The sequence below is a fragment of the Streptomyces sp. NPDC026092 genome (assembly GCF_040638605.1).
GTDB lineage: Bacteria > Actinomycetota > Actinomycetes > Streptomycetales > Streptomycetaceae > Streptomyces.
This window is the reverse complement of record NZ_JBEZYN010000022.1, coordinates 55723-113101: the sequence shown is the minus strand read 5'-3', so window position 1 is coordinate 113101 and position 57379 is coordinate 55723. Positions and strand designations below refer to the sequence as shown.

The 57379-nt window shown below is 72.1% G+C and carries 49 protein-coding genes (2 of these 49 running past the window's edge); 18 read left to right on the top strand and 31 right to left on the bottom strand.

The window, feature by feature from the left end; translation table 11 throughout:
• Nucleotides 1–217 carry the 5' portion of a DUF3499 domain-containing protein gene (locus AB0F56_RS29775; RefSeq protein WP_362015017.1) on the bottom strand. Its footprint begins 209 nt before the window's first position, so 217 of the gene's 426 nt are visible here — the first part of the coding sequence; it begins with the start codon at nt 215–217; its stop codon lies off the left edge, out of view.
• A 440-nt stretch (nt 218–657) separates the two neighbouring features.
• Between AB0F56_RS29775 and AB0F56_RS29770 the strand changes: the two genes are divergently transcribed.
• Nucleotides 658–1062: a metallopeptidase family protein gene (locus tag AB0F56_RS29770; RefSeq protein WP_362015068.1), complete on the top strand. Its 405-nt coding sequence runs from the start codon at nt 658–660 to the stop codon at nt 1060–1062.
• Nucleotides 1063–1082: 20 nt separating this feature from the next.
• On the opposite strand, the gene AB0F56_RS29765 is transcribed toward AB0F56_RS29770, so the two are convergent.
• The 3 genes from AB0F56_RS29765 to AB0F56_RS29755 form a co-directional block, all read right to left on the bottom strand.
• Nucleotides 1083–2600, bottom strand: a complete 1518-nt coding sequence (locus AB0F56_RS29765; RefSeq protein ID WP_362015014.1) for a DUF5719 family protein — start codon at nt 2598–2600, stop codon at nt 1083–1085.
• Complete coding sequence (locus AB0F56_RS29760) at nt 2597–6253, bottom strand: glycosyltransferase family 2 protein (RefSeq protein ID WP_362015011.1); 3657 nt, start codon at nt 6251–6253, stop codon at nt 2597–2599. The genes AB0F56_RS29765 and AB0F56_RS29760 overlap by 4 nt, the downstream gene beginning before the upstream one ends.
• 247 nt (nt 6254–6500) lie before the next feature.
• Nucleotides 6501–6764 carry a WhiB family transcriptional regulator gene (locus tag AB0F56_RS29755; RefSeq protein ID WP_015033978.1) on the bottom strand — a complete coding sequence of 88 codons (264 nt, stop codon included), beginning with the start codon at nt 6762–6764 and terminating at the stop codon, nt 6501–6503.
• A 676-nt stretch (nt 6765–7440) separates the two neighbouring features.
• On the opposite strand from AB0F56_RS29755, the gene AB0F56_RS29750 reads away from it, so the two are divergent.
• From AB0F56_RS29750 to AB0F56_RS29740, 3 genes are all read left to right on the top strand, one after another.
• Nucleotides 7441–7962: a cysteine dioxygenase family protein gene (locus AB0F56_RS29750; RefSeq protein WP_362015009.1), complete on the top strand. Its 522-nt coding sequence runs from the start codon at nt 7441–7443 to the stop codon at nt 7960–7962.
• Nucleotides 7963–8027: 65 nt separating this feature from the next.
• Nucleotides 8028–8984, top strand: a complete 957-nt coding sequence (gene cofD, locus AB0F56_RS29745; RefSeq protein WP_362015006.1) for a 2-phospho-L-lactate transferase — start codon at nt 8028–8030, stop codon at nt 8982–8984.
• Between the two features lie 131 nt (nt 8985–9115).
• On the top strand, nt 9116–10411 hold the full coding sequence (locus AB0F56_RS29740) for a coenzyme F420-0:L-glutamate ligase (protein WP_362015003.1): 1296 nt from the start codon (nt 9116–9118) through the stop codon (nt 10409–10411).
• A 20-nt stretch (nt 10412–10431) separates the two neighbouring features.
• On the opposite strand, the gene AB0F56_RS29735 is transcribed toward AB0F56_RS29740, so the two are convergent.
• The 3 genes from AB0F56_RS29735 to AB0F56_RS29725 form a co-directional block, all read right to left on the bottom strand.
• Nucleotides 10432–11448 (bottom strand): DNA-3-methyladenine glycosylase 2 family protein, encoded by a 1017-nt coding sequence (locus tag AB0F56_RS29735; RefSeq protein WP_362015001.1) that lies wholly within the window; start codon nt 11446–11448, stop codon nt 10432–10434.
• A gap of 158 nt (nt 11449–11606) precedes the next feature.
• Nucleotides 11607–12689 (bottom strand): NDP-sugar synthase, encoded by a 1083-nt coding sequence (locus tag AB0F56_RS29730; protein ID WP_362014998.1) that lies wholly within the window; start codon nt 12687–12689, stop codon nt 11607–11609.
• Nucleotides 12690–12802: 113 nt separating this feature from the next.
• The gene (locus AB0F56_RS29725; protein ID WP_362014994.1) at nt 12803–14164 is read right to left on the bottom strand and encodes a peptidoglycan recognition protein; all 1362 of its coding nucleotides are present in this window, start codon (nt 14162–14164) and stop codon (nt 12803–12805) included.
• A gap of 138 nt (nt 14165–14302) precedes the next feature.
• Here AB0F56_RS29725 and AB0F56_RS29720 point away from each other — a divergent pair, with 138 nt between their 5' ends.
• The 4 genes from AB0F56_RS29720 to AB0F56_RS29705 all read left to right on the top strand — a co-directional run bounded on the left by AB0F56_RS29720 (nt 14303) and on the right by AB0F56_RS29705 (nt 20349).
• A complete protein-coding gene (locus AB0F56_RS29720; RefSeq protein WP_362014991.1) occupies nt 14303–15055 on the top strand; it encodes a TIGR03089 family protein in 753 nt (250 codons plus the stop codon).
• Nucleotides 15056–15260: 205 nt separating this feature from the next.
• Nucleotides 15261–16493, top strand: coding sequence for an LCP family protein (locus tag AB0F56_RS29715; protein WP_362014988.1), 1233 nt, complete (start codon nt 15261–15263; stop codon nt 16491–16493).
• 269 nt (nt 16494–16762) lie between these two features.
• Nucleotides 16763–18526, top strand: coding sequence for an LCP family protein (locus AB0F56_RS29710; RefSeq protein WP_362014986.1), 1764 nt, complete (start codon nt 16763–16765; stop codon nt 18524–18526).
• A 47-nt stretch (nt 18527–18573) separates the two neighbouring features.
• Nucleotides 18574–20349 carry an LCP family protein gene (locus AB0F56_RS29705; RefSeq protein WP_362014984.1) on the top strand — a complete coding sequence of 592 codons (1776 nt, stop codon included), beginning with the start codon at nt 18574–18576 and terminating at the stop codon, nt 20347–20349.
• A 95-nt stretch (nt 20350–20444) separates the two neighbouring features.
• On the opposite strand, the gene AB0F56_RS29700 is transcribed toward AB0F56_RS29705, so the two are convergent.
• Nucleotides 20445–21467, bottom strand: a complete 1023-nt coding sequence (locus AB0F56_RS29700; protein WP_362014981.1) for a glycosyltransferase family 2 protein — start codon at nt 21465–21467, stop codon at nt 20445–20447.
• A gap of 219 nt (nt 21468–21686) precedes the next feature.
• Between AB0F56_RS29700 and AB0F56_RS29695 the strand changes: the two genes are divergently transcribed.
• Nucleotides 21687–23069: an LCP family protein gene (locus tag AB0F56_RS29695; protein WP_362014978.1), complete on the top strand. Its 1383-nt coding sequence runs from the start codon at nt 21687–21689 to the stop codon at nt 23067–23069.
• 65 nt (nt 23070–23134) lie between these two features.
• On the opposite strand, the gene AB0F56_RS29690 is transcribed toward AB0F56_RS29695, so the two are convergent.
• A complete protein-coding gene (locus AB0F56_RS29690) occupies nt 23135–23668 on the bottom strand; it encodes an acyl-CoA thioesterase (RefSeq protein WP_362014976.1) in 534 nt (177 codons plus the stop codon).
• Nucleotides 23669–23829: 161 nt separating this feature from the next.
• Between AB0F56_RS29690 and AB0F56_RS29685 the strand changes: the two genes are divergently transcribed.
• Together AB0F56_RS29685 and AB0F56_RS29680 are read left to right on the top strand one after the other, a co-directional pair.
• Nucleotides 23830–25032: an LCP family protein gene (locus AB0F56_RS29685; protein ID WP_362015065.1), complete on the top strand. Its 1203-nt coding sequence runs from the start codon at nt 23830–23832 to the stop codon at nt 25030–25032.
• Between the two features lie 103 nt (nt 25033–25135).
• Nucleotides 25136–26464: a UDP-glucose/GDP-mannose dehydrogenase family protein gene (locus tag AB0F56_RS29680; protein WP_362014973.1), complete on the top strand. Its 1329-nt coding sequence runs from the start codon at nt 25136–25138 to the stop codon at nt 26462–26464.
• An 83-nt stretch (nt 26465–26547) separates the two neighbouring features.
• Here the strand turns inward: AB0F56_RS29680 and AB0F56_RS29675 are convergent, their stop codons facing one another.
• The 4 genes from AB0F56_RS29675 to AB0F56_RS29660 all read right to left on the bottom strand — a co-directional run bounded on the left by AB0F56_RS29675 (nt 26548) and on the right by AB0F56_RS29660 (nt 30553).
• Complete coding sequence (locus AB0F56_RS29675; RefSeq protein WP_362014970.1) at nt 26548–27471, bottom strand: membrane dipeptidase; 924 nt, start codon at nt 27469–27471, stop codon at nt 26548–26550.
• Nucleotides 27472–27651: 180 nt separating this feature from the next.
• Nucleotides 27652–28878, bottom strand: coding sequence for a dipeptidase (locus AB0F56_RS29670; protein WP_362015062.1), 1227 nt, complete (start codon nt 28876–28878; stop codon nt 27652–27654).
• Nucleotides 28879–28886: 8 nt separating this feature from the next.
• Nucleotides 28887–29417, bottom strand: a complete 531-nt coding sequence (purE, locus tag AB0F56_RS29665) for a 5-(carboxyamino)imidazole ribonucleotide mutase (RefSeq protein WP_362014968.1) — start codon at nt 29415–29417, stop codon at nt 28887–28889.
• On the bottom strand, nt 29414–30553 hold the full coding sequence (locus AB0F56_RS29660) for a 5-(carboxyamino)imidazole ribonucleotide synthase (RefSeq protein WP_362014965.1): 1140 nt from the start codon (nt 30551–30553) through the stop codon (nt 29414–29416). Before AB0F56_RS29660 ends, purE begins: the two co-directional genes overlap by 4 nt.
• Nucleotides 30554–30715: 162 nt before the next feature.
• Between AB0F56_RS29660 and AB0F56_RS29655 the strand changes: the two genes are divergently transcribed.
• Nucleotides 30716–31234: a GtrA family protein gene (locus AB0F56_RS29655; RefSeq protein WP_362014962.1), complete on the top strand. Its 519-nt coding sequence runs from the start codon at nt 30716–30718 to the stop codon at nt 31232–31234.
• Nucleotides 31235–31290: 56 nt separating this feature from the next.
• Here AB0F56_RS29655 and AB0F56_RS29650 read toward each other — a convergent pair whose 3' ends face one another.
• Both AB0F56_RS29650 and AB0F56_RS29645 read right to left on the bottom strand, forming a co-directional pair.
• Nucleotides 31291–32562, bottom strand: a complete 1272-nt coding sequence (locus AB0F56_RS29650) for an ATP-binding protein (protein WP_362014959.1) — start codon at nt 32560–32562, stop codon at nt 31291–31293.
• 105 nt (nt 32563–32667) lie between these two features.
• Nucleotides 32668–33345 (bottom strand): response regulator transcription factor, encoded by a 678-nt coding sequence (locus AB0F56_RS29645; protein ID WP_362014956.1) that lies wholly within the window; start codon nt 33343–33345, stop codon nt 32668–32670.
• A gap of 429 nt (nt 33346–33774) precedes the next feature.
• Between AB0F56_RS29645 and AB0F56_RS29640 the strand changes: the two genes are divergently transcribed.
• Nucleotides 33775–35295: an oligopeptide:H+ symporter gene (locus AB0F56_RS29640; RefSeq protein WP_362014954.1), complete on the top strand. Its 1521-nt coding sequence runs from the start codon at nt 33775–33777 to the stop codon at nt 35293–35295.
• A 91-nt stretch (nt 35296–35386) separates the two neighbouring features.
• On the opposite strand, the gene AB0F56_RS29635 is transcribed toward AB0F56_RS29640, so the two are convergent.
• From AB0F56_RS29635 to AB0F56_RS29610, 6 genes are all read right to left on the bottom strand, one after another.
• Nucleotides 35387–36706 carry a hypothetical protein gene (locus AB0F56_RS29635; RefSeq protein WP_362014951.1) on the bottom strand — a complete coding sequence of 440 codons (1320 nt, stop codon included), beginning with the start codon at nt 36704–36706 and terminating at the stop codon, nt 35387–35389.
• Nucleotides 36707–36720: 14 nt separating this feature from the next.
• Nucleotides 36721–37824: a hypothetical protein gene (locus AB0F56_RS29630; protein WP_362014948.1), complete on the bottom strand. Its 1104-nt coding sequence runs from the start codon at nt 37822–37824 to the stop codon at nt 36721–36723.
• Nucleotides 37821–38705 (bottom strand): hypothetical protein, encoded by an 885-nt coding sequence (locus AB0F56_RS29625; protein ID WP_362015059.1) that lies wholly within the window; start codon nt 38703–38705, stop codon nt 37821–37823. Before AB0F56_RS29625 ends, AB0F56_RS29630 begins: the two co-directional genes overlap by 4 nt.
• Nucleotides 38702–39394 (bottom strand): peptidase, encoded by a 693-nt coding sequence (locus tag AB0F56_RS29620; protein ID WP_362014946.1) that lies wholly within the window; start codon nt 39392–39394, stop codon nt 38702–38704. Before AB0F56_RS29620 ends, AB0F56_RS29625 begins: the two co-directional genes overlap by 4 nt.
• A gap of 144 nt (nt 39395–39538) precedes the next feature.
• On the bottom strand, nt 39539–40012 hold the full coding sequence (locus AB0F56_RS29615) for an ATP-binding protein (RefSeq protein ID WP_362014944.1): 474 nt from the start codon (nt 40010–40012) through the stop codon (nt 39539–39541).
• A 108-nt stretch (nt 40013–40120) separates the two neighbouring features.
• A complete protein-coding gene (locus AB0F56_RS29610) occupies nt 40121–40489 on the bottom strand; it encodes an STAS domain-containing protein (protein WP_362014941.1) in 369 nt (122 codons plus the stop codon).
• A gap of 218 nt (nt 40490–40707) precedes the next feature.
• On the opposite strand from AB0F56_RS29610, the gene AB0F56_RS29605 reads away from it, so the two are divergent.
• The 3 genes from AB0F56_RS29605 to AB0F56_RS29595 all read left to right on the top strand — a co-directional run bounded on the left by AB0F56_RS29605 (nt 40708) and on the right by AB0F56_RS29595 (nt 45040).
• Nucleotides 40708–41643, top strand: a complete 936-nt coding sequence (locus AB0F56_RS29605) for an RNA polymerase sigma factor SigF (RefSeq protein WP_362014938.1) — start codon at nt 40708–40710, stop codon at nt 41641–41643.
• Nucleotides 41644–41817: 174 nt separating this feature from the next.
• Nucleotides 41818–43020: a DegT/DnrJ/EryC1/StrS family aminotransferase gene (locus tag AB0F56_RS29600; RefSeq protein ID WP_362014936.1), complete on the top strand. Its 1203-nt coding sequence runs from the start codon at nt 41818–41820 to the stop codon at nt 43018–43020.
• A 91-nt stretch (nt 43021–43111) separates the two neighbouring features.
• Entirely contained in the window at nt 43112–45040 is a 1929-nt protein-coding gene (locus tag AB0F56_RS29595; protein ID WP_362015057.1) for a lipopolysaccharide biosynthesis protein, read from the top strand.
• Nucleotides 45041–45064: 24 nt separating this feature from the next.
• Here AB0F56_RS29595 and AB0F56_RS29590 read toward each other — a convergent pair whose 3' ends face one another.
• The 6 genes from AB0F56_RS29590 to AB0F56_RS29565 form a co-directional block, all read right to left on the bottom strand.
• Entirely contained in the window at nt 45065–46120 is a 1056-nt protein-coding gene (locus tag AB0F56_RS29590; protein WP_362014933.1) for a glycosyl hydrolase, read from the bottom strand.
• A complete protein-coding gene (locus AB0F56_RS29585; RefSeq protein ID WP_362014930.1) occupies nt 46117–46533 on the bottom strand; it encodes a hypothetical protein in 417 nt (138 codons plus the stop codon). Before AB0F56_RS29585 ends, AB0F56_RS29590 begins: the two co-directional genes overlap by 4 nt.
• Nucleotides 46534–46553: 20 nt before the next feature.
• Entirely contained in the window at nt 46554–48443 is a 1890-nt protein-coding gene (locus AB0F56_RS29580) for a hypothetical protein (RefSeq protein ID WP_362014928.1), read from the bottom strand.
• A 115-nt stretch (nt 48444–48558) separates the two neighbouring features.
• Nucleotides 48559–49365 (bottom strand): polysaccharide deacetylase family protein, encoded by an 807-nt coding sequence (locus AB0F56_RS29575; RefSeq protein ID WP_362014925.1) that lies wholly within the window; start codon nt 49363–49365, stop codon nt 48559–48561.
• Complete coding sequence (locus tag AB0F56_RS29570) at nt 49362–50624, bottom strand: glycosyltransferase (protein ID WP_362014922.1); 1263 nt, start codon at nt 50622–50624, stop codon at nt 49362–49364. Before AB0F56_RS29570 ends, AB0F56_RS29575 begins: the two co-directional genes overlap by 4 nt.
• A gap of 18 nt (nt 50625–50642) precedes the next feature.
• Nucleotides 50643–51728, bottom strand: a complete 1086-nt coding sequence (locus AB0F56_RS29565) for a GNAT family N-acetyltransferase (protein ID WP_362014919.1) — start codon at nt 51726–51728, stop codon at nt 50643–50645.
• A 371-nt stretch (nt 51729–52099) separates the two neighbouring features.
• Between AB0F56_RS29565 and AB0F56_RS29560 the strand changes: the two genes are divergently transcribed.
• Complete coding sequence (locus AB0F56_RS29560; RefSeq protein WP_362014917.1) at nt 52100–52804, top strand: hypothetical protein; 705 nt, start codon at nt 52100–52102, stop codon at nt 52802–52804.
• A 26-nt stretch (nt 52805–52830) separates the two neighbouring features.
• A complete protein-coding gene (locus tag AB0F56_RS29555) occupies nt 52831–53265 on the top strand; it encodes a VOC family protein (RefSeq protein WP_362014914.1) in 435 nt (144 codons plus the stop codon).
• 66 nt (nt 53266–53331) lie between these two features.
• Here AB0F56_RS29555 and hutI read toward each other — a convergent pair whose 3' ends face one another.
• The 4 genes in view from hutI to hutU are tightly spaced (at most 35 nt apart) and all read right to left on the bottom strand, a layout consistent with a single transcriptional unit that may run on beyond the window.
• Nucleotides 53332–54579 (bottom strand): imidazolonepropionase, encoded by a 1248-nt coding sequence (gene hutI, locus AB0F56_RS29550; RefSeq protein ID WP_362014911.1) that lies wholly within the window; start codon nt 54577–54579, stop codon nt 53332–53334.
• Between the two features lie 35 nt (nt 54580–54614).
• On the bottom strand, nt 54615–55988 hold the full coding sequence (locus AB0F56_RS29545; protein WP_362014908.1) for a formimidoylglutamate deiminase: 1374 nt from the start codon (nt 55986–55988) through the stop codon (nt 54615–54617).
• Nucleotides 55979–57169: an allantoate amidohydrolase gene (locus AB0F56_RS29540; protein WP_362015055.1), complete on the bottom strand. Its 1191-nt coding sequence runs from the start codon at nt 57167–57169 to the stop codon at nt 55979–55981. The genes AB0F56_RS29545 and AB0F56_RS29540 overlap by 10 nt, the downstream gene beginning before the upstream one ends.
• 17 nt (nt 57170–57186) lie before the next feature.
• Nucleotides 57187–57379 carry the 3' portion of a urocanate hydratase gene (gene hutU, locus AB0F56_RS29535; RefSeq protein WP_362014905.1) on the bottom strand. It continues 1481 nt past the right edge of the window, so the window shows 193 of its 1674 coding nt (coding positions 1482–1674); its start codon lies beyond the right edge, outside the window — the gene reads right to left on this strand; it ends in the stop codon at nt 57187–57189.

Sequence of the window (57379 nt, the reverse complement as noted above, 5' to 3'; positions counted from 1 at the left end):
GCGGCGCGGTGAGGCGCTCGCTGTGCTCGGCGCACAGGTCGTAGCAGTGGGGCTCGGCGTAGGTGGCGAGCGGGCCGAGGACCGCAGTCGAGTCGGCATAGACGTACGTCAGTGTCGCGACGGCAGGGCGGCCGCACGCGGTGCGCGAACAGCGACGTACAGGGCTCACGACGTTGGACGGTACCGCACTCTTGAGCGGGCCGCGACGACTCTCCACCAGGTCACTCGCCCGTGTCGCGCTGTGACCTCGGACACGGGCCTTCTTCGGGCGGCCGTCCTGACCTGCGCGTAAGGAGGGGTACGGGGGTGGGGACGGCGGTCGATCCGGACAACGTCCGACAGGAATCCGGTCAACGACGGCCAGATGGCCGATCGCTTGAACCTATGGAATCGAGCCCGCGCTTGGCTGGAATGTTCAACTATCGACAGGCCGGGTGGGGGCGACGCCCAGGTGGCACGTGTGCGCCACGGTCGCGTGACACCGAGGAGAGTTACGCTGCGTCAGTGATGGACAGTCCTGTGCCGCCGCGTCCCTCGTCCCGTCCGGCCGAGTCCCGTACGGGCGACTCTCCGGTGAACGAGCCCCGCTCGGGCGAACCCCTCGCGGGTGAGTCCCGCGCGGGCGAGTCCGGCTCCGCCGAGGCGCGCCCGGCTCCGGTGGAGCCGCGGACGCGCCGTCGTGACCGTCATGGCCGCGGGATGCGGGGGCCGGTCGCCCCGCCGCAGGTGCCGCTGTCCGCGAGCCGTGCCGACACCTTCCGCGATCTCGTCCTCGACTCGGTGGAGCGCCTGGAGCGGCGCTGGCCGCAGCTGGCGGACGTCGAGTTCCTGGTGCTCGACGTGCCGCCCTCCGCGCCCGGCGAGGCGGTGCCGCTGGGCGGCTCCGCCCCGGCGGCGAAGGACGACCCGGCCCGCGTGGTCGTCTACCGGCGGCCCGTCGAGATCCGCTCCAAGAGCCGCGACGAACGGGCGCTGCTCATCCACGAGGTCGTGGTGGAGCAGGTGGCGGAGCTGCTCGGGCTCTCCCCCGAGTCCGTCGATCCTCGGTACGGGCAGGACTGAGACCGCAATCTCCAGCGGCCTCAGTCGTCCAGGACCCCGAGGTCCTGCTTCGCCGTGGGGACCATGACCGTGCCCCGGTCGTCGACCAGCGTCTGGACCGTGAACATCGGGATCCCGTCCTCCGGGACCGCCAGCAGGCGTGAGGCGTGGACCGGGCCGCCGGAGACCCGCTCGACGGTCAGGGCGTAGGAGCCCTTGAGGCCGGCCGGGACCAGTTCGGTGACCTTCGCCGTCGTGCCCGCCTTGACCGTGACGGTCTTGGTGACCGGGGTGCCGCCGCCCGTGCCGGCCGAGGCGGTGACCTTGACCTGGGCCGCCTCGCCGGGCGCGGTCAGCGAGAGCGTCGAGCCCGCCGCGCGGTTGTCGGCGACGGTCGCGCGGGCGGCGATCGGGGCCGTGGCCGGGATGAACGCGACCTCCTGCTTGTCGCCCTTGCCCCGCGTGACGCGCAGCGCCGCCACGAACGGGGTCGACTTCTTCGGGTCGGACGGGGTGAGCAGCAGGGAGCCGGTCTCGCCGCGGGTGAGGTCCGGGAGGTCGACGGAGGCGGTCATCCCCGACTTCACGTGCAGGGCCTGCGCGCTCGCCGGGACGATCGTGCCCGTCTCGCCGACCAGCTGGATCTTCAGCTCGGCGTCGTCCTCGCCGGGGGCGTACGCCACCAGGCGCACCGAGGTCGCGTCGGCGGGGATGCCGGGGAGGACGGCGGTGCCGGCCGGGTCGGCGGAGGCGGGGAGCCAGTCGCTGCCGAGCTTGTCGTCGGCGGCGCCGACGACCGCGCCGACACGGCCGCTGCGGGTCGTGACGTGCACGGTCACGTCGGCCGTGGGGGCCTGGCCGGTGAGCGTGGAGAGCAGGACGGGGACGCTGGAGTGGGCCGGGACGGGGATGCCCTCGGTCAGCTGCGACTTCAGCTCGCCCTCGGGGCCGTACAGCTGGATGTCGGCGACGGCCGCGCTGTCGTCCGGGTTGGTGAGGTGGACGTAGTCCTGGCGCTCCTTGGCCGTGGAGGCGGCCGGGAACCAGAAGTCGGTGTCGGGCGCGCCGCAGGCGACGCCGAGGAGGCCGCGCGCGCCGCCCGCGGTGACGACGGTGGTCTGCTGGACGGTCCAGCCGGGGGCGAGACCGCCGGTGGCCGCGCCCGTCAGGGCGGGGGCGGTGGGCCCGTTCGCCTCGGCGGCGACGGGCTCGCCGGGCTCGGTGACGGTGGCCGGGGCCTTGCCGGGCTTCTTCGCCGTGGTGCCGCCGGGGGTGGCGGCGGACGCGGCGGCCTTGAGCTCGGCCTTGGCGGTGGGAGCGGCGGAGCCGGAGCCCTTGGCCGACGAGCCCGCGGCCGGGGTGTACGACACGTAGTCCGTCTCGGCCACCTCGGAGCTGCTGGGCGCCGGGCACAGCAGGCTGGAGCGCTCCACGGGCAGCGTGGTCGGCGCCTTGGCCTCGGGGGCGGCGGAGCCGTCGGGGGCGGTCAGGGCGGCGAAGCCGGTGACGGCGGCGAGGGCGGTGGCGACCGCGATCAGGGAGAGGGTGGTGCGCTTCACTGGTTGCTGCTCCCGTCGGGACGCTGCTCGGTCTCGTAGCCGTACGCGTACGGGTCGTAGGCCTGCTGCTGGTCGTAGCCCTGCTGCGGGTACTGCTCGTAGCTCTGCTGGTCCTGCTGTTGCTGCGGGTCGTAGCCCTGCTGGGCGTACGGGTCGTACTGCTGCTGGGCGTACGGGTCGGTGCCGTACTCGGCGTACTGCTGGGGCTGCTGGTAGTACCCCTGCTGGGCGTACTGCTCCTGCTGCTGCCAGTCGGCGGCCGCGTACGGCTGCTCCTGGGGTACGGGGACGGGCTCGGGCTCGGCCTGCGCTTCGTACGCGGATGCCGCTGCCTGCTCCTCGCCCTGTTCCTGGGCGGCTTCGGCCTCCGCCGCCGCGCGGAGGCGGCGGGCCCGGCGGCCGTCGCCCTCCATCGCCTGGGCGGGGATGACGACCTCCTCGTCGGGCAGGTCGTCGTCGATCTCGCGGCGCCGCCCGGGCAGGGCGAGCACGAGCAGGACGACACCGAGGCCGACCTGGGTCCAGATCCACAGGGTGTGGGTGAACGGCTGGTCGTACGTGACGTCGAGCCGGCCGCCGTCGGCGGGCAGCTGGAAGCCCTGGGCCCAGTCGTCGACGGTGGTCTTCTCGAGCACCTTGCCGTCGAGGGTGGCGGTCCAGCCCTCGTCGGCGCGGTCGGCGATGCGCAGGACGCGGCCCGCCGGGCCTGCGGGGATCTCCGTGTGCACCTCGACGGGGCCCGCGGCGACGGCGACCGGCTTGGCCGCCTGCTCGACGCCACCCCCGGCCTCGGCCGGCTGCTCGGCCGGCTTCGCGTCGCCGGCCTTCGGGGCGGGGACGATCATCGCGCGGGCGACCTCGCGGTCGACGCGCCAGAGCGCGCTGCCGTCGAGCTGGCTGAGCCTGCTGAGGCCGGGGGTGGCGTCGAGGACGCGGCCCATCTCGCGCGGCGACCCGTCCCGTACGAGGACGTAGCGGATCGCGAAGCCGCTGAGCTCTTCGGTCTGGTCGGCGCCGGAGCCCGCCACCAGGTGCGAGACGACCTTGTCGAGGCGGGTGTCGCCGCCGCCCGTGGCGGCCAGTTCGGCGTCGCCGAGGCGGCCGCCGGAGCCGCGGACCAGGGTGTAGGCGACCTCGCCGGGCGAGCTGCCGCCGAGGACGAGGGTGCGGGGCTGGTCGCGGGTGTCGCTCTCCTCGGCGACGAACGCCGGGACCTGGACCGGGTCGCGCCGGGTCAGCGGGCCGTCGGCGCCGCCGATCATCCAGCCGCCGGCGGCCACGACCGGGCCGAGCGCGGCGGCGAGCGCGATGAGCGCGGCGACCGGCTGGCGCCAGCCGAAGCCGTGCGCGGCGACGCGGGTACGGCCGTACTCGGCGCCGATCATGCCGGCGGCGAGCAGCGCCGTGCCGTAGACGAGGGTGGCGGGCCCGGCCCAGCCGGTGCCGCCGGCGCCGTTGGAGAGCGCGGCGAAGAGGAGGCCGACGAGGGCTGCGGTCCAGGCGGCGAGGACGGCGAACCGGCGCTCCTCGCGCAGCAGTCCGGCCAGGGCGGCGAGGACGATGCCGATGAGGAGGAGGCCGCCGGTGGTGCCCGGGCCGCCGGGGCTGATCCCGAGCAGGTCGAGGGCGGAGGCCGTGCCCGTACGGATGTCGAGGCCGGCCTCGCGCAGGAAGGCGGAGGGGCTGGTCAGGAGGGAGAGCGACCAGGGGGCGAGGACGAGGATCGGGGTGCCGACGGTGGCGAGGAAGCGCAGGCCGTAGGCGGCGATGTCGTCGCGGCGCAGGACGAGCACGGCGATGCCGAGGACGACGGCGATCGGCCAGACGATGGGCGTGAACGCCATCGTGAACGTCAGCAGGAAGGTGTACGCCCAGGTGGCGCGCCAGCTGCCGCGACCCCCCTGGCCGCCGAAGCCGTGGGCGGCGACGGCCGCGCGGGCGATGAGCGGGAGCAGGATCGCGAGGACGGCGGTGCCGAGGCGGCCGGCGGCGAGCGCGCCGGTGGCGGCGGGCAGGAAGGCGTACGCGATGGCGCCCCAGGCGCGCAGGAGAGCGGACTCGACGATCGGGCGGGCGGCGAAGTAGGCGGTGAAGCCGGCCAGCGGGACCGAGCAGACGAGCAGCACGGTGAGCGCGAAGGAGGTGGAGCCGAGGAAGAGCGCGGAGAGTCCGGCGAGCACGGCGAGGTAGGGCGGCGCGGTCTGGGTGCCGCCGGTGCCGAGGGCGTGCCAGCTGTCGGCGTACCGCCCCCAGAGCTCGGAGACCGTGTCGGGGGCCGGCAGCAGGGCGCCGCCCGCGAGGGAGCCGCCGCCGAACAGACCGCGGCAGGCGACGACGGAGATGACGAGGAGGAGCGCGAAGAGTACGGGCCCGGGCTTGCGCGCGATCTTCTTCAGCCGGGCGAACTGCTCGATCTCGAGGAAGTCGGCGTCGTCGCCGCCGGGTCCTGACTCGACGGCGCCGTGGCGCGAGCCGCCGGAATCGGCGTCGGAGCCGCCGAAGTTCGCGACGACCTGCTCGGCGGCGGCGCGGATGGTGGCGCCGGGCGGCGGGAAGAGCGGGCGGAGTTCGCTCGCTGCTACGGCCGGGTTCTTGCGGCGCCTGCGCGCGGCGAGGATCTTCTCGGGGCGCAGCAGGGTGGCGAAGAGGCCCATGACCTCGTCGACGGCCTGGCCGGGGACCTTGCCGACGAGGTAGGCGAGGGTACGCAGGAGGGTGCCGACGACGAGCCGGAGCAGGACGTACGGCAGAGTGGCGCCGCGGCTGTTGGCGAGCAGGGTGTAGACGGCGCCGGCCTTGTCGACGCGGTGCGGGTTGGCGACCGAGCGGCCGGCGCAGTCGACGGTGCGGCGTTCGCGGGCGGAGGCCTCGGCGTGCCGCAGGACGGCGTCGGGCGCGACGAGGACGCTGTGTCCCGCGGCGTGGGCGCGCCAGCACAGGTCGACGTCGTCGCGCATGAGGGGCAGGCGGCGGTCGAAGCCGCCGAGCTCCTCGAAGACGTCGCGGCGGATGAGCATGCCGGCGCTGGAGACGGAGAGGACGGAGCGGACCTGGTCGTGCTGGCCCTGGTCCTGCTCGCGGCGGTCGAGGCCGGTCCAGCGGCGGCCGCTGCGGGCGATGGAGACGCCGGCTTCGAGCAGCTGCCTGCGGTCGTACCAGCCGCGGAGCTTGGGGCCGACGACGGCGGCGTACGCGTCCCCGTCGGCGACGCGCAGGAGTTCGGCGAGGGCGTCGGGCTCGGGGGCGCAGTCGTCGTGGAGCAGCCAGAGCCACTGCACGGGCTCGCCGTGCGGGAGTTCGGGCAGGTCGTAGGCCTCGTCGCTCCAGGTCCTGCTGACCGGGTCCCAGCCGCTGGGGCGCTTCAGGTACGTGAGTTCCTCGGGGCCGAGCACGGGCGCGGTGCGGGCGGCCTCCTCGACGGCGGCGCCGAAGCCCGTACGGCGGGCCAGGTGCAGCACCCGGTCGGCGCCGATCGACTCGGCGAGCAGCCGGGCGGAGTCGTCGGCGCTGCCGGTGTCGGCGGCGATGACGTTCTGCACGGGGCGTTCCTGCGCGAGCAGCCCGGCGAGGGCGTCCGGCAGCCACCGGGCGCCGTCGTGGGCGACGAGCACGGCGGTGACGACGTGTCGTGGGAACTCAGGAGTTGAGGACATCGAGGTACGGGCCCTCCGGCCGGGGGGGTCGCCCGCGAGGGGCGTGGGTGCGTCTCGGACGGGGCCCCACACTAACGGCTGGCAGGAAAAGGGTCCGCCCCCTGTGGACAGAGCACAGGGGGCGGACCGTTCGATGTGTACGGGTGTGCGTGGTTCGGCGGGTGGGTCCTCCCGGTGGGTCGTACCGGTCGGCGGTGCCTGTCGTGGCCGTGGGGCCCGCGGCGCCCGTGGTGCCGAAGCCGTCGGGTCAGACGGCGGCCTTCTTCAGGCGGCGACGTTCTCTTTCGGAAAGACCGCCCCAGATCCCGAACCGTTCGTCGTTCTGCAGGGCGTACTCCAGGCATTCGGAGCGGACCTCGCAGGCGAGGCAGACCTTCTTGGCCTCGCGGGTCGAGCCGCCCTTCTCGGGGAAGAAGGACTCGGGATCGGTCTGGGCGCACAGCGCGCGCTCCTGCCAGCCGAGTTCCTCGTCCGCGTCCTCGACCAGCAGTTCCTGGAACAACTCGGTCATGTGCGCCCCTCGTCTGTCTTCGCGTCCCCGTGATGTTGCCGTTACCGATTCCGGCCGAACGACACGAGTGAAATTACAAGTTCGTGCTCTGTGCGAGTCAAGCCGGAATCTGCTATTGGGCCCGGTATTCACTCTGCGGAACCAAGGCTATGCGGAAAGTGTTCAAATCACCAAAAACCTGACACATGCCACTGGCCTGGCCGCACCGTCCTCTCTCGTAGCACTCACAGAGAGAGACGCCCGGAGCGTGGATCTTGTTGCGATCCAGCCACGGAAGCGATCCGGATCACAGTCTGATCACGAGATGCCAGCCGCGTTTACGGGCACGGATGTTGCGCCATGTCTCCTGCTCGGCGACTGAACAAACCTTTCTCCAGGCGATGTAACCGGATGAGGTGAAACATTCCACCCAAAACGGGCATTGAGTTGACAGTCGGGTGGCCCGCCCGTCACCTTTGATGTCATGCCAGCGACCTCAGCGCCCTCCGCGACCCACGCCCGTGGGTACCGCAGCGCTGTCCAGGCGCGCTGTTGCTGTTGCTGTTCCAGCTGTTGATGCCTCCGAGCTCCAGCGCCTTCTCCACGCGTCTCCCGCGTTGCCCCGCGTGACCCCTTGCACGACTCCTGTGTGACCCCCCTGCACGACTTCTGTTACTGCCGAGGAACCACCGCACCCATGAACAGCGACAGCGACCTTCAGATCGCCGGCGACATCCTCGAGGTCCCCCACCTCCTGCAGCCCGCCCGCGAGCACCCCACCACCGTGGCCGAGTTCGTCGGCCTCGCCCGCTCCATCGCCGCCGACCGCGCGCAGTGGGCCCCGCACGTCGAGTACGACGCCACCACCCGCTGGTACCACCGGCTGCGCACCGGACCCGGCTACGAGGTCTGGCTGCTCTCCTGGGTGCCCGGCCAGGGCAGCGGTCTGCACGACCACGGCGCCTCGTCCGGCGTCCTGACCGTCCTCCAGGGCGAACTGACGGAGCGTACGGAGCGGGGCGTACGGAAGCTCGACGGGGGCGCGACCCGGGTCTTCGCGCCGGGGTACGTCCACGAGGTCGTCAACGACTCCCTCGAACCGGCGGTCAGCCTGCACGTGTACTACCCGGGCCTGACATCGATGCCCATGCACGAGTCGCTGCGCGCCCAGTGCGCACCGGTCGCCGCCCCGACCGCCCACGGTGTCGTACCGGCCTGACAAGCCCTCCCGTCGCCCGACCACCGCCCCTCAAAGGTGCAGGCTGCGCCTGACAGACTGTCCGCATGCGCATTGTGGTTCTGGCCGGTGGCATCGGTGGTGCCCGCTTCCTTCGCGGCCTCAAGCAGGCCGCGCCGGACGCGGAGATCACGGTCGTCGGCAACACCGGTGACGACATCCATCTCTTCGGGCTCAAGGTCTGCCCCGACCTCGACACGGTGATGTACACCCTCGGCGGTGGCATCAACGAGGAACAGGGCTGGGGCCGTGAGGACGAGTCCTTCACCGTGAAGGAGGAGCTCGCGGCGTACGGGGTGGGGCCGGAGTGGTTCGGCCTCGGCGACCGCGACTTCGCGACGCACATCGTCCGTACGCAGATGCTGGCCGCGGGCTATCCGCTGAGCGCGGTCACCGAGGCGCTGTGCGCGCGCTGGCAGCCGGGCGTACGGCTGCTGCCGATGTCCGACGACCGCGTCGAGACGCACGTCGCCATCGAGGTCGACGGCGAGTCGCGGGCGGTGCACTTCCAGGAGTACTGGGTGCGACTGCGGGCGTCCGTGGACGCCCAGGCCGTGGTCGCGGTCGGCGCGGAGGCGTCGAAGCCGGCGCCGGGCGTCCTGGAGGCGATCGCGGAGGCGGACGTCATCCTGTTCCCGCCGTCCAACCCGGTCGTGTCGGTCGGCACGATCCTGTCCGTGCCGGGCATCCGCGAGGCGATCGCCGAGGCGGACGTGCCGGTGGTCGGCCTCTCCCCCATCGTCGGCGACGCGCCGGTACGGGGCATGGCGGACAAGGTCCTCGCGGCGGTGGGCGTGGAGTCCACGGCCTCCGCGGTGGCCCGGCACTACGGCTCGGGGCTGCTCGACGGCTGGCTGGTCGACACGGTCGACGCGGGCGCGGTGGCGGACGTCGAGTCGGCGGGGATCCGCTGCCGGGCGGTGCCGCTGATGATGACGGACCTGGACGCGACGGCAGCGATGGCGCGGGAAGCGCTGGCGCTGGCGGAGGAGGTCCGGGGATGAGGGGGGCTGCGGGGGGCGCTTCGGGGGGCTCGGACGGCTCGGGCGGTGCTTCGGGGGGCTTGGGCGGCTCGGGCGGTGCTTCGGAGGGCTTGGGCGGCGGCTCGGGCGGTGCTTCGGGGGGCCTGGACGGTGTGCCTGGTTTTCGGGTGTGGGCGCTCTCCGGGTTGCCCGAGGTCAGGGCCGGCGACGATCTCGCCAAGTTGATCGCCTCCGTCTCCCCCGCGCTCCTGGACGGGGACGTCCTGCTCGTGACCTCGAAGATCGTGAGCAAGGCCGAGGGGCGGGTGATCGCCGCCGACGACCGCGAGGAGGCGATCGACGCCGAGACCGTACGGGTCGTGGCGCGTCGCGGCACGCTGCGGATCGTCGAGAACCGGCAGGGGCTTGTGATGGCCGCCGCCGGGGTCGACGCCTCCAACACCCCTGCCGGGACAGTGCTGTTGCTGCCCGTCGACCCGGACGCCTCGGCCCGCGCGATCCGCGAGGGGCTGCGGGACACCCTCGGCGTCGACGTCGGCGTCGTCGTCACGGACACCTTCGGGCGGCCCTGGCGCACGGGACTCACCGACGTGGCCATCGGCGCCGCCGGCGTGCGCGTCCTCGACGACCTGCGCGGGGGGACGGACGCGTACGGCAATCCGCTCAGCGCCACGGTCGTCGCCACGGCGGACGAGCTGGCCGCCGCCGGTGACCTCGTGAAGGGGAAGGCGAGCGGGCTGCCGGTCGCCGTCGTGCGCGGGCTGCCGCACGTCGTGGACGGTTCCGTCGAGGAGGGCGCCCGGGCGCTGGTGCGCGGGGCGGCCGACGACATGTTCCGGCTCGGGACGTCGGAGGCGGTACGGGAGGCGGTGACCCTGCGGCGTACGGTCCGGGAGTTCACCGACGAGCCCGTGGATCCCGGCGCCGTACGGCGTGCGGTCGCGGCCGCCGTCACGGCCCCGGCGCCGCACCACACGACGCCGTGGCGGTTCGTGCTCCTGGAGTCGGAGGCCTCGCGGGTCCGGCTGCTCGACGCGATGCGGGACGCGTGGATCGCGGACCTGCGGCGGGACGGCAAGTCGGAGGAGTCCATCGCCAAGCGGGTGCGCCGCGGGGACGTGCTGCGGAACGCGCCGTACCTCGTGGTGCCGTGTCTCGTCATGGACGGCTCGCACCACTACGGCGACCCGCGCCGGGACGCCGCCGAGCGCGAGATGTTCGTGGTCGCGGCGGGCGCGGGCGTCCAGAACTTCCTGGTGGCGCTCGCGGGCGAGCGGCTGGGGTCGGCGTGGGTGTCCTCGACGATGTTCTGCCGTGACGTCGTACGCGAGGTCCTCGGGCTCCCGGAGGACTGGGACCCGATGGGCGCGGTCGCGGTGGGCCACGCGGCGGCGCCGCCGAAGGAGCGGGCGGTGCGGCAGGCGGGTCGGTTCATCGAGGTGCGGTAGCGCGTCGATCCGGTTGGCGCTCAGAGGGCCGCGATGTTGCCCGGGGTCATGCGCGGTGCCCTGCGCGGTGGGGTCTGGCCGCTGAGGAGGATGAGGCGGGCCGCGCGGTGGCGTTGGCCCGCGTACGGGGCGAGCAGTTCGAGCATGGCCGCGTCGTCGGTGGTGCGGTCGCCCGCGAGGGCGTAGCCGACGATGCCGGGCAGGTGGTAGTCGCCGACGGTGACCGCGTCCGGGGCGCCGTTGCTGCGCTGGACCGTCTCGGCGGAGGTCCAGGGGCCGATGCCGGGGATCAACTCCAGGCGCTGCTGGGCCTGTTCGGGGTCCATGGTCGCGGCTTCCTCCATGCGGGCAGCGACCTTGGTGGCGCGCAGGACGGTGGCGGCGCGTTTGTTGTCGACGCCGGCACGGTGCCATTCCCAGGACGGGATCAGGGACCAGGTGCGGGGGTCGGGCATGACGTGGAGGCGGTGCTGCTCGCCGGGGCCGGGGGCCGGTTCTCCGTACTTGCGTACGAGCAGGCGCCAGGCTTGATAGGCCTCGGCCGTGGTGACCTTCTGCTCCAGGATCGAGGGGATCAGCGACTCCATCACCAGGCCCGTGCGGGTCAGCCGGAGGCCGGGGCGGCGGCGGTGCGTGGCGGCGAGGAGGCGGTGGCGGGGGACGAAGGCGGTGGGGTCGTCGTCGGCGCCGAGGAGTTGGGGGAGGCGGTCGAGGAGCCACTGCGCGCCGGGGCCCCAGGCTTCGGCCTCTGCGTGGCCCTCGCTCCTGCGGAGGGCGACGCGGAGGGTGCCGGGGCCTTCCGGGGTGCGGGTCGCGCGCCAGACGGAGCCGTCGGGGGTGGTACGGAAGGTGGGGTCGCCGACGCCTCGGCGGAGGGGGCCGAGGATGAGGCCCAGCTCCACGGGGGCCGTGGGGGTATAGCGGCGGGTCGTCCCGCCCGTGGTGGGGGCGGGCTGTTGCGACGCGGGTACGGGGATGTGGCCGCCGCGCACGGTGGTGCGGGTCGTGGGGGTACGGGGTGCGAAGCGGCCGGCCATGTGTATGAGCGTAGCGGGGCCCTCTGGCGGGCGGGCCTGACAGGGCACCGCCCCCGTGGGCACCTGCCCCAGGGGCGGAAGCGCCCGCAAGGGCGCCGTCCCGTTGTGCCCACCCGTCCCGCCCAGCGGGACGATTGCCCACAACGGGGGGCCGTCGGCTACTGGTCCGACGAGAAGCGGATCGCGCCTGGGGGGAGCGTGGTGTTGCACCAGATGCGGATGCCTTCGCGGAGTTCGTTGTCCGCGCCTACGTGCGCGCCGTCGCCGATGACCGCGCCGGTGAGGATCGTGCGGGCTCCGATGCGGGCGCCTGCGCCGATCAGGGAGTCGGTGATCACCGCGCCCGGTTCCACGATCGCGCCCTCGTGCAGCGTCGAGCCCGTGACGCGGGCGCCCTCGCCGACCACCGCGCCCGCGCCGACGACCGTGCCGCCCGTGAGCTTGGCGTCCGGGGCCACGCGGGCCGTCGGCAGGACCAGGCGGTCGCCGCAGCGGCCCGGGACCGCCGGGGACGGGGCATGGCCCAGGACCAGGTCGGCCGAGCCGCGGACGAACGCCTGGGGCGTGCCCAGGTCCAGCCAGTAGGTCGAGTCCACCAGGCCCTGGAGGTGGGCCCCGGCAGCCAGCAGCTCCGGAAACGTTTCGCGTTCCACCGAGACCGGGCGGCCCGTCGGGATCGTGTCGATGACCGAGCGGCGGAAGACGTACGCCCCCGCGTTGATCTGGTCGGTCACGATCTCCTCGGGCGTCTGCGGCTTCTCCAGGAACGCCGTCACCCGCCCGGTCGGGTCCGTCGGGACCAGGCCGAACGCCCTCGGGTCCTCGACCCGCGTCAGGTGCAGCGAGACGTCCGCGCCCGAGGCGTCGTGCGTGGCGACCAGGGCACGGATGTCCAGGCCGGTCAGGATGTCGCCGTTGAAGACGAGCACCGGCTCGTCCGGGCCCGCGTGCAGGCGCGAGGCGACGTTGCGGATCGCGCCGCCCGTGCCGAGCGGCTCCTCCTCGGTGACGTACTCCAGGCTGAGCCCCAGCGACGAACCGTCCCCGAAGTGCGGTTCGAAGACCTCCGCGAGGTACGAGGTGGCCAGGACCACATGGTCCACCCCCGCCGCCTTCGCCCGTGCCAGCTGGTGCGTCAGGAACGGCACGCCCGCCGCCGGGACCATCGGCTTCGGTGTGTTCACCGTCAGGGGCCGTAGCCGTGTGCCCTTGCCACCGACCAGGAGGATCGCTTCTGTCACCTGTCGTCTCTGCTTCCTGTCCGGGGCCGGTCTCATCGCCCGTACGGGCTCGTTTCGCTCGTCTGGGCGATATGACCGGTCAGTTTATGCAGATGGTCGGACCGGCGGCCGCATCACGGCCGCCCCTGGTACTTCGCCGAGGCGGTACGGGCGGTGCCGAGCTTCCCGTAGAGGCGGGCTCCGGGGCAGGCCGTGGCGTAACCGTCACGGTGTCCGGCGATGGTGTTGAACTTGACCTTCGTGCCCTTCTTGTACCGGTTCCCACCGCCCGAGGTGAGCGTCGCCTTCCCCTTCGGATTCCCCCCGTGCAGCCCCAGCTTCCATGCGGTCAGCCGCGCGATCGCCGTCGTCACGGCGGCCGGCGGAGTGCTCGAACTGAAGGTGCCGAGGACGGCGATGCCCATGCTGTTGGTGTTGAAACCGAGCGTGTGGGCGCCGAGGACCGGCTTGCCCACTCCCCCGGCGCGGCCTTCGTAGATGTTTCCGCACTTGTCGACGGCGAAGTTGTAGCCGAAGTCGCGCCAGCCGCTGCTCTGGGTGTGGTACCGGTAGATACTGCGCAATACGGAGGGCGCCTGCTTGCAGGTGTAGTTGTTGCCGGTCGCGCTGTGATGGACGAAGGCGGCCTTGACCGACTTGGTGTAGACGAAGCCCCGCTCGCGCAGCTTCTCGTTCGCCCCCCAGCCCTTGCGCGTGATGATCTTCGGGCGCGGCCCGATGTACGGCTTCGCCGCGGCCGCCGCCGGGATCACGGCCGTACCGACCGGGGCGAGCTGCGCGTTGACGGAGAACGCCGCCGCCTCCTCGACCGTCGGACCCCGGTGGGTCGTGCGGGTCGTGTGGGTCGCTCGGGTCATGGGGGCTTTGTCGTCCAGCGCGCCGGACCGGTCCGGTGCGCCCTCCGGCGCCCGTTCCTCCCCCGGATCCACCAGTTCGAGGCGGAGGCCCGTGGGAAGCGGTTCGGTCGGGCCTCGGTCCGCGCCGCTGCCGTCCACCGGCCGTACGCGGATCTCGACGCCGTCCGAGTCGCCGACCCACAGCGGCGCAGTGGACCCGCGGACCGCCGCCGCCGCGGCCTCGGCGGTGCCGGGATCGGCCCCGTGTTCGTCGTTGTGGGTCTCCAGCTCCTGCCACGCCGACCACTCCCCGCTCCCGGTCGCCCGGGTGCGGACCTGGACCGTGCCGTGCAGGTGGGCGTGGGCGTCGTCCCAGACGACGCCGACGAGGGAGAAGGGTCTGACGTCCCTTCGGGTCAGCCCCTGCGCCGCGCCGGCGGTGCCGGGCGAGCCGATGGCCCGACGGTCGTCCCGTAGGGGGGCGAGGGGCAGGGACTGGGTGGACCCGGCGACTTCCACGTCCGGTCTCGCGGGGTACGCGGCCGGCTTGTGCGACGCCGCCGGCGTCGCGAGGGACAACGGCAGGGCGAGCGCCGCCGCGCACGTGACGGCGATCGAGGAGGCGAGGTAGGCACGCATGTAAGGGATCGTCCGCACCCCGGGCGCGTTCCGCTCGGTGGGATCCGGGCCGGAAACTGACGGCGCGTCGGTCCGACCGGAGGACGGCGTCACCGGTACGGCGGGTCCCCGCACCCCCGCCCGCGTACCCTTGCCCGCGTGAACGCCAGCGACCGCACCCCCGCCGACCTGCTGCGATCCGCGCTCGCCGCGGACCCCGCCCGCCCCTTGGTCACCTTCTACGACGACGCCACCGGTGAGCGCGTCGAATTGTCCGTGGCCACCTTCGCCAATTGGGTGGCCAAGACGGCCAATCTGCTCCAGGGCGAGCTGTCCGCCTCCCCCGGCGACCGCCTCGCTCTTCTGCTGCCCGCGCACTGGCAGACCGCCGCGTGGCTGCTGGCCTGCTCCTCGGTCGGCGTGGTCGCCGAGTTCGGCGGCGACCCGGCGGACGCCGACTACGTCGTCGCCGGGCCGGACGGTCTCGACGCCGGGCTCGCCTGCTCCGGGGACCGGATCGCGCTCTCCCTCGCCCCGCTGGGCCGCCGCTTCCCCGCCGCGCCCGCCGGGTACGCGGACTACGCGGTGGAGGTACCGAGCCAGGGTGACCGGTTCGCCCCGTTCGTCCCCGTGGACGCGGACGCCCCCGCGCTCCTCGTCGACGGCACGGAACTGACGGGCGCCCAGCTGGTCGAGCGGGCCCGCGCGGACGCCGAGGCCCTCGGCCTCGCCCCCGGGTCACGGCTGCTCTCGGGGCGTCCGTACGACGGCTGGGACGGGCTCTCCGCCGGGCTGTACGCGCCGCTGGCGGCCGGGGCGTCCGTCGTCCTGTGCCGGAACCTGGACCAGCTGGCCCCCGAGTCGCTCGACAAGCGGGTGGAGAGCGAGCGCGTCACCGCGACCGCCGTATGACCACCCGCTGACGCTCCACCTGTCCCACCCGTTCCACCCGTATGGCGCACCGACTCGCCGAGTCCCCGGGTCCGTGCGTCAACTCCGGTACATGATCGGCGGGTACGCACCCCTCCCGCACAACCATGCGTCCGGTTCGGCCGTCCCACTCTTCGAACGGCGGCTCCCGGGCGCGCCGCCGACGCCGTGAAGGATGGACTCAGACGTGACGGACAGTGCCGGCACGCCCGCCGAACCGGAGGCGGAACCGGAGACCGAACCGGAGACCCCGCGCAAGCGTCACTGGTTGCGCTGGACGGCTCTCGGGTGCTCGGTCGTCGTCCTCGCCGCGGCGGGTACCGGCTGGTGGCTCTACCGCAAGCTCGACAACAACATCACCACCGACACCGACGCCGCCGCCGAACTGCGCGCGTACGACAAGGAGCGGCCCACCGCGGTCGCGATGGGCGCGCAGAACATCCTGCTCATCGGCTCCGACACCCGGACCGGGGCGGGCAACACCAAGTACGGCAAGGACAAGGGCACCCAGCGCTCGGACACGACGATCCTGCTGCACATCGCGGCGGGGCGGTCGAGTGCGACGGCCGTGTCGATTCCGCGTGACCTGATGGTGAACATGCCGAGTTGCAGGACGAAGGGCGGAAAGCGGACCGGGGAAGTGTTCGCCCAGTTCAATTCCGCCTTCGAGATCGGCGGCACGGCGTGCACGATCCGTACCGTCGAGCGGCTGACCGCGATCCGGATCGACCACCACATGGTGATCGACTTCCGGGGCTTCAAGAAGATGGTCGACGCCGTCGACGGCGTGGAGATCTGTCTGAAGGAGCCGATCGACGACAAGGACGCCAAGCTGAAGCTGCCGGCCGGGCGCCAGACGCTCCACGGCGAGCAGGCGCTGGGCTTCGTACGGGCCCGCAAGACGCTGGGCAACGGCAGCGACACGGAACGCATGGACCGCCAGCAGCAGTTCCTGGGCGCGCTGGTCAACAAGGTGCAGAGCAACGGCGTGCTGCTGAATCCGACCCGGCTCTACCCGGTCCTGGACGCGGCGACGAAGTCGATCACGACCGACCCGGGGCTCGACTCGCTGCGGGACCTGTACGACCTGGCGCGGTCGATGCGGGCGATCCCCACGGAGAAGGTGCAGTTCCTCACGGTGCCGCGGCGGCCGTACTCGTACGACGCGAACCGGGACGAACTCGTACAACCTGAAGCGAGCCAACTCTTCAAGCGGCTACGGGAGGACAAGCCCGTCACCGTCGCTCCGGGCGCCGAGCCCTCGCCGTCCCCGGGCGCGAGCGGAGGCGGAGCGAGTCCGTCCGCGAGCCGGGGCCCGGACCAGGTCAGCGACGGGAAACCGGACGACGCGAGCTCTCCGAGCGCGGCACCGACCCCGACTTTCACGGGGCGCAGCGCGGCGGAGGGAGCGTGCTCCTAGGGGATGGACGAGTGGCGGAAAAGTGACCGGTGAGTAAAAGGGAGTCCAAGGAGTTCGGGGGGATGGCGGTGACGGAAGAGGTTTGGGCAAATTGCCCAGTTGTAAGGGCCGTGGAATTTGTCACGGACGTCGCCCCACGCTGAACTGGGCGGATAGTGTGACGCGATCCGGTGCGTCCGACCGCGTGGTCGCGCACTCAACGGATCGAACGACCGAGCGCCTGCCGGGGGAGGCGCCTCGCGTGGCACCGACGGAGGATTCAAGTAACCGTGGACGCGCACAGCCGTGGACAGGCGGATGAGATCGACCCCGCCGACCAGTGGGTCCTCAACCCGCAGACAGGCAACTACGAACTGCGACTGAACCACTCCGCTGGGCAGTCCCAGCCGCAGTCGCCGTCGCAGTCCCGTCCGCGCGGCGCCACGCCTCCGGGTCCGAGAACCCCCCAGGGGTCCCGCTCCGGTCAGCGCTCCCGTACGACCGGCACGCCGACCGGCGCGCCCGCCGAGACGCCCGTCCCCGGCCAGCGCCGCCGCCGCGCCCCCGAGGGGCCCGCGGGCGGCGTCCCGCAGCAGGGCCGGCGCAAGCGCAAGAACGCGAAGTCCCGCAAGAAGAAGGTCCTGCTGTGGACCGGCGGGGCGATGGCCTTCGTGCTCGTGGGCGGCGCGGTGGGCGCGTACGCGTACTACGACCATCTCAACGGGAACATCAACAAGGTCGACGTGGTCGGCGCGCAGAGCACGGGCTTCAAGAAGGACCAGGCCGTCAACATCCTGCTGATCGGCACGGACAAGCGGACCGGCGACGGCAACCAGGGCTACGGCGACAAGAACAGTCCCGGCCACGCCGACACCACGATCCTCTTCCACGTCTCCAAGGACCGGACGAACGCCACGGCGATGTCCATCCCGCGCGACCTGAAGACCGAGATCCCCGAGTGCCAGACGAAGATGCCGGACGGGACGATCAAGACGATCCCGGGCCAGACCGACGAGCGGTTCAACGTCAGCCTCGGCCAGTCCGACCGCGACCCCGGCTGCACGATGCGTACGGTCAAGCAGCTCACCGGGCTGACCGTCGACCACTTCATGATGGCCGACTTCAACGCCGTCAAGGAGATGACGACGGCCGTCGGCGGCGTGAAGGTCTGTCTGGTGAAGCCGGTCAAGGACAAGGACTCCAAGCTCAACCTGCCGGCCGGCGAGTCGACCATCCAGGGCGAGCAGGCCCTCGCCTTCGTCCGTACCCGCCACAGCTTCGGCAACGAGAGCGACCTCGACCGGATCAAGATCCAGCAGCAGTTCCTCTCCTCGATGATCCGGCAGATGAAGTCGGACGAGACCCTGACCAGTCCGAGCAAGCTGCTCGACCTCGCCGAGGCGGCCACGAACGCGCTGACCGTCGACTCCGGCATAGGCAGCATCGGGAAGCTGAAGTCCCTCGGCGAGGAACTCGCCAAGATCGACACGAAGAACATCACGTTCACGACGCTGCCGGTCATCGACAACCCCGCCGAGAAGATCAAGGCGACGGTCGTGCCCGACCCGACCAAGGCGCCGCAGCTCTTCGCGATGCTGAAGTCCGACACCTCGCTCACCGAGGTGAAGAAGCAGCAGCAGGACGCCAAGAACGCCCAGGCCGCCCTGTTGAAGGGCACCCGCTCCACCGCGCGCGAGGTGCGCGTCGACGTCTACAACGGCAGCGGCATCACGGGCGCCGCGCAGTCGACGATCAACTGGCTGCAGAACGAGCAGGGCGTCACCAGGTCCAGCAACAAGAGCAACGCCCCCGAGAAGGCGGCGAAGACCACGCTCGAATACGCACCGAACCAGGCCGCTCAGGCCCGCAAGCTCGCGGACATGATGGGCCTGCCCGCCACGGCGCTCAAGCCGGGCACGCAGAACGCCGAGGCGCTCGCACCCATGACGCTCGTCCTCGGCTCCGACTTCAAGGGCGCGGGGGTGCCCATCACCGGTCCGGCAAAGGCGCCGGAGGGTGCTCAGACCGCAGACAAGAAGGTGTGCGCCGAGTGACCCGGAAACACCGGGCTTCGGCGCGCTCCTGAGGAGGGGGACCAGGGGTGGGACAGAACAGCGTGCGTGGGGAGGGGACCCGGGGTCGCGTTCCGCACGCCCGCGAATTGGGCTGGGACGAGAGTCTCTACGGGGACGAGGGCGAACCGGGGCCGGGCGACCGTGCTTCGGGCGACCGTGCTTCGGGCAACCAGCGTGCGGGTGACGGGACTTCGGGCGCCAGCGCTTCCGGCGACGGGGACCCGAGCGGTCCCGGGCGGAGCGCCGGCGAAGGCCGTGCGAGCCACCGGCGCAAAGGGCCGCGCAGGCGCGCCAAGAAGAGCGGCAAACGCAAGGTGCTGCGCTGGGTCGCCGCGACCCTGTCGTTCCTGATACTTGGGACGGCTGCCGCCGGATACCTGTACTACCAGCACCTCAACGGCAACATCCGCGGTGGCAGCCGCGCCGGTGGCGACAGCGGTGTGAAGAAGGCCGCGCCGAACGCGCTCGGCGACACCCCGCTCAACATCCTGCTGATCGGTTCCGACAGCCGCGCCGACGACAAGAACGTGGCGCTGGGCGGCGGAAAGAACGAGCGGGACCGCAAGGCCCTCGCCGATGTGCAGATGCTCTTGCACATCTCGGCGGACCGCAAGAACGCCAACATCATCTCGATCCCGCGCGACACGATCGTCAGGATCCCCGCGTGCAAGGACGGGGAAAAGCAGTACGCCGAGACGACCACCAGCCCCATCAACGAGACCCTGGCCCGCGGCGGTCCCGGCTGCACGCTCACCACCTGGGAGAGCATCACCGGGGTCTACATCGACCACTGGATGATGGTCGACTTCGCCGGTGTCGTCGCCATGGCGGACGAGGTCGGCGGCGTTCCGGTCTGTGTGAAGACCGGCGTCCACGACAGGTCGACCCGGCAGGTGAAGGGCGGTTCCGGCCTGAAGCTGCCGCAGGGGACCACCGAGATCAAGGGCGAGCAGGCGCTCCAATGGCTGCGCACCCGGCACGCGTTCGGCAGCGACCAGAACCGCGCCAAGGCCCAGCACATGTACATGAACGGCATGATGGAGAAGCTCCAGAGCCAGAACGCCTGGACCGACACCGGACGCCTCATGGGCCTGGCCGAGACCGCCACCGAGGCGCTTCAGGTCTCCGACGAGATCCGTTCCGTGTCGAAGCTCTTCGACCTCTCCATGCAGCTCAAGAACGTGAAGCTGGACCGCCTCACGACGGCGACGGTCCCCACCACCGAGTGGACCCAGGACCGGAACAAGCTCGTCATGGTGCCGAGCGCCGCCGACAAGATCTGGTCGATGCTCCGCGACGACGTCGCCTTGGACAAGAACGGTGACCCGGCCGGCGCCAAGCCGACCGCCTCCGCGAAGCCGAAGCCGCAGGGCCCGACGGCCGCCGCGCCCGGAACGCTCGCGATCACGGTCGTCAACGGCACGGCCGGCGACGGCGCGGCGCCCACGGAGGGCCGGGCCGGTGCGATGGAGGAGACCCTGAAGGGCAAGGGGTTCACGCAGGCGGACGCCTCGCGGAGCGCCGAGCCCCGCAAGGACACCGTCGTCAAGTACCCGAAGTCCGGCGGCGATCAGGGCAAGGCGGACGCGCTGTCCGTGGCCAAGGCGCTCGGTCTGCCCGACACGGCGGTCCGCGCGGACGCGACGGCGCAGAACATCACCCTCGTCATCGGCGCGGACTGGCGCGAGGGCGCCACGTACAAGAAGCCGAAGACCGAGGCGGGCGACCTGCCCGACGGCGCGGACGACAAGGTGAAGTGCATGGACGTCTACAGCGTCTACAAGTGGGACGGCAAGAGCTGACCCCCTCAGCGCGCGAGAACGGCGAACGGCCGAGCCCCGAGGGGCTCGGCCGTTCGCCGTTCTCGTACGAAGGTCCTTCGCGCGCGGACGCGTTCTCAGACCTGCGAGGCGCTCGTCGTCACCGCCGGGCGGCGGCTCGCGATGACCTTCTTCGCGAGGGCGCGCGGGCTCGTCAGGAAGCCGTAGCCCCAGGACATGTGCATCGTCGCGAGGGCCACCGGGATCTGCAGGCGGGCCTTGAGCGGGAGGCCCTTGCCCGCCGGGACCGAGCCCGCGGTGATCGCGGCCAGGTAGCCGGCCGGGATCAGGAAGCCGAGCGGGGTGAGCACCGCGCCGACCACGACACCGGCCGCGATCGCGCAGACGGCGGTCGGCGGGGCGAGGTAGCGGAGGTTGATCGAGCCCTGGTGGTAGCGGGCCACGACATGGCGCCAACGGCCGTAGTCCTTGTACTGCTTCGCCAGCGCGCGGACGCTGGGCCGCGGGCGGTACTGGACGCGCAGCTCGGGCGAGAACCAGATCAGGCCGCCCGCCTCGCGGATACGGAAGTTCAGCTCCCAGTCCTGGGCGCGGATGAACTCGATGTTGTAGCCGTCCTGCTGCTCCAGGGCCTCGCGGCGGAAGACACCCAGGTACACGGTCTCGGCCGGGCCCGCCTGGCCGCCGGTGTGGAAGGCCGCGTTGCCGACGCCGATCTTCGAGGTCATCGCGGCGGCGACCGCGTGCTCCCAGTCGTTCTCGCCCTCGGCGTGCATGATGCCGCCGACGTTCTGCGCGCCCGTCTCCTCCAGGAGGCGGACGGCGGTGGCGATGTAGTTGGGCGACAGCATGCCGTGACCGTCGACCCGGACCACGATCGGGTGGCGGGAGGCCTTGATCGCCGCGTTGAGGGCGGCGGGCGTGCGGCCGGTGGGGTTCGGCACGGTGTGGACCCGAGGGTCCTCTCGTACGAGTTCGGCGGCGATCTCGTCGGTGCGGTCCGTGGACGGGCCGAGCGCGATCACCACCTCCATCTCGCCGTCGTACTCCTGCTCGAGGATGTGACGGACCGAGTTGCGCAGGTGCCGCTCCTCGTTGAGGACCGGCATGATCACGGAGACGGGGGGCGTGGCGTTCATTGCCGGCCACGTTACCGCGAATGGGGGACAGGAAGCGCGTCACGGCGAGCGCCGCACCCTTGCGCTGATCGTATGGGCCTACGGTGCTCACGGTTCCCCTTGTCACACCCGCGGAGGTGTCCCCCGGTGCCCACACCGCCCCGCACGCCCCGTCCCCGGCCGGCCGCCCGTCCCGTACCGGCGCGCCGCGGCAGACGGGTCGCGCGGCCCCGGTGGGGCATGCGGATGGCGACCACCCTCTCCGTCGTCGTCCTCGGGGCCGGCGGTATCGGGCACGCGCTGGTCACCGGCCTGGACACCGGGATCAACCGGGTCGACCCGTTCAAGGACATGAAGAACCGCCCCCGGGCAGGGGACGGCATGAACGTGCTGGTCGTCGGCACGGACGGACGCGACAGCATCACGCCCGAGCAGCGGAAGGCGTACCGGCTGGGCGGGGCGCCCTGCCACTGCACGGACACCGTGATGCTGGTGCACATCAGCGAGAAGCGGGACCGGGCGAGTGTGGTGAGCCTCCCCCGCGACTCGTACGCCGAGATGCCCGAACACACCGACGCGACCACCGGAAAGCGGCACGAGGCGCACCCGGTGAAGCTGAACGCGGCGTACGCGGAGGGCGGGCCCGGCCTGACGGTGCGGACGGTCGAGAACATGACGGGGGTGAAGATCGATCACTATCTGGAGGTCGACTTCACCAGCTTCATGAAGACGGTCGACGCGGTCGGCGGCGTGGAGATCTGTACGCCCCGGCCGATGAAGGACACGTACACGGGGCTCGACCTGGCGGCCGGTCCGCACCGGCTGAACGGCGGGCAGGCGCTGCAGTACGTGCGCTCGCGCCATGTCGACGGCGCGGCCGACATCGGCCGGATGCAGCGGCAGCAGCGCTTCCTCGCGGCGCTCATCGACCGGATGTCGAGCGGCGGGGTGCTGCTGAATCCCGTGCGGTTCCGTGAGGTGGCGACGACGATGCTGAACTCGGTGCGGGCCGACGCGGGCTTCGGGTCGGAGCAGCTGCTGTCCCTCGCCAGGGCGATGCAGGGGTTCACCCCGGCGTCCTCGGAGTTCGTCTCCGTACCGGTCGGGGACATGAGCTTCCCCGTGCCGGGCATCGGCTCGACGGTGAAGTGGGACGCGCCCAAGGCGCAGAAGCTCTTCCAGGCGCTGCGCGAGGACCGGCCGCTCGCCCCGCCGCGGGCGGAGACCGCTGACGCGAAGGGGAGGCCGAAGCCGGTGGTGGTGGACGTGGCCCCGAAGACGATCCGGGTGCAGGTCTACAACGGGACCCGGACGGACGGCCTGGGCCGCAAGGTGGACGACGCGCTGCGGGCCACGGGCTTCAACACGACGCGGGCGCCGCGCACCGGGGAGGGGCCCGAGCGACGGCGGACGCTGGTGGAGTACGACCCGCGCTGGGACCGCTCGGCGAAGTCCCTGGCGGCGGCGCTGCCGGGGGCGGAGCTGAAGCCGGTGAAGGGGCGGGGCGCGACGCTGCGGGTGGTGGCCGGCCTCGACTTCAAGAGCGTCACGCCGGTGCGGGCGGACGAGCCGGAGTCGGGACCGTTCGAGGCGGTGTCGGGGGACCAGGTCGTCTGCCCGTAGGCGAAGCCCCTGGTCCTCCGGCCCTCGGCCCTCGGCCCTCGGTCCTTTGGTCCTCGTAGCCCTTGCTAGTCCTCGTAGCCCTCTGCCGCTCGCTGTTCGCGGAGTTCCTTGATCGCTCGGCGGCGGGCCAGGCGGTGGGTGCGGCGGATCTGGGCCTCCTGGTAGCGGCGCTTGTCCTTCTCCGTCTCCGGGACGACCGGCGGCACCACGCGCGGCTTGCCGTCGGCGTCGACCCCCGCGAAGACCAGGTAGGCCGAGCCGACCTGCTGGGCGGGCGTGGACTCGTTCCAGCGTTCGGCCATGACCCGGACGCCTACCTCCATGGAGGACCGGCCGGTCCAGTTGACCTGGGCCTTCACATGCACCAGGTCGCCGACCCTGACCGGCTCCAGGAAGACCATCTCGTCCATGGACGCGGTCACCGCGGGGCCGCCCGAGTGGCGCCCCGCGACAGCGCCCGCCGCGTCGTCCACGAGCTTCATGATCACGCCGCCGTGCACCGTACCCAGGAGGTTGGTGTCGTTGTTGGTCATGATGTGGCTCAGTGTGGTGCGGGACGCCGAAGTGGGCTTGCCCGGGATATCGCCCTGGTCTGTCATGCCCTCCACCTTATGCCGGGTCCTGGTCCGGTCCTGTTTGCATCAGCTTGGCAACAGCGCCGCCCCGAATCCCCACCCGCCCTGTCGGCCCCCGAGGGGCGGCCTGCAAGATGGTCCGTATGAATGACTGGCCGAATTCGCAGCCCGACGGGCCCCGCCGGATGCGTCACGTGCAGCGCCCGCAGGTGCCCCAGCAGCAGCCGCAGTACGACCAGGGCCAGCAGCAGTACAACCCGAACTTCACGCAGCAGCAGGCCTCCGGCTACGACAGCGGCTACAGCAACGGCCAGGTCTACGGCTCCCCGCAGGGCGGCGGCCGTGGCACCATTCCGCCGCAGCACGACCCCCGGTACGCGCCGCAGCCGCAGCCCGGCCGTCCCGCGCCCGACTGGCGCCGCCGGATCAAGATCGGCTCCGTCGTGCTCGTCGTCGGCGTGCTCGCCTGGAGCGTCGGCACGTACGCCTGGGCCAGCTCCCAGATGCGCAACGAGGTCGATCTCTCCAAGGTCATCGAGCGGCCGGCCGAGGGCGACTGCACCACGTACCTGATCGTCGGCTCCGACAGCCGTGAGGGCATGTCGGCCGAGGAGAAGAAGAAGCTCCACACCGGCTCCGCCGAGGGCAAGCGGACCGACTCGATGATGATCCTCGCGGCCTGCTCCAGCGGGAACACGATGGTCTCGCTCCCCCGTGACTCGTGGGTGACGATCCCCTCGTTCGTGGGCTCGGAGTCCGGCAAGAAGTTCGGCGCGCGCGGCGGCTCCAAGCTCAACGCGGCGTACGCGATGGACGGCCCGGAGCTGCTGGTCCGCACGGTCGAGTTCAACACCGGGCTTCGCATCGACCACTACGCGGAGATCGGCTTCGCCGGCTTCGCGAACATCGTGGACGCGCTCGGCGGTGTCGACCTGAACATCGAGAAGGGCTTCAAGGACAAGAAGTCCGGCGCCGACTTCCAGGCGGGCGAGCAGACCCTCAACGGCGAGCAGGCCCTGGCCTTCGTCCGTACCCGGTACGCCTTCGCCGAATCGGACCTCGCGCGGACGAAGAACCAGCAGAAGTTCCTCTCCGCCCTGGCCAACCAGGCGGCGACGCCGGGCACGATCCTCAACCCGTTCAAGCTGTACCCGACGCTGGGCGCCGGCCTGGACACGCTGATCGTGGACAAGGACATGTCGCTGTACGACCTCGGCAAGATGTTCTTCGCGATGAAGGGCATCAGCGGCGGCGACGGGAAGTCGATGAACATCCCGATCTCCGGCAGCGCGCCGCAGGGCTCCCTGAAGTGGGACATGCCCAAGGTGAAGCAGCTGGTCTCGCAGATCCAGAACGACGAGCCGGTCACGGTGACGTCGGACCGCTGAACCGCTGACCTGCTGCCGGGGCCCTTCCGGGCCCCGGACCTGGGCACGAGAGCGCACGACTATGCTCGGGCAGGCATTCCGCCCGACCTCCCTGGAGTCCCGTATGGCCCTCAAGATCACGGTGATCGGCACCGGCTACCTCGGCGCCACGCACGCCGCGGCCATGGCGGAGCTCGGCTTCGAGGTCCTCGGCCTCGACGTCGTGCCCGAGAAGATCGAGCTGCTGTCCACCGGTCGCGTACCGATGTACGAGCCCGGTCTGGAGGAGCTGCTCTCCCGGCACGTCGCCGGGATCGAGGGGTCGACCGGGCGGCTGCGCTTCACCTCCTCCTGGGAGGAGGTCGGCGCCTTCGGCGACGTCCACTTCGTCTGCGTGAACACTCCGCAGAAGCACGGCGAGTACGCGTGTGACATGAGCTACGTCGACGCCGCCTTCGGCTCGCTGGCGGCCGTGGTGCGCGAGGGCGCGCTGGTCGTCGGCAAGTCGACGGTCCCGGTCGGCTCGGCCGAGCGGCTCGCGGGGCTGCTGCCGGAGGGCGTGGAGCTGGCCTGGAACCCGGAGTTCCTGCGCGAGGGCTTCGCCGTGAACGACACCCTGCACCCGGACCGGGTGGTCGCGGGTGTGACGAGCGAGCGGGCCGAGAAGCTGCTGCGCGAGGTGTACGCCACACCGATCTCCGAGGGCACGCCCTTCGTCGTCACCGACTTCCCCACCGCCGAGCTGGTGAAGACCGCCGCGAACTCCTTCCTCGCCACCAAGATCTCCTTCATCAACGCGATGGCGGAGGTCTGCGAGGCCGCGGGCGGCGACGTCGCGAAGCTGGCCGAGGCGATCGGCTACGACGAGCGGATCGGCTCCAAGTTCCTGCGCGCAGGGATCGGCTTCGGCGGCGGCTGTCTGCCGAAGGACATCCGCGCGTTCATGGCCCGCGCGGGCGAGCTGGGCGCGGACCAGGCGCTGACCTTCCTGCGCGAGATCGACTCCATCAACATGCGGCGCCGCGGCCAGATGGTCGAGATGGCCCGGGACGCGGTCGGCGGCGGCTCGTTCCTCGGCAAGCGGGTCGCCGTGCTCGGCGCGACCTTCAAGCCGGACTCGGACGACGTACGCGACTCCCCCGCGCTGAACGTCGCCGGCCAGATCCACCTCCAGGGCGGACAGGTCACGGTCTACGACCCGAAGGGCATGGAGAACGCCCGCCGGCTCTTCCCGACCCTCGGGTACGCGCCGACGGCCCTCGAAGCGGTGCGCGGCGCGGACGTCGTGCTGCACCTCACGGAGTGGCGCGAGTTCCGCGACGAGCTCGACCCGGCCGAGCTGGCGCCCGCGGTGACCTCCCGCGTGATCCTGGACGGCCGCAACGCCCTGGACGCCATCCGCTGGCGCGAGGCGGGCTGGGTGTACCGGGCCATGGGGCGCCCGCGCGCGTAACGCGATCTTCTGCGCGAAGGGTCCCGCCAACCGTGAGGGAGGCGGGACCCTTCCGCGTTCTCAGGCCGCTGTCACCGCCGCTTTCAGGCCGCGCGGCGCAGGCGCGTCGTGCGGGAGAGGAACTCCGCCTCCCGCAGGGTGCGCGTGGCGTTGCCGTGGGAGAGGGCGACCAGGTCCGGGGCGGGCCAGTCGCGGCGGAGGAGCTCGGCGAAGAGCGGGGCGTAGCCGGTGGCCGGGTCCGTGGTGTGCGAGATGCCCACGCAGTGCGGGCCCGCCAGGGCGCGGATCCGGTCGAGGGCGTCCGCGGTCGCGGACAGGTCCTCGGTCACCGGGACCATGCAGACGCCGCCGTTCTCGCCGAGCAGGCCGAGGACGTCGTCGGGCAGGCCCTCCGGCTCCGCGCGGGTCAGCAGGACCGGGGCCCTGGTGACCGCGAGGGTCCGGCGGACCGACTCCGGGTCGGCCCCGGAGAGGTCCACGACGAGGCCCAGGCGGTTCATCTCCCGTACGGCCTCGCGGGCGAAGCCGTCGAACCGGGTGAGGTTGACCGCCCGTACCCCGAGCGCGTGGTACGCCCGCAGCGCGGCGACCGAGCCGGCGAGCGCCGACCAGCTCACCGGGCCCAGGAGCACCGCGGTCCGGCCGCAGTTGACGGCGTGGGCCGACTCGGCGGTGGTGTGGGCGAGGCGCAGGTCCTCGGGGTACGCGGCGACGAGGGCGCGGATCCCGTCGATCCGGCGGAGGGTGCCGACGACGCCCTCCGCCGGATGGACGCCCAGGGACCAGAGCTGCGCTCCGGTCTCCGCCGCCCGCACCGGCGGAAGGTCCTCCGGGTCGAACGCCCGGGGTGGGTCGGCGTGCCCCTCGACGACGGGTTGCGCGGCGAGAAGTGCCTGCGCACGGGTGAACTCGTCGAGAGGCGGCGGTTGTTCGGGGGAGTCGAGGTCGCCGGACGCGGGGCCGGTGTGGTCGACGGAGAAGGGATGATGATCTTCAAGATCTGCCATGGTTGTGACAACTCCGAACTGACTGAGGCAGTACCGTCCACCGTGGCACGAAGGCCGTCGTGAGGAGCGCCGGAGTAGGCCGTTCGGGGGACGGCGGTGATCTCGGCCGCGTCGGCGGAGACGGCTGTGACCCGCCGCCGGTTCGGTTCGGCGACGGGCCACGTGGGCAGTGACGGACCGTCAGGAGGCAGGCGCGTCCAGGGAGTCGAGCGTCGCGTTCGACGGGCCCCGGCGGGCGCTCAGGTCGCGGGAGACGGCCTCCGCGTCCCGCAGCGCGCGCACCGCGTTGGACCAGGTGAGCTTGGCAAGGTCGGCGTGGGACCAGCCGCGGTGGAGAAGCTCGGCGATCAGGTTCGGGTAGCCCGCGACGTCGTCGAGGCCGGCCGGGGTGAACGCCGTACCGTCGTAGTCGCCGCCGATGCCGATGTGGTCGACGCCGGCCACCTCGCGCATGTGGTCGAGGTGGTCCGCCACCGTCGCCGCCGTCGCGATCGGGCGCGGGTTCTCGGCCTCGAAGGCGCGGTGCAGCTTCATCGCCGCCGCGGTCGTGTCCAGGTGGTGGAAGCCGTGCGCGCGCAGGTTCTCGTCGGCCCGGGCCGTCCACTCCACCGCCGCGGGCAGGATGAACTTCGGTACGAACGTGGCCATCGCGACCCCGCCGTTCGCGGGCAGCTGGGCCAGCACGTCGTCCGGGACGTTCCTCGGGTGGTCGCAGACCGCGAGGGACGAGGAGTGCGAGAAGATCACCGGCGCGGCCGAGGTCGCGAGCGCGTCCCGCATCGTCGTCGCCGCGACGTGGCTGAGGTCGACGAGCATGCCGACCCGGTTCATCTCCCGGACGACCTCGTGGCCGAAGGGCGAGAGCCCGCCGACGCCCGGCTCGTCGGTCGCCGAGTCCGCCCACGCGGTGTTGTCGTTGTGCGTGAGCGTCATGTAGCGCACGCCCAGGGTGTGCAGCGCGCGCAGGGTGGCGAGGGAGTTGTTGATGGAGTGGCCGCCCTCGGCGCCCTTGAGCGAGGCGATACGGCCCTGGCGGCGCGCCGCCTCCATGTCGTCCGCGGTCAGGGCGGGGGCCAGCTCGGCCGTGTACCGCTCCAGGAGCTGGTCGACGATGTCGATCTGCTCCAGGGTGGCGCTCACCGCGTCGTCGCCGGTCAGCTCGGTGGAGACGTACACCGACCAGAACTGGGCGCCGACGCCGCCGGCGCGCAGCCGGGCGAGGTCGGTGTGGAGCGCGCCGGTCTGGTCGGCGGCGATGTCGAGCCGGTCCAGGTCGTAGCCGACGTGCTTGCGCAGCGCCCAGGGGAGGTCGTTGTGACCGTCGACGACGGGGGTGGCGGCGAGGAGCTCGCGCGCCTCGGCGAGGCGGTCGGCCGCGCTGGTGCCGGTGCCCGTGCCCGTACGCACCTCGGCGCTCACTTCGCGAAGCCGAACGACTCCGAGCCCTCGACCTTGGCGCGCAGCCGCTTGCCCTTCTCGGTCGCCTGGTCGTTCAGCTCCTGCTGGAACTCCCGCATGCGGCCGAGGAGTTCGGCGTCGTGGGCGGCGAGGATCCGGGCCGCGAGCAGGCCCGCGTTGCGCGCGCCGCCGACCGAGACCGTGGCCACCGGCACGCCCGCCGGCATCTGCACGATGGAGAGCAGCGAGTCCATGCCGTCGAGGTACTTCAGCGGGACCGGCACGCCGATGACCGGCAGCGGGGTCACCGAGGCGAGCATGCCCGGGAGGTGAGCGGCGCCGCCGGCGCCCGCGATGATCGCCTTGAGCCCGCGGTCCGCGGCCTGCTCGCCGTACGCGATCATCTCGCGCGGCATCCGGTGGGCGGAGACGACGTCGACCTCGTACGCGATCTCGAACTCGTCCAGGGCCTGGGCCGCGGCCTCCATGACGGGCCAGTCGGAGTCGGATCCCATGACGATGCCGATGACAGGGCTCACAGGGCTCATTCGGTGATCGTTCCTCGCAGGTAGCCGGCGGCGTGACGGGCGCGCTCCAGCACGTCGTCGAGGTCGTCGCCGTAGGTGTTGACGTGACCGACCTTGCGACCGGGCTTCACGTCCTTGCCGTACATGTGGATCTTGAGCTGGGGGTCCCTGGCCATGCAGTGCAGGTACGCGTAGTACATGTCCGGGTAGTCGCCGCCCAGCACATTGCACATGACCGTCCACTTCGCGCGGGGGCGGGGGTCGCCCAGCGGGAGGTCGAGGACGGCGCGGACGTGGTTGGCGAACTGCGAGGTGATCGCCCCGTCCTGGGTCCAGTGGCCGGAGTTGTGCGGGCGCATGGCGAGCTCGTTGACGAGGATGCGGCCGTCGCGGGTCTCGAAGAGCTCCACGGCCAGGTGGCCGACGACGTCCAGCTCCTTGGCGATGCGCAGCGCCAGCTCCTGGGCCTGGCCCGCGAGCTCGCCCGACAGGTTCGGCGCGGGCGCGATCACCGTGTCGCAGACGCCGTCGACCTGCTGGGACTCGACCACCGGGTAGGCGACGGCCTGGCCGTGCGGGGAGCGGACGATGTTCGCGGCGAGCTCGCGCGTGAAGTCGACCTTCTCCTCGGCGAGGACCCGGACGCCCGCACGGAACGGGTCGTGGGCGTCCTCCTCCGTACGGACGAACCAGACGCCCTTGCCGTCGTAGCCGCCGCTCACGGTCTTGAGGATGATCGGGAAGCCGCCCACCTCCGCCGCGAATGCCGCCGCGTCCGCCGGGTCGGCGACGATGCGGTGGCGGGGGCTCGGCGCGCCGATCTCGTCGAGCTTGGCGCGCATCACCCCCTTGTCCTGGGCGTGCACCAGCGCGGCGAGCCCGGGGCGGACGACGACGCCGTCCTCCTCCAGGGCGCGCAGATGGCTCGCGGGGACGTGTTCGTGATCGAAGGTGATCACGTCACAGCCGCGCGCGAAGTCACGGAGCGTAGTCAGGTCGCGATAGTCGCCGATGACGACCTCGCTCACCACCTGCGCCGCCGAATCCTGCGGGGTGTCACTGAGCAGCTTGAACTTGATGCCGAGGGGGATGCCCGCCTCGTGGGTCATACGGGCGAGCTGACCGCCACCGACCATGCCGACTACCGGGAACGTCACCCTCTTAGGGTATCCGCACCATGCGGGAAGCCTCCGCCGCCTGTGCTTTACGACAGCGGAACCGGATTTTCCGATGTTTGCAATGTCTCCGGGCGGGTCACAGGTGGGCTGGTTAGCATGGCTGGGTTGACGAAACCGAACGGACGGGGCTGGACCATCACCATGAGTGAACGAAGCGCACTACGTGTGCGGCTTGACCGGCTCACGCGTGAGTTCGCCAAGTTCGGAGCGGTCGGCGGTCTCGGCCTGCTCGTGGACCTCGGGGTCTTCAACCTGGTGCGCCATCTGACGGAGCTGCCCGTGGTCCGGGCGAGTGTCATCGCCACGGTCGTGGCGATCGGCTTCAACTACCTGGGCTTCCGGTACTTCACGTACCGCGACCGCGACAAGAGCCAGCGGACGAAGGAGCTGACGCTCTTCCTGCTGTTCAGCGTGGCCGGGCTGATCATCCAGAACGGCATCCTGTACGCGGCGACGTACGGCTTCGGCTGGGACACCCCGCTGCAGAGCAACGTCTTCAAGTTCCTCGGGATCGGCGTCGCGACGCTGTTCCGCTTCTGGTCGTACCGCACCTGGGTGTTCCGTACGCTGCCGGCCCGGGAGGCCGTGCAGACCGCCGAATCGTTCCTGGAGCAGGCCCCGAAGCAGACGGCGCGCAAGCAGCCGGACCGGGTGCGCTAGGGCCTGTCCGACCCTGATCCGCCGGACAGGCCCTAGGCCTGCCCGTCTGCCGATTCCTAGCGGACCGGGCGTTCCCGCTGCTCGTCCCTGCGGCTCCTGACCTCGCGGCTCAGGAAGAGCGCGAAGACCGGGGGGTGCTGCTGGAGCAGCTCCAGACGGCCGCCGTCCGCCTCCGCGAGGTCGCGGGCGACCGCGAGGCCGATGCCCGTGGAGCTGCGTCCGCTGACCGCCCGCTCGAAGATCCGCGCGCCGAGGTCGGCGGGGACGCCGGGGCCCTCGTCGGTGACCTCGATCACGGACTGATTGCCGGTGACCCTCGTCCGCAGGGCGACGGTGCCGCCGCCGTGCATGAGGGAGTTCTCGATCAGCGCGGCGAGCACCTGGGCCACGGCCCCGGGGGTGCCGACCGCGCGCATGCCCTGCTTGCCCGAGTGGACGATGGCGCGGCCCCCGCTGCGGTAGGCCGGGCGCCACTCCTCGATCTGCTGCTTGATGACCTCGTCGAGGTCGAAGGCGAGGGCGGAGCCGGTGCGGGGGTCGCGGGAGTTCGTGAGCAGCCGCTCGACGACGTCGGTGAGCCGCTCGACCTGCGTGAGCGCGATCGTCGCCTCCTCCTTGACCGTGTCGAGGTCGTCGGCCACGGCGACCTCCTCCAGGCGCATGGAGAGCGCCGTGAGGGGCGTACGGAGCTGGTGCGAGGCGTCGGCGGCGAGCCGGCGCTCGGCGGTGAGCATCCGGGCGATCCGCTCGGCGGAGGAGTCGAGGACATCGGCGACCCGGTCGAGTTCCGGCACCCCGTACCGCTTGTGGCGCGGTCGCGGATCGCCGGAGCCGAGGCGTTCGGCCGTCTCGGCGAGGTCGGTGAGCGGGGACGTCAGCTTGTTGGCCTGCCGTACGGCGAGGAGGACGGCGGCGACGACGGCGAGCAGGGCCACGGCCCCGATGATCAGGAGGGTGCGGCCGACCTCGCTGGTGATCGTGGAGCGCGACTCCTCGACGGTCACGGTCTCGCCGCGTTCGCCCTCGGCGGTGCCGCGGATGACGCTGCCCTCGGGGCGGTCGCCGATCTCGATGGGGGCGCGGCCGGGGATCTCGATCAGGGCGTACCGCTTGGCGCCGCTCTGCTCGGCGAGGATGTCGGGGTTGACGGGCTCCCCGCCGATGAGCCGGCTGTCGACGATGGAGACAAGGCGGACGGCCTCGGAGTCCACGCTGTCCTGGGCGCTGGAGGAGATCGTGCGCGTCTCGACGATGACGAGCGAGACGCCGAAGACGGCGATGACGACGAGGACCACGGCGAGCGTGGAGTTGATCAGACGGCGACGCACGGGTCCCTCCGGGGGAGGCCGGGGTAGGAGAGGCTCCCCCGAGCCTACGGGCCACGGGCCGTGTCCCTCGGCCGGCTCGGTCGCGGGGGCCTCGGCCGGGGTCCGTCAGCTCTTCTCGAAGCGGAAGCCGACGCCGCGGACCGTCGCGATGTACCGCGGGTTCGCCGCGTCGTCGCCCAGCTTCTTCCGCAGCCAGGAGATGTGCATGTCGAGGGTCTTCGTGGAGGACCACCACGTGGTGTCCCAGACCTCCCGCATCAGCTGGTCGCGGGTGACGACCCGGCCCGCGTCGCGGACGAGGACGCGCAGGAGGTCGAACTCCTTGGCGGTGAGCTGGAGCTCCTCGTCGCCCATCCAGGCGCGGTGCGACTCGACGTCGATCCGCACGCCGTGCGTGGCGGGGGCGACGGCCGGCTCGGTGGCGCCGCGCCGGAGCAGGGCCCGGACCCGGGCGAGGAGTTCGGCGAGCCGGAAGGGCTTCGTCACGTAGTCGTCGGCGCCCGCGTCGAGCCCGACCACCGTGTCGACCTCGTCGGCGCGGGCGGTCAGGACCAGGATCGGAACCGTGTGCCCCTCGGAGCGCAGCCGCCGCGCGACCTCCAGGCCGTCCATGCCCGGGAGTCCGAGGTCGAGCACCACGAGGTCGATGCCGCCCTGGAGGCCGGCGTCGAGGGCGGCCGGTCCGTCCTCGCGCACCTCGACCTCGTATCCCTCTCTGCGCAGCGCGCGGGCCAGCGGCTCCGAGATGGATGCGTCGTCCTCGGCGAGCAGTACACGGGTCATGGGGTGATGGTAGTCCGCGCCGCCGACACCCCGGGGCATGATCCACAGGCTCGGGTCGGCCCCTGCGGATCAGGGTGGATATCCTGCCCATGACCTTGGATTGGCGACCGTTGGTTCCTTGGTCACCTGTGATCCATCTCTCAAGTGCTTCCAATTCAGGCACTGTGGTGTCGTATGGTGTCGAGACGTCTGTAGCGGTAAACGGGGACCTTTGGCTCGCTAATCACGCCAAGGGTCTCTTTTCTGCACGAGGTCGGCATCGCCAACCTTGAGGACAGTGAATGACCTGTGGGCCGGGTTCCGGTACGCGATGACGCGGACCGGGGCGTGGATCCCGGCGGGGTGCGACCGAGCTCCCCCCGGTGCCGGCCTCCCCCACCGGGCGCACCACGCTCACAAGGCGCGCGTCCCGACAGAGCAAGGATCGACATGGCGTCCAGCCTGACGACGGCTTCGACCGGAACCCCTGGTTCCGAGAAGACGTTCCTCGGCCACCCCCGCGGCCTGGCCACCCTCTTCTTCACCGAGATGTGGGAGCGCTTCTCCTACTACGGCATGAGGGCCCTCCTCGTCCTGTACCTGGTCTCCGGAGGCGCGGACGCCGCGACCGGCAGCCAGGGTGGCGGCCTCGCGATGACGGCGGCCACGGCGACGGCGATCTACTCCGTCTACGTCTCGATGGTCTACCTGATGGCCATGCCGGGCGGTTGGTTCGGCGACCGTGTCTGGGGCGCCCGCAAGACCGTCACGATCGCCGGTTTCGTGATCATGGCCGGTCACGCCTCGCTGGCCATCCCCGGTCAGGCGATGTTCTTCGTCGGCCTGGCGCTCGTCGCCGTCGGCTCGGGTCTGCTGAAGGCCAACATCTCCACGATGGTCGGCCACCTCTACAACGGCCCGGACGACCCGCGCCGTGACGGTGGCTTCACGCTCTTCTACATCGGCATCAACCTCGGTGCGTTCGTCGCCCCGTTCGCCGTCGGCACCCTCGGCGAGAAGGTCAACTGGCACCTGGGCTTCGCCCTCGCCGCGGTCGGCATGGGCCTGGGCCTCGCCTGCTTCCTGGCCTTCACCAAGAGCCTGAGCCCGAAGAGCAACGTCGTCCCGAACCCGCTCTCCGCCGAGGAGCGCAAGAGCATCCTGGTCAAGGTCTGCCTGACCGTCGTCGCCGTCGCCGTCTTCTACGGCGCCGTCATCGCGATGGGCATGTACACCCTGAAGTGGGCGCTCGTGCCGATCACCCTCGCGGGTCTGATCATCCCGGTCGCCGTCCTGGTCCGCATCAAGCGCGACAAGGACCTCGACAAGGGCGAGCAGTCGAAGATGAACGGCTACATCTGGTTCTTCGTCGCCGCCGCCGTCTTCTGGATGATCTACGACCAGGGCGGCTCCACGCTGTCCCTCTTCGCCGACGGCAAGACCGCCGACTCGCTCTTCGGCTTCAGCTTCCCGGCCACCTGGTTCCAGTCCCTGAACCCGCTCTTCGTCATGGCGCTGGCCCCGGTCTTCGCCTGGCTGTGGCTCTGGCTGGCCCGTAAGAACCAGGAGCCGAACACCATCGTGAAGTTCGCGATGGGCCTGGTCCTGGTCGGCGCGTCGTTCTTCGTCTTCATCGTTCCGATGGGCATGGCGGGCGACGGCACCAAGGTCTCCCCGATGTGGCTCGTCTCGATCTACATGATCCAGACCATCGGTGAGCTCTGCCTCTCCCCGGTCGGCCTCTCCGTGACGACCAAGATGGCGCCGCAGAAGTACGCCTCCCAGATGATGGGTGTCTGGTTCCTCGCCGTCACCGCCGGTGACTGCACCACGGGTCTGCTCTCGCTGGCGGGCGTGGACCTCAACGGCACAGGAATCATCGGACTGCAGGCGGCCCTGGCCGTCCTCGCCGGATTCGCGGTCTACATGTACCGCAAGAAGGTCCAGGCGATGATGGGCAGCGTCCACTGACGCCTCGCTCCGGACGCTCCGTACGTGCCTGAGGGCCGCCGCACCGGTTTCGGTGCGGCGGCCCTCAGCCGTTTCCGGACGTACCGCTACGTCAGCGCCTCAGCCGCGCCCACGGTGTGAACGTGAACACCGCGCCGCCGAGGAGGATCACCGTGCCCGCGACCAGGGCGAGGGCGCGCAGGGCGCCGTCGTCCTCGGCGCCGGTGTTGGCGAGGCCGCCCGAGCCGCCGTCGGCGGAGCCGCCGCCGGCCGCCGCGTCACCGCCGCCGCCCACCGCGCCGCCGTCCACCTTCGACGTGTCGAGTTCGAGGGAGGCCTGGACCGAGCCCTTGACCTGGCACGGGATCACGATCGGCGAGCCGCCGAGCGAGACGTTGATGGTCAGCGTGCCGGGGCTGAGCGTCGACTTGCCGTTCGCGCCGGGCTTGTACGTGCCCTTCATGTCCGGCAGGTCGACCGGCTTGCCCTGCTCCAGCGGGGCGGCGTTCGCCGGGCCCTCGACCTTGACCGTGCCGCTGTCGGCGCCGCCGAGCTTGACCGCCATCGACGGCTTGAGCGCGCCCGCGGGCAGCGGGGCCGGGCTGTCCATGACGCCCTTGGCGGTCTTGACGGTCAGTTCGTAGTTCCCGCCGCTCTTCTTGGCGTTGATGGTGACCTTGGAGGTGATGTTCGCCGGGCCGGGCGACTGGCAGGAGAACTGGACCGCGACCTCCTTGCCGGTGAAGTCGGTCTGCCCGCCACCGCCGCCGGAGGTGCTGCCGCCGGAGGTCGTGGTGCCGCCCGAGGTGGTGGTCGTGCCCCCGGACGTCGTCGTACCGCCCGACGTGGTCGTGGTGCCGCCGGACGTCGTCGTACCACCGCCCGACGTCGTCGAGCCTCCGCCGCCCTCCGTCACCTTGATCTTCGCCGCGACCGGCACCGCCTCCTTCGGCGCGCACTTCGTGTCCGTCGACAGCGGCTTGGAGACGTTGATGTTGTACTTGTCCGGCGTCAGCGTGATCTCGCCCGCCTTGTCCAGCTTCAGCTTGCCCTTCATGTCCGGGAGCTTCATCGGGCTGTTCTTCGGGATCGGCGGGTTCGAGCGCGGGCCCGCCATGGCGAGCGTGCCGCTCGCCGCGCCGCCGATCTTGATCTCACCGGTCGGCTTGACCGTGTCCTTCTCCAGGTCGAGGACGTCGGGGTTCTTGGACGCGGCCTCGACCGTCTTCCAGACGACCTCGACCTCGTCACCGACCTTCGCCTCCGCCGGCGCGGTGATCTCCACCTTCGTGGTGCCCTGCACCGGTGGAAGACCGGAGATGGACGGCGGAATGCACTCGGTCTTGTACGAGACCTCGGCCGCCTGCGCGGGGCTGGCGGCCAGCAGGATCCCCGCGCCGCCGAGCATCAGCGCGACTCCCGCCGCGCTCATCCTCCGTTGCGTGCTCACTGATGTCCCTTCGTCGTCGGGCTGATCTCTGACGGTGCGGACGGTGCGGAGTCCGGGGTGAACCACGGCAGGACCGTGGTGGCTGTGGCTTCGTCCCGCTCGGGAGCGGGGCGGGGTTCGGGGGTACGCACGAGAGGCGTACGGACGAGAGTGCGGCGCAGGCCCCGGTGGCCGGAGCGGGCCCCGGCGGCGCCGCCGGGCCTGACCCGGTCCACCACCGCCATCCCGATCCGGAAGAGCGCGGCCGGGACGACCACGGCGAGCAGCAGCCAGAAGAGCGTCACGCCCCAGGGCCTGCCGACCCCCCACGGCTGGTCGACCAGGACCTTCCCGGCGTACTTCACCGAGACCTCGTAGTCGCCGTGCGCGCCCGCCGACAGTTCGACGGGCAGCTTGATCTGGGCCTTCTTGCCGGGCTGGATGGTGCCGCGCCACTGCCGTTCCTCGTACTGCGGCGAGAAGACGCCGTGGCTCGTGCCGACCTGGAAGACCGGGTCCTTGACGGCAGTCTGGCCGAGGTTGCCGACGGTGAAGACGACCTCGCGGCGGGCGGGCGCGCCGAACCAGACGAGGACGCCGCTGGAGCCTTCGAGGCGTACGGCGGCGAGAACGGCGAGCCTGCCGGTGCCGGTGGCCTCGGGGAGCGGGGCGGTCGGGTGGCCCGCGACCGTGAACGCCACGTCCACGACGTCCTGTTGGCCGGTGACCCCGGCGACGTGCACCACGCACGGGCAGGGCTTGGGCGGTTCGGCGACCGGCATCTTCTGGCTGAAGGCGCCCTTGGCGTCGACGGTGGCCGCGCGGCCCTCGGTGTTGGCGCAGGAGTTGGTGCCGCCGACGACGCCCTTCCCGGGCTCGCCCTGGCCGCAGATCAGGAGCATGAGCAGCGCGCCCGGTTTCCACCCGGCGCCGCTCACGGTGATCTCGCCGCCCTTGCCGCCCTCGGTCTGCGACAGCGCGACGGTCGGCCCGGACGCCCGCGCCTGGGCCTGCGCTTGGGCTTGGGCTTGGGCGACGGTCGGCAGCAGAGCGAGGAGCAGGGCGGCGAGCACCGCCCCGGCGAACGCGCCCGCGCGCCGTCCCGTACCGCTCGTTCTCATCGGTCCGCTCCTGCCGTCACGTCCACCAACTGGGCTTGTTCCACCGGGATCCCGGTCTCGTCGAGGGGCTCCTCCACCGCACCGGCCCGGCGTCTTCGGAGGACCAGGGCGGCCGCTCCCGCCGCCACGAGCAGGGCGCCCGTGCCGGCGCTGGCCGCGCCCGTCGACACGAAGACGCGCTCGGCGCGGGCCTCCGCCGCCGTCGCGCCGGGCGCGGTCGCGCGGACGTGGACGGTGACCGAGTCGAGGGCGGGCGGGTCGGGCCAGGGTTCGGCGCGGGTGGCGCGCTCGCCGGGGCGGAGGGTGAGCGGCAGGGCGCGGGACGGGCGGTCGAGGACCGTGCCGAGGACGCCCTCCGCGCGCACGGAGAGCTTCGGCGCGAGGACCGTGCTGCCCCGGTTGACCAGGGTGTACGTCAGGGTGCCCGAGGCGTCGAGCGTGACGTCCTCGACCGTGAGCGCCGCCAGGCTCGGCCCGCTGACCCGCAGGTGCACCGGCACCCGCACCTCGCGCCCGCCGGCCGCCACGGTCACCGTGCCCCGGTGGTCGCCGGGGGCGGTGTCGGCGGTCACGGTCACCGCGAACGGCACGTCCGCCCGCGTCCGCGCCGGTACGGTCACCGTCCGCGCGGCGAAGGCGAGCGGGGTGCCCTGCCCGCTGAGCCGTACGGTGAGCGGTCGCGCGCCCGGGTTGCTCACCGAGAGGGTGTCCTGGAGGACGCTGCCCGCCGCGCCTTCGAGGTAGACGTACGGCCGCTGCTCGCTCGCCCCGGCCGCACCCGCCGTCCATCCGGAGGCCGGTGGGGGCGCGGGCGCCGCCGCCACCGCTCCGAGAAGCGCGGTGACGGCGGTCACGGTCCCGGCCCACGCCCCCCGCATCAGCGAGCCGTGCGCCGGGTGAGCCAGAGCACGCCGGCCGCGCCGGTCAGGAGGACCGTGCCGCCGAGCGTGCCGAGCGCCGTCGCGGAGTCGAGCGGGCCGGTCTTGGGCAGTTCGCCGCCGCTCGGGGACTGGCCGCCGCCCGAGTCGTCGGAGCCGCCGCCGGAGTCCGAGGAGCCGCCCGCGGCCGTGACGTCGAGTTCGAGCGCGGGCGCCGGGTTGTTCGTCGGCGTACAGACCGCCGCGTCCATGCCGAGCGCGTGGACGGTGAGCAGGCCGGCCGTGAAGGTGACCTTGCCGCTCTTCTTGGGCGTGTACGTGCCCGTCAACTGCCCGATCTTGATGGGGGTGTTGGGCGGGATGGCCTCGGTGTTCGGCGTGCCCTTGACCTTGAGCGTGCCCGAGTCGGCGCCGCCCAGCTTGAGCTCGGCGCGCGGGGTCATGACCCCTTTGGGCAGCTCGATCGGGCTGTCCGAGACGCCCTTCTCGAAGGACATCGTGATGGTGTAACCGGAGCCGCTCTTCTCGGCCTTGATGTCGACGGGCGAGACGGCGCTCTTCGGGCCGATCTTCGTCTCGCAGGCGTAGTTCACGTCGACGACGGTGGCGTGCGCGGCGGGGGCCGAGGCCAGGACCGCCGAGCCCGCAGCCGCCGCTGCCAGCGCGAACGCTGTTCTCCTTCGGTACGGCACGATCCAAGCACCCCTCACGCGAAGTTACTGACGGCACATCAGATTGCGCGTCAAGGTACGCCTGGGGCCTTGAGGAGGGAAGACAAGAGGAGGACCGAAAGTGGGCTCGATCACATCGGTCCGCGCGTCACGGCCAGTCAAGCCCTAGGAGGGCGCGGCGAGTTCCGCCCAGACGGTCTTGCCGGGGGTGCCCGCCGTGCGCGCGATGCCCCAGTCGAGGCAGAGCCGCTGGACGATGAACATGCCGTGCCCGCCGGGTCGCGCGGCCCGGTGCGGGGTGCGCGGCGCGGGGTGCCCCGCGCCCACGTCGGTGACTTCGAGGCGCAGCACCTTGGCCCGGCGCACCACGCGGAGCGTCTCGGGTCCCTCGGCGTGCAGACAGGCGTTGGTCACCAGCTCGGAGACCACGAGCAGGACGTCCTCGGCGGCCGCTCTGGCGTCGGCGGTCGCGGCCGGCAGCCAGCCCCAGTCGTACAGCGCGGTCCTGGTGAAGTCGCGGGCGAGCGGAACGGTCCCGCTGGTGGCGCCGAGCGCGAGCGTGCGTACGTCGAGAACGGCGGCGTCCACGACGGAACCCACCGACTCCTCGACCTCCCTGCCACCGGCAGCAGTGTCCATCAGCGCTTCACCTCACCGAATCCACCAGAAAGATTCACCAGACAACGGACGAAACCGGGGCTCTCCTGCCCGGTCATCTCCGGACGACACCCGCCCGCCGGTCGCGTACTAGTCGGGCAGTGCCGCGGCAAGCGTTTCGTGCACGGTGAAGACGACGTCCGCACCGGTGATCTCGAAGACCCTGGCCACCATCGGCCGCATCCCCGTCAGATGAACCCCGCCCCCCGCGGCGTCGGCCTTCAGGCGGGCCCCGAGGAGCACGTTGAGGCCGGTGGAGTCGCAGAAGTCGAGCTGTGAGCAGTCGACGACGAGCCGTGAGCGGCCCGCTTCGAGCGCGCGGTCGAGTGGCGCACGCAACACTTCGGCCGTGTGGTGATCGAGCTCACCCACGGGGGTGAGCACCTCGCTCGCCCCCACGGTGCGGACCTCGACCCGCAGCCGTCCTGGCTGCGTGCTGCCGATGTGCTGGCGGTCCATGCCCGTGCCTCTTCTCGCTCTCGCGGATGCCGGATGACGGATGACGTGCCACGAACCATACAAGCGCGGCGTCAAGGCTTGCACCCGAACACCACCACACACCCCCGCAAACCGGACAATTGACACTTGCCAGCGTGTGCGTCGAGCAGGTAGGGCTAGTAAGGAACGTTCGCACACGACCGGCTCGGAGGCGCCGCAAACCGCAGCAGGAAGAAGCGATGGAGGAGACCATGTCACCCCGGCTCGACGTCCCGCGTACCCACGACGCGCCGTCGGCAGAAGCACCCCAGTCCCCCGCCCACACCCCCACCCAACCCCCCACCCCCCAAGACTTTCACGGGATCGCCGAGTTCGACGAGATCTCCGGCATCGGTCCCTTCGACCAGGTCGACCCGCTGGACGCGCGGGCGCTCTCGAAGACGCTCTTCGCCCGTCTCGACGCCCTCGAAGAGGGCACGCACGAGTACGCCTACGTCCGCAACACCCTGGTCGAACTCAACCTGGCCCTGGTCAAGTTCGCGGCCTCCCGGTTCCGCTCCCGCAGCGAGCCGATGGAGGACATCATCCAGGTCGGCACGATCGGCCTCATCAAGGCGATCGACCGCTTCGAACTGACCCGTGGCGTCGAGTTCCCCACCTTCGCGATGCCGACGATCGTCGGCGAGATCAAGCGCTTCTTCCGCGACACCTCGTGGTCCGTGCGCGTTCCGCGAAGGCTCCAGGAACTCCGCCTCGACCTCGCCAAGGCCGGGGACGAACTGGCCCAGCGCCTCGACCGCGCCCCCACGGTCGGCGAACTCGCCGAGGAGCTCGACCTGAGCCGCGACGAGGTCGTCGAGGGCATGGCCGCGAGCAACGCGTACACCGCGAGCTCGCTGGACGCCCAGCCCGAGGAGGACGACGGCGAGGGTGCGCTCGCGGACCGCATCGGCTACGAGGACCACGGCATCGAGGGCATCGAGTACGTCGAGTCCCTCAAGCCGATGATCGCCTCGCTGCCGCCGCGCGACCGGCGCATCCTCTCCCTGCGGTTCGTCGCCGGCATGACCCAGTCGGAGATCGGCGAGGAGCTGGGCATCTCCCAGATGCACGTCTCCCGTCTCCTTTCGCGGACGCTGACGCGGCTGCGCAAGGGGCTGACTCTGGAGGAGTGACCCAGGAGGAGTGACCCCGGTCGAGGCGCTCTCCCCCGCGCTCCGGCGCACCCCCTTCCGGGCACCCCAAGTGACCTGTGGAAAGGGCCTGTTCTTCACCGGACAGGCCCTTCCGCGTTATTGACGGGTCGCCCGGAATGGGACACATTGGGCCGGGGTTCAGGGGGGAATCGCATGGTTTCTGCGTACGCGGAACTGGAAGAGCGCATGCGCGGCCGGCTCGGGGGCAGGGAGTGCCTCCATGTGCCGTCGTGCCGCTTCGGTCTCTATCTCGCGCTGCGCCACTGGTGCGCGCCCGGCGGCCGGGTCCTGATGTCGCCGGTCAACGACGACGTGATCTTCTTCGTGGTCCTGGCCGCCGGACTGCGTCCGGTCCAGGCGCCGTTGGACCCGCGCGACGGCTCGATCGACATCGCGGCCGTACCGGAGTCCGTCTGGCGCGGGCTCTCCGCCGTCCTCACCACCAACCTGTACGGGAATCCCGACCCGGCTCCCGAACTGCGCGCCCACTGCGACGCGTTGGGCATCCCGCTCCTGGAGGACGCGGCCCACGCCATCGGCTCGCGGATCGGCGGCCGCCCGGTCGGCACCTGGGGCGAGGCGTCCGTGTTCAGCCTCTCCAAGCACACCGGGGCGAAGACCGGCGGCTTCCTGTCGATCGCCGACCCGGCGCAGCGGGCCGAACTGGCCGCCGCACGGGACGAGTTGCTGCACCCGTCCCGTACGACCGCCGAACTGGCCTATCTCGTACGGCCGTACGCCGAGGCCACGGTCCGCGCGCTGCGGCTCGTGAAGGCCGCGCACGCCACACTGCGGCTGCTCGGGCGGCAGGAGCGCGAGGAGATCCGGATGCCGCTGCGGGCGGACGAGCTGAAGCAGGCGCTCGCCGCCGCGCCGGGGCTCGCGCCCTTCCACTCCTGGGTCCGCGTCGACATGCACGACTACCGCCTCGGCGCGGGCGCGGTCAGGCTGCGCCGTACGGAACGTCTCCTGGCCCGCCTGGACACCACGCTCGCCGTCCACCGGGCGGGTACGGAGCGGCTCGCGGCGAGCGAGTGGGGCACGTGCGCCGAGAGAGCCGGGATCCAGCCGCTGTTCCGGGTCCCGCTCCTTGTCGACGACAGGGACGCGGCGATCGCCGCGCTCGCCCGCCGCCGGATCGTCACGGGCTACCTCTACGACCCCCCGCTCGACCGGTACGCGGGCGAACTCTTCACCGACCCCTCCCCCGCCCCGGAGCCGGCGACCTGGTTCGCCCGGCACGCCCTGCCAGTGGACCCCAGGCGGGCGGCCGAGGTGATCGGGGTGCTGGACGCGGCGGGGGTACGGCCGGTGCGGTACGAAGACGGCAGCAGCGACGGCAGCGACCGTGGCTGAGTCCGTCCGGCTGCACAAGCCGGATGGGGCGGCGCAGGAGCGGGCGCAGGAGGTGTCGCAGCCGGGCCCCGACGCGTCGGGCGGGGACTCGATGTTCCGGAACGCGTACGCCCTCATGCTCTCCACCGGCGTCTCGGCCGCGCTCGGACTCGGCTTCTGGCTGGTCGCCGCCCGCTACTACTCCGAGGAGGCCGTCGGGCAGGGCTCCGCCGCCATCGCCGCGCAGCGGCTGCTCGCCTCCATCACCGCGACGACGATGATCGGCGCGGTCGTCCGGTACGTCCCCCGGGCCGGCCGGGCCACCGGCCCGCTGGTCGGCCGGATCTACCTGGTCAGCTCGGTCGTGGTCGCCCTGGCGTGCGGGGTCTTCCTCCTCACGCTGGACTGGTGGGGCCCGTCGTACGCGCCGCTCGGCTCGCTCTCCGCCGGTCTCTTCTTCACCGCGTCCTGCGTCGGCTGGGCGCTCCTCACCCTCCAGGACGGCGTCCTCACCGGGCTCAGGCGCGCCTTCTGGGTGCCGATCGGGAACGCCGGCTTCTCCATCGGCAAGCTGCTCCTGCTCGCCGCCTTCGCCACGACCATGCCGGTCCTCGGCGTCTTCGTGTCCTGGTCGGCGGCGATCGCGCTGTCCGTCGTCCCGCTCGGCTGGCTCGTCTTCCGCCGGCTCATCCCCCGGCAGGCCCGCGCCGACCGCGACCGCGAGCCGCCGGCGATGCGGGAGATCGGCCGCTTCATGGCCGGGGACTCGGTGGGGGCCCTGTTCAGCCTCGCCATGATCAACCTGCTGCCGGTGATGGTGGCGGTCCGCTTCGACGCGGCGCACAACGCGTTCTTCTACACGGCGTACACCGTCGGCGGCACGATGGAGTTCATGGCCATCAACATGGCCTCCTCGCTCACCGCGCACGCCTCGCACAGCCCGGAGTCGCTGGCGGAGGGCGTGCGCGGGGCGCTGCGCAGGATGGCGCTGCTCCTTGTCCCCGTGGTCGTCTTCCTCGTCGTCTTCGCGCCGTACATCCTCGCGCCGTTCGGCCCGGACTACGCCGACCACGGCACGACGGTGCTGCGCCTGCTGGCCGCGGCCGCGCTGCCCCGGGTGGCCGTGGAGCTGTACATCGGGGTGCTGCGGGTCCAGGGGCGTACGGGCGCGCTGGCCGCGCTCCAGGGCGCGATGTGCGTGCTCGTCCTGGGCAGCGCGGCGCTGCTCCTCGGCCCGGTGGGGATCTCGGGGGCCGGGCTCGCGATGCTCGGCTCGATGACGCTGATGGCGGCGGCCTCGGCGCCCGGACTGCGCGCGGCCCTGAAGGGCGGTCGCACGGAGGTCGAGTACGGCACGAGCTGGGCGCGGCGGGCGGCGGAACAGGAGTGGGCACCGAGGGAGGCATCGACGCTGGGCCTGCCGGTGTACGTACCGCGCCCGATCGCCGTGCCGGACGACGCCGACGGCCGGGAGGACCGCCCCGGCACGGTCCTGTGGCTCCTCCTCGCCCTGGCCACGGCCCTCTTCTGGCTGCCGCTCGCCCACACGGACGCGGTCGCCGCGGACCGCCTCTCCGGTACGGAACTGATCGCCGCGCTCCCGCCGGTCACGCTGGGCGCCGGGGTCCTGCTGGTGGCCCTGCACGCGGCGGCGGTGGCGCGCCGCCAGGTACGGCGCCTCTACGCGGCGACGGTCCTGGCCACGACCTTCCTGGCCCTGCACCTCGCGCCACCCCTCCTGGGCCTCACCCCGGAGACGGCAACGGGCCCGGGCACGACCCTGACCCCGGCCTTCGTCCCCACCGAAGCCCTGACGGCCCTCCCGATCGCCCTCCAGGCCCTCTGCCTGGCCCTCGCCGCCGTCCTCCTCCACGCCCTGGGCACCAGCGTCCGCGTGACGGCCTGCACGGTCTGGATCCTCACCTGGGCAGGCTGGGCAGCCCAGCACACCTTCGCCGAGGCCCCGTTGCCCATCCTCCTGGGCATGAGCGGGGCCACGATGACGGCCCTCGCGGTACGGGGCCTGCGGGGACGGACCTGACCGGACAGGTGCGCGGGAGCGGCCTCAGCGGTTGAAGTACGGGTCCAGGCCGGCCGAGCGGTAACCCTCCAGCGCCGGGCCCGAGTCGACCGTGAGGTCGCAGGATGGGCCCCCTGGGACCGCGCGGTTCCAGTGGACGTAGGCCTTGGCTCTGGGGAGGGTGGGGGCGACCTTCGGGATCTGGGTGTACCAGTCGCGTTGGCGGCCGGGGCGGGTCGGGTCGGGGGCCGTGGCGAACTCCGAGAGCATGATCGGCTTGTTCGCGGAGATCGTCTTGCGGAGCCACTCGTACGTCGGGCGCTGACTCGCCTCGAAGTCCAGCCAGTTGGGGGACTTGTGGCACTGGTAGTAGTTGTACTGGTCCATGCCGATCCAGTCGACGTACGCGTCCCCCGGGTACAGCGCCTTCATCGTGTCGGCGTTGCCCAGGTAGCCGGAGACCGTCCATACCCAGACGACGTTGCGGACGCCCAGGCGCTCGAAGCGGTCGCGGAGGTGGCGGTAGGCGGCGACGTACTCCTCCGGGGTGCCCGCGCCCTCCTTGATGCGCATGTCCGTCTCCTGGTCGAAGGAGAAGAAGACCCGTTTGCCGTACGTCTTCAGGCGGCGGGCCTGCGGGTCGATGATCGAGGCGTCGTACTTCCCCGACGCGATGTTCTTCCAGCCGAGCTGCGTCTCGCTCCAGCCCGCGTGGTGCTTCTCCTTCCACACGGTGGACTCCCAGGCCAGCATCAGCAGCCGGTCCTCGCCCAGTTCCACCTCGTCGGGGGTGAGGAGTTCGCCGTCCGTCGGGTTCCCCGACATGTCATGGTAGGTGTAGATCACATCCAGCTTGCGGCCTATCTTTCGCTCGAAGGCGTACACCGGCTTCGTCAGCGAGCTGTTCTCGTCGTACGGGATGTACGCGCCCCACCACGCGCCCTCGCACGGCAGGACGAGCTTGCGGTCGGGCGCGCAGCGGTCGTCCCTGTCCTGGGTGCTCCAGACACCGATCGCGGCGGCCAGCGCACCGACCGCCGCCAGGGCTATCGCCATCATCGGTGACCTGCGCGGCGGCGGCGCGGCATGGCCTCGGCTCATCGCGCGCCACCGGGCTTTCGTTTGGTTCGCGCGCTCTCCCGCTCCACCGCGCCCCGCGTCGCCGCCGGCAGCGGGACGCCCGGCAGGACGGCGACGACCGTCACGAAGACGGCGAGCGAGATCAGGAACGCGGTCGTCGAGAAGCCCTTCACCAGGAACAGCGACGTCGCCGCGAGCGCCGCGAGCGACAGGCTCACGGGCGCCGCGAGCGCGAGCGCCTCCAGGCGGGCGCCGGGGCGCAGCCCGCCCGGCTGCGGGTGGAGCAGCGCGAGCCCTGGCGCGAGCGCCACGAAGGCGAGGACCGGGATCCAGCGCAGTGGGGAGCCGCCCGGCAGCGCGGTGGCGCCGAGCGCGACCCAGCCGGAGGCCGCGAGGCCGATTCTGAGCCGGAGGTGTGCGGGTGCGGGTGCCATGGCTTACGTACTCCCTCTGGTCAGGGCGTCGGCGACGGGCTCGGGCGGTATTCCAGGACCAGGCCGTGTTCGGTCTCCTCCACCACGTGGAAGAGCGGGGAGCGCTTGAGGTCCTCCTGGAGGGTGCGGAAGCTGCCCGGCGGCAGGTAGCCCTCGCCGATGACCGCCTTCTCCTGCGTCGGCGTCAGGATCACGAACGCCGGACGGCCCTCCGGGATGCCCCGGGCCAGGTAACCCGCCGGGTCCTTCAGCATCTTCAGGTTCTCCGGCACTTCCTGCTCCGTGAAGAACCAGCGCTCGTAGTGGTCGTAGCGGTAGTACGCGCCCGGGAACGAGCCCGTCGTGGCGAGGATCAGCGCGCCGTCCGGGGCCCGGTCGTAGGCCCGCTGGGTGAGGGCGAGTTCGGCGGGCGGGGCGTAGTGCATGCCCTCCTTGCCGTAGTAAGAGGGCAGGAAGCCGGCCAGCAGGGCCGTGAGCGCGAGCGGCAGCGCGACGGCGGCCACGCGCCGGGCCGCCTTCGCGCCCCGGCCGGCCGCGCCCGCCGCCGGGACCAGCGCGGCGGCGGCGAAGAACGCCGTGCCGGGGAGTCCGAACAGGTAGACGCGGAAGAGCATTTCGCCGCCGTAGTCGTTGACCGCGAACATCGGCACGGGCGCCGCCGCCGCGAGCAGCAGCGGCAGCGCGCTGCGGACGAGCCGGCGACGCAGCAGCACCGCCGTGCCGGCGAGCGCGGCGAGCGCCAGGACCATCACGATGTTGGCGGCGCCGACCAGCTCGGGCCCGGGTCCGGTGGGCTCACCGGCGTAACCGGCACGGGAGTTGGAGAGCAGGTCGCCCGCCGAGTCCTTCAGCGTGCTCATGGTCTCCAGGAAGAGGACCCGGCCCATGGTGAGGTCCCAGGCCAGCATGATCAGGCCGGTCACGACGAGCAGCCCGACGTTGCGGTAGCGGCGGGTGAGGCAGAGCGCGAAGAGCGTGGCGCACAGCATCACCGGGGTCAGCTGGTGCGAGGCGTTGATGGTCGCGATCAGCGGGGCGACGATCAGCACGGCGATCGCGCGCTGCCGCACGGTCGTCGGCGGTGGCACGGCGGCCGCGGCCGGGTCGAGGAGCGTACGGTCGCGCAGCCGGCCGGCGGACCCGGGCCGCACGAAGTGCCGTACGACGACGGCGAAGACGGTCAGATAGAGCAGGTACGCGAAGCCCTGCGGGGACAGGTAGTCCTGGCCGACCCAGTTGGCCAGCTGGAAGATCCACACCCCGGTCCACACGAGCCGCCAGTCGTCGCTGAACGTGCGGTAGATCAGCAGCAGGACGGGGAGGGTGAGCAGGCCCAGGGCGATCGGCGCCCAGTTGATGAACGAGGCCGCCGACTCCACGCCGAAGGCGCGTACCAGGGCCGCGTCGAGCGAGAAGAACCCGGGCCACTGGTCGTACGCGGACATCCCGCCGGACAGCTCGCGCTGCGGGTACACCGTGCCCTGGGCGAGCAGCCGGCTGATCACGGCGTCGTGCTTGGAGGCCCAGGCGTAGCGGACGGAGTCGTACAGGATCGCCGGCGGCGCCTTCAGCGCCACCAGCATCGCGACGCTGTACGCGGCCGGCCACCACGGAGCCGTCCCCGCCCGGCGAAGGGTCACCAGGAACCCGCAGGTCAGGACGGCGAGGGAGGCGTAGAAGGCGAGCGGGAAGCGGTCCAGGAGCCCGTAGTCGGCGATGTCGCGGAAGCCGATCCGGGGCAGCGCGTACAGCCAGAGGGCGGCGGCCACGAGCAGCGGGAGCGCGCTGAGGAGGGCGTGCGGGCCCGGGCGCGGTGCGCGCGGTACGCGCCACCGGCGCGGCGGAGCGGAGGCGGGGGCGCCGGCGTCCGGCTCCGCCTCGGGCCGCCGGGCGGCGGGCAGCGGAGACACGCCGCTCTCCTCGACTGGCGCGGGCACACGTTGCTGCACGGTCGCACTCCCCCTACGTACTGCCTCTTGCGTACTGCCTACGGATCCGTCGTCGCTCGGCTCTCGCGGCCGAACCTCAGCCCGCGAACTCCGGGCCCCTGACCAGCGCCCGGGCCCTGCGGTACAGCCGCCAGCCCACCGTCGGCAGCGAGTCCGGGTACGGCGCCGCCTTCGCGCCCCGGCCGTCCATCCAGTGCTCGACGTCGGCGACGGTGTGGCCGCGGCGGACGATGAGCCGGGCGATCCGGTACCGCTCGTCGGTCTCGGAGCTGAGCGCGTGCCGCACGGCGACCGCCGAGGCGTACCCGGCGGCGGCGACCGCCCGGCGCACGGCCGGGCTGTTGTAGCCGTGCGGGTAGGCGAGGTGCCGGACCGGGTGGCCGAGGACGTCCTCCAGGACGGCCTTCGGCTCGCGCAGCTCGCGCCGCAGCTCCTTCGGCGGCAGCGTGTCGAGCTGCGGGTGCGTCGCGGTGTGGGCGCCGACCTCCATCCCGTACTGCTCCAGGAGCGACGCCTGGCCGAGGGCCATCATCGGCGCGGGCGGCAGCAGACAGGCCCGGCCCGGGGTGATCGCCCCGGTGGTCAGGTACGCGGTGGCGGGCAGCTCCCGGGCGGCGAGCGCCTCGGCGGTCCGCCCCGGCAGGTCGGCGAAGCCGTCGTCGAAGGTGAGGACGACGGGCCGGGGCGGCAGCGGGGCGCGCCGCGCGAGATGGTCGGCGAGGACGCCGACCGTGATGGGAGTCCGGCCGCTGTCGACGATCGCGTCGAGCTGGGCCTCGAACTCCTTGGGCGTGACGGTGAATTCGGCGATCCACGCGGGCGGGTCGTCGCACACGGCGTGGTAGAGCAGGACCGGGATCCGGGTGTGGGCGGGTGCGCTCATCTCGAACCCCCCTTCCGCAGGCGGGCCTTGGCGTAGCCGAGGGGGCCGTAGAGCATGCCGCGTCGCTCCAGTCGGGAGAGGCTGCGAGGCCAGGGGTGGGAGTGCTCGCCGTGCGCGCCGGGCACGCCGGTGCCTTCCGCCACCTCTCGCCGCGCGGTCATGTTCCTGGCGTGCGCGAGGCCGCGCGGCAGCCGGGCGAGGAGCGCGGGAAACAGGCCGGGGCGGCGGACGAGGGTGGCGGTGAGGTACGCGGTGAGGCCGGCTCCGTACCCGAAGGCCTGGTTACGGAGGTCCTGCGGGCTCTCGCGGTGGTGGTGCCAGACGAGGGCGTCGGCGGTGTAGCGGAGCCGGAACCCGGCGGAGAGGACGGCGACGAAGGCGTACAGGTCGTCCCCGCCGCGGGCGGCCGTGCCGGTGCCGGTGGCCGGGTCGAAGCCGCCAGCGGCCTTCAGGGCCCGGGTCCGGAACGCCATGTTGGCGCCGGAGCCGAAGCTCCCCGCGGTGAACGGGAAGAGCGGCTCGTCGGCGGGCGGGCGCAGCGGGTCGTAGAGCCGGGGCGCGAAGCCCTTGGCGAAGCCGCCGTGCGATTCGAGGAGGATCTGGGCGGGAGTCCGCAGCCGGGCGGGCAGGATGAGCCCGGTGACGCAGCCGAGCCGCGGGTCGGCGGCGAAGGGCGCGGTGAGGGCGGTCAGCCAGTGCGGGTCGGCGACGACGTCGTCGTCGGTGAAGGCGACGATCTCCGCGCGGGCGTGCGCGAGGCCCGTGTTGTGGGCGACGGCGAGCCCGGGGGTGTCCTCGCGGACGTACCGGACGCGGTCGCCGTACTTGCGGGTGACGAGCTCCTCGGTCTCCCGCGTGCGCGGCGCGTTGTCCACGACGAGGACGTCGTGGTCGGGATGGTCCTGGTCGAGGAGCGAGTCCAGGGCGCGGGCGAGCTGGTCGGCGCGCTCCCGGGTGGCGACGACGACGCAGGCGCGGGGCGGGGCGGCGTACGGCTCGGCGGGCGGGATGCCTGACGGATCACTGGCCGGAGCGGCCAGGAGCCGCTCCCGGGCAACGGCCGCCAGCACCTCGGCCGGGTCGTCGCCCTCCCCGATGTGCCCGAGGACGGTGGCGGCGGGTCGGCCGCGGAGCCGTACGAGGGCGTAGACGTCACCGGGTCCGGGCGGCGGGCCGCCGGGCGCGGGGCGCAGGGAGAGGACGGGTCCTTCGGGTGAGCCGAGGTCGAGGTCGACGACGGCTCGTGGTCGCAAGCGCATGATTCCCCCGCTGTCGGCTCAGGGCTGACCGGCGACGCCGCCGCGCAGGCGGGCGAGCCGGTTGAGGGTGCGGCGGCCGCGCGCGGCGAGCGCGGGCCGGTTGCGTACGTAGCTGTGGGCGCGGCGGGTCGGCTCGTGGGCGAGCCAGTGGAGTCCCGCGCGGATGCTCGGCCGGGTCACCGACCCTTCGTAGACGGTCAGTTCACCGGTCTTGAGCGCGTCCTTGTACTCGGCGGCGCCGCGGCCGAGGTCGAGCATGCCGATCCCGGCGGCCGCGGCGGCCTCCGCCATCCGCAGATGGAGGACGAGACCGGGCGAGTACTTCGCGAACTCGGGGTCGTAGGACGGGAACCAGCAGGAGAGGACGGTGCGGGAGCGCAGCCCGAAGTGGGCGGCGATCGGCCGCTCACCTGCGTAGAGGACGGACAGGACACCGGAGCAGCCGGGCTCGCGCAGCGCGTGGAGCCCCCGCACCAGGCCGTTGATCCACTCCTTGGCGAAGCGGTCGCGGCGGCCGGTCCTGCGGTACTGCGCGGACTTCCACTCCATGAGGGTGCGCAGGGCGGCCGGATCACGCTCGTCGAAGACGAACCGCAGCGGCCCGACCTGCCGCCCGAGCCGGCGCTCCTTGGCGAGCGTGGTCTTGAGGAACTTGGGCGACTGGACCCGTAGGACGTCCTCGTACGCGGCATATCCCGCGCCGACGTCGATGACGGGCGAGGCGAACGCCTCGGGGGTGCCACCGGAGCCCCCGAGGAACACACCCTGCCCGTCCTCCAGGTTGTCGAACTCCCAGGCGGAGAGCCCGCAGAGGCGGAGGAGCGTCCGGGGCGAGGGCGCGAGACCGGGCCGCAGCACGGCCCCCTGGCAGTCGGACACCCCGAGGCCTACGGCCCGCCCGTGCCCGAACGCCCCATTCTCGTACGGGAAGAACCCGACGGGCTCCCCGTCCTCCCACCACACGGCGACCCGCACGCGCGGCCGCACGGCGGCGACGGCGAGGGCGAACTCGGGCCCCATGAACGGGTTCTCGGGCGCCCCGGTCTTCCCCCGCAGCTCCCGCCACGCCTCGATCTCCCGAGGCCCGAGCTCTCTCGGCGCCACGACCTGTACTTTTCGCGGCCGTCCCGCGTGCTTCCCCCGCACGCGGACAGCCTGATCACGGACAGCGCTCAACTCTCCGACCCCCCGGTCTTCCCCCCTGAGTCCTGCCGCTACAGGACGGTACCGGTCGAAATCCCTCCGGGACAGGGCTACTCGACCACTCTGTGACCGAGGGGAATTCGTGGTGATCAAGGGACCAATGGGACGTGGTGGTTGGGTGCCACCCGGCGCACGCACTCCTGCCGCGCGCGGTCCGTCCGCAACACCCGCTCCTTCCGCGCCATCCGCGCCATCTTTGCGACTCCCGACCCTTGACGCTCCCAACTCCCCGTACCATGCGGTGACTTGAAGCTTTCGGGGGAGGCTTGAGCATGACGTTCGGTTTCGAGCACATCGTGTTGGTCGGCCTGATCTGCTGGCTGATCTACGCGATCTTCGTGTGGATCCGCGGAGTCGTGCACCGGTGGCGGCTGCCGCAGCCGACGCTCGCCCAGGGCCAGTTGGAGATGAGCCAGGGGCAGGCGTTCCGCGCGATCTGCCGACAGGCCCAGCAGCCGGGCGTCCATGTGGCGATGAACGACTACTTCGCCGAGCGCGGATGGAACCGGGCGGACGCCATGCACATCCTGGCCGAGCCCCTCAAGCACAAGCTGATCAAGGTCAAGGGCTGGCGGTTCGGCGGGTACAGCGTGACGCGCAAGGGCTGGTCGGAGTACCGGGACAAATTCATCTGGACAGGAGGCGACGGGGTGAACATCTCCGTGAAGGACGGCAATCTGGTCGCGAACGTCAACAGCCCTCATGCGAGCGCGCACGGCGGCTACGGAAACCGGGCCGGCGCGCTCGAGATCCCGCACCAGCGGCTGATCGACGCCCTGCGGGCGGACGCGGACGCGGACACCGCGACGCCCGACGAAGCGGTACGGGCGCGGGAGTACGCCGACGACCTCGCCTCCGCCGTCGACGCGCAGGACGCGGACCGCACCACGCGCGTCCTCGGCAGGATCAACGCCCTGCTGGCCTCCGCCTCGGCCGCCTTCACCCTGACCCGCGAACTTCTCCCCCCTGGATCGTAGGAACGCGCGCGTCCTATGGTGGGCCGATGGCGTCGATCAAGCAGGTCCAAATCACGTTCGACTGCGCCGAACCGGAGCGCGTCGCCCGGTTCTGGTGCGAGGTGCTGGGGTACGTCGTCCCGCCGGCGCCCGAGGGGTTCGCCGACTGGGACGCGTACGAGCGGACCCTGCCGCCCGAGCAGCAGGGTGCGGGGTTCGTCGCCATGGACCCCTCGGGGGTCGGCCCGCGCATGTACTTCCAGCGCGTCCCCGAGGGCAAGGTCGTGAAGAACCGCGTGCACCTCGACGTCCGGGTCGGCACCGGGCTCGTGGGGGAGGAGCGCCTCGCCGCCCTGGAGGCGGAGTGCGCACGCCTGGTCGCGCTCGGCGCGGTGCGCGGGCAGCTCCTGCTGGCCGACGAGTACAACGAGTCGTGCCAGAACATGCAGGACATCGAGGGCAACGAGTTCTGCCTCGACTGAGCGGCCGTCTCGACTTCAGCTCTGTCCCGGCCGAGGGGTCGTGGTCGACCCCTCGGCCGGGCGCTGTCAGACGACCCGCGTTCCCTGTCGCCAGACCTCCGACACGAGCGGTACGCCCGGGCGGTAGGCCAGGTGGACGTGGGAAGGGGCGTCCAGGACGGTGAGGTCGGCCCGCGCGCCCGGGGACAGGCGACCGACGTCCGTACGGCGGAGGGCCCGCGCACCGCCGGCCGTGGCCGACCACAGCGCCTCGTCCGGGGTCATGCCCATGTCCCGTACCGCGAGCGCGACGCAGAACGGGACGGACGACGTGAACGACGAGCCCGGGTTGCAGTCCGTCGACAGAGCCACCGTCACGCCCGCGTCCAGGAGGCGGCGGGCGTCCGGCCACTGCGCCCGGGTGGAGAACTCCGCCCCCGGGAGGAGGGTCGCCACCGTGGCGCCCGAGGCCAGGGCGTCCACGTCCGCGTCCGTCAGGTGCGTGCAGTGGTCCGCGCTCGCCGCGTCCAGCTCCACCGCCAGCTGGACACCGGGGCCGTACGAGAGCTGGTTGGCGTGCACCCGCGGGTGGAGGCCCTTCGCCTTGCCGGCCGTGAGGATCGCCCGCGCCTGGTCCCCGTCGAAGGCGCCCTTCTCGCAGAAGACGTCCACCCAACGGGCGTACGGAGCGCAGGCGTCGAGCATCTCGCCCGTCACCAGGTCCACGTAGCCGGCCGGGTCGTCGGCGTAGTCCGGGGACACGATGTGCGCGCCCAGGTACGTGACCTCGTCGGTGTGCTCGGCCGCGATCCGCAGCGCCCGCGCCTCGTCCTCCACCGTCAGGCCGTAGCCCGACTTCGTCTCGAACGTCGTCGTGCCCTGGCGCAGCGCCTCCCGCAGGAAGCGGGCCACGTTCGCTCCCAGCTCCTCGTCGCTCGCCGCGCGCGTCGCCGCCACCGTCGTCCTGATGCCGCCCGCCTTGTACGGCTGGCCCGACATCCGCGCGTTGAACTCCGCCGTGCGGTCGCCCGCGAAGACCAGGTGCGAGTGGGAGTCGACGAACCCGGGGATCACGGCCCGGCCGCCCGCGTCGACCCGGTTGTCAGTGGCCGGTGCTTTGCTTGATTCACCGACCCAGACGACCCGGTCGCCTTCGATGACGACGGCCGCGTCCTGGATCAGGCCCAGGGGAGTTCCGTCACCGAGGGAGGGATCGTTCGTGACCAGGCTGGCGATGTTGACGATGGCGGTGGCCGCCGTCGCCACGGCGCTGTTCGCGCTCGTGGGGGCGGAGATCGCCGCCGGGTTGTTCCTCGTCGCGGGGCCGGTGTTCATGGTGCGAGATCTCTCCTTCAGCCGGTCAAGGCTCGTCAGCCGCGGACCGCGGCGATCGCTTCCGTCAGCGCGCGGGGCACGTCCGGTACGGACTGGTGGACGCCGTCCCGGACGATCGTCCGGCCACCCACGACGACATGGCGCACATCCGCGGCCGACGCTGCGAATACCGCCGTCTCGGCTGCCAGACGCGGCAGCGGCCCCGCTGTCCTGACCGAGTCGAGCGCGAGCGTCGTGAAGTCGGCGAGCGCGCCCGCCTCCAGGGTGCCCGCCCCGTCCCAGCCGAGCGCCGCGTGACCGTCGGCCGTGGCCGCCCGGAGCAGCGCGGCGGCCGTCCAGTGGCCGCGCGTGCGGGAGCGGAGGCGTTCGTTCAGCTCCATCGCCCGCGCCTCCTCCAGGAGGTCGATCACCGCGTGGCTGTCGCTGCCGAGCGACAGCGGGGAACCGGCCCGCTGGAGCGCGACGGCCGGGCCGATGCCGTCCGCCAGGTCCCGTTCCGTCGTCGGGCACATGCAGGTGCCGGTCGACGACGAGCCCAGAAGGGAGATGTCCGCGTCCGTCAGGTGGGTGTTGTGGACGCCCGTCGTCCGTGCGCCGAGGACTCCGTGGTCCGCGAGGAGCTGCGTCGGGGTGCGGCCGTGCGCGGCCTGGCAGGCGTCGTTCTCGGCCGTCTGCTCCGAGAGGTGGACATGGAGCGGCACCGCGCGCGACTGCGCCCAGCCGGCCACGGTCGCCAGCTGGTCGGCCGGGACCGCGCGGACCGAGTGGATCGCCGCCCCGATCCGGACGCCCTCGCGCTCCTTGAGCGACGAGACCCGTTCCGCCCACGCGTCCGCCGTGCCGTCCGAGAAGCGGAGCTGGTGCCGGTCCGGCGCCGCGCCGAAGCCGGAGGAGAGGTACGCCGTGTCGAGGAGGGTGATCCGGATGCCCGCGTCGGCGGCCGCCTGGATCAGGGCCTCGCCCATCGCGTTGGGGTCGGCGTACGGGGTGCCGCCCGGAGCGTGGTGGAGGTAGTGGAACTCGCCGACGGCCGTGATGCCGGCAAGCGCCATCTCCGCGTACACCGCGCGGGCCAGCGCGTGGTACGTCTCCGGGGTCAGCTCGGACGCCACCTGGTACATGACCTCGCGCCACGTCCAGAAGGTGCCCGAGCCGACCTGGACGGTGCCGCGCAGGGCCCGGTGGAAGGCGTGCGAGTGCGCGTTCGCCAGGCCCGGGATCGTCAGGCCGCGCAGGACCACGGCGCCCGGGGGCGGGGCGTCCACCCCGAGGCGTACGGCCGTGATGCGGCCACCGGCCACGTCCAGCGCCACGCCCGGCTCCACGTTGGTGTCGAGCCAGGCGTGCTCCAGCCAGTACGTCGCCGGGGTCGCGCCGGTCCCACCCGTCGTGCCCGTCGTCACCTGCACGCCAGTCCTTCCAGTACGTCGGCCAGGGCGAGGACCCCCGCGACGCAGTCGTCCTCGGCCGCGAACTCGGCCGGGGAGTGCGAGACGCCCGTGGGGTTCCGTACGAACAGCATGGCGGTCGGGATCGATTCGGACAAAATGCCCGCGTCGTGGCCCGCGCCCGTGCCGAGGACCGGGGCCTTCTCGCCCAGGACGGACGCCAGCTCGTCCCGCAGGGCGTGCGCGAACTCCACGACCGGCGTGAAGGACTCCCGTACGACCGTGAGGTCGATGCCGTGCCGGTCCGCGTAGTCGCGGGCCGCGCTCTCGACGCCCGCCGTCACGGTGTCGAGCGCCGACTGGTCGGCGGCGCGGGCGTCGAGCCAGCCCCGGACCAGGGACGGGATCGCGTTGACGCCGTTCGGCTCGACCGCGATCTTGCCGAACGTGGCCACCGCGCCCGCGAGTTCGGCCTCGCGCCGGGCCGCGAGGACCGTCTCCGCGTAGGTGAGCATCGGGTCGCGGCGGTCGACCAGGCGGGTGGTGCCCGCGTGGTTGGCCTCACCGGCGAAGTCGTACCGCCAGCGGCCGTGCGGCCAGATCGCGGAGGCGATGCCGACGGCGTCCCCGGAGAGGTCGAGCGCGCGGCCCTGCTCGACGTGCAGCTCGACGAAGGCGCCGATCCGGGCGAGCCGCTCGGGGTCCGGGCCGATGGCCTCGGGGTCGAATCCGGCGGCCTCCATCGCCTGCGGGAGGGTGATCCCGTCGCCGTCCCGGAGCTCGTACGCCTGCTCCTTCGTCAGCCGCCCGGCCGTCAGGCGCGAGCCGACGCAGGCCAGGCCGAAGCGGGCGCCCTCCTCGTCACCGAAGTTGGTGATCGCGAGGGGACGCTTGAACACGACGCCACGGGAGCGCAGTTCGTCGAGCGCGGCGAAGGCGGAGACGACACCGAGCGGGCCGTCGAAGGCGCCGCCGTCCGGTACGGAGTCCAGGTGCGAGCCGGTGACGACCGCGTCACCGGCCGCCGGGTCGCCGAGCCAGGCCCACTGGTTGCCGTTGCGGTCGACCTCGTAGTTCAGCCGACGGGCCTCGGCCTGCATCTGGAACCAGAGCCGGCAGTCCGCGTCGGCCGCGGTCCAGGCGTAGCGGCGGTAGCCGCCCGAGGCGGCGCTGCGGCCGATGGGCCGCAGCGACCGCCACATGGCGTGGAACGTCTCGCTCACGCGGAGCCGCCCTCGGAGCCCTCGCGCATCGGGACGCGTACGCCCTTCTCCTCCGCCACGCGCTCCGCGATGTCGTAGCCCGCGTCCACGTGCCGGATGACGCCCATGCCCGGGTCGTTGGTCAGGACGCGGCGGATCTTCTCGCCGGCCAGCTTCGTGCCGTCCGCCACGGAGACCTGGCCCGCGTGG

Coding starts and splice junctions, on each gene's coding strand:
- AB0F56_RS29680 (WP_362014973.1), top strand. CDS start 25,136: ATGGCCCTCAAGATCACGGTGATCGGCACCGGCTACCTCGGCGCCACG.
- AB0F56_RS29590 (WP_362014933.1), bottom strand. CDS start 46,120: ATGAGCCGAGGCCATGCCGCGCCGCCGCCGCGCAGGTCACCGATGATG.
- AB0F56_RS29555 (WP_362014914.1), top strand. CDS start 52,831: ATGGCGTCGATCAAGCAGGTCCAAATCACGTTCGACTGCGCCGAACCG.
- AB0F56_RS29635 (WP_362014951.1), bottom strand. CDS start 36,706: ATGAGCGCGGCGGGAGTCGCGCTGATGCTCGGCGGCGCGGGGATCCTG.
- AB0F56_RS29750 (WP_362015009.1), top strand. CDS start 7,441: ATGAACAGCGACAGCGACCTTCAGATCGCCGGCGACATCCTCGAGGTC.
- AB0F56_RS29570 (WP_362014922.1), bottom strand. CDS start 50,624: ATGCGCTTGCGACCACGAGCCGTCGTCGACCTCGACCTCGGCTCACCC.
- AB0F56_RS29595 (WP_362015057.1), top strand. CDS start 43,112: ATGTTCCGGAACGCGTACGCCCTCATGCTCTCCACCGGCGTCTCGGCC.
- AB0F56_RS29560 (WP_362014917.1), top strand. CDS start 52,100: ATGACGTTCGGTTTCGAGCACATCGTGTTGGTCGGCCTGATCTGCTGG.
- AB0F56_RS29610 (WP_362014941.1), bottom strand. CDS start 40,489: ATGGACCGCCAGCACATCGGCAGCACGCAGCCAGGACGGCTGCGGGTC.
- hutI (WP_362014911.1), bottom strand. CDS start 54,579: ATGAACACCGGCCCCGCGACGAGGAACAACCCGGCGGCGATCTCCGCC.
- cofD (WP_362015006.1), top strand. CDS start 8,028: ATGCGCATTGTGGTTCTGGCCGGTGGCATCGGTGGTGCCCGCTTCCTT.
- AB0F56_RS29645 (WP_362014956.1), bottom strand. CDS start 33,345: ATGACCCGTGTACTGCTCGCCGAGGACGACGCATCCATCTCGGAGCCG.
- AB0F56_RS29695 (WP_362014978.1), top strand. CDS start 21,687: ATGCGGATGGCGACCACCCTCTCCGTCGTCGTCCTCGGGGCCGGCGGT.
- AB0F56_RS29755 (WP_015033978.1), bottom strand. CDS start 6,764: ATGACCGAGTTGTTCCAGGAACTGCTGGTCGAGGACGCGGACGAGGAA.
- AB0F56_RS29735 (WP_362015001.1), bottom strand. CDS start 11,448: ATGGCCGGCCGCTTCGCACCCCGTACCCCCACGACCCGCACCACCGTG.
- AB0F56_RS29675 (WP_362014970.1), bottom strand. CDS start 27,471: ATGGCAGATCTTGAAGATCATCATCCCTTCTCCGTCGACCACACCGGC.
- AB0F56_RS29685 (WP_362015065.1), top strand. CDS start 23,830: ATGCGTCACGTGCAGCGCCCGCAGGTGCCCCAGCAGCAGCCGCAGTAC.
- AB0F56_RS29655 (WP_362014962.1), top strand. CDS start 30,716: ATGAGTGAACGAAGCGCACTACGTGTGCGGCTTGACCGGCTCACGCGT.
- AB0F56_RS29690 (WP_362014976.1), bottom strand. CDS start 23,668: ATGACAGACCAGGGCGATATCCCGGGCAAGCCCACTTCGGCGTCCCGC.
- AB0F56_RS29725 (WP_362014994.1), bottom strand. CDS start 14,164: ATGCGTGCCTACCTCGCCTCCTCGATCGCCGTCACGTGCGCGGCGGCG.
- AB0F56_RS29700 (WP_362014981.1), bottom strand. CDS start 21,467: ATGAACGCCACGCCCCCCGTCTCCGTGATCATGCCGGTCCTCAACGAG.
- AB0F56_RS29615 (WP_362014944.1), bottom strand. CDS start 40,012: ATGGACACTGCTGCCGGTGGCAGGGAGGTCGAGGAGTCGGTGGGTTCC.
- AB0F56_RS29760 (WP_362015011.1), bottom strand. CDS start 6,253: ATGTCCTCAACTCCTGAGTTCCCACGACACGTCGTCACCGCCGTGCTC.
- AB0F56_RS29630 (WP_362014948.1), bottom strand. CDS start 37,824: ATGAGAACGAGCGGTACGGGACGGCGCGCGGGCGCGTTCGCCGGGGCG.
- AB0F56_RS29640 (WP_362014954.1), top strand. CDS start 33,775: ATGGCGTCCAGCCTGACGACGGCTTCGACCGGAACCCCTGGTTCCGAG.
- AB0F56_RS29600 (WP_362014936.1), top strand. CDS start 41,818: ATGGTTTCTGCGTACGCGGAACTGGAAGAGCGCATGCGCGGCCGGCTC.
- purE (WP_362014968.1), bottom strand. CDS start 29,417: ATGAGCCCTGTGAGCCCTGTCATCGGCATCGTCATGGGATCCGACTCC.
- AB0F56_RS29585 (WP_362014930.1), bottom strand. CDS start 46,533: ATGGCACCCGCACCCGCACACCTCCGGCTCAGAATCGGCCTCGCGGCC.
- AB0F56_RS29540 (WP_362015055.1), bottom strand. CDS start 57,169: ATGTGGCGGTCGCTGCGGCCCATCGGCCGCAGCGCCGCCTCGGGCGGC.
- AB0F56_RS29575 (WP_362014925.1), bottom strand. CDS start 49,365: ATGAGCGCACCCGCCCACACCCGGATCCCGGTCCTGCTCTACCACGCC.
- AB0F56_RS29605 (WP_362014938.1), top strand. CDS start 40,708: ATGGAGGAGACCATGTCACCCCGGCTCGACGTCCCGCGTACCCACGAC.